Here is a 56117-nt window from a genome sequence, read left to right on the forward strand (position 1 = left end):
GATGCACGCGTTGCCCTTCGCACGGGCGGACACGCTCGAGATACGGCCCATAGCCGATGAGGTCGGTGGCCGCGCGGAGTTCGCGCCGGCACTGCGGGGTCATCCAGTCGATGTCGCCCGGGCCGAGCCCCACGACGGCGACACTCCCCGCCGACGCGCGCCGCGCACCTCCGCCCGGCAGCATGGCCAGCGAGAAGTACGGCACCTTGCCGTCGTCGACATCCGCGGCGGGCAGCACCCGCTGCTGCGAGGTGCTCGCCCGCTCCACGTAGAACGCGTCGTCGAGCCGGTCGGCTGACGAAAGCGCCTCCCGCACAACGGGGTAGGACCGGCCCAGCTTCAGCACCACCGCCGCGTCGGTGTCGGCGAGCCTGCGCTTGAGCTCCTCGACAGGCAGCGTTCCGGGCAGGATTGTCAGCACCTCGTCGCCCTGCACCAGCGGAGTGCCGGTGGCGGCCGACGCGGCACTCACCGACGTCACGCCCGGCACGATCTCGGCGTTGAAGCGCTGGGTCAACCGGGTGTGCATGTGCATGTAGGAGCTGTAGAACAGCGGATCGCCCTCAGCCAGCAGTACGACGTCGCGGCCGGCGTCCAGGTGCGCGGCGATGCGCTCGGCGGCCTCCCGGTAGAACTCCTCGATCGCACCCGCGTACCCGCCGGGGTGGTCCGTTGTCTCCGTGGTCACCGGATAGACGAGGTGTTCCTCGATCTGGCCCTCGCGCAGGTATGGCTCGGCGATGCCGCGGGCGATGCTTCGGCCGTGCCGCGCGCTGTGGTAAGCCACGACGTCGGCTTGCGCGATCACCCGCGCGGCCTTGACCGTTATAAGTTCCGGGTCGCCGGGACCGAGACCGACGCCCCACAGCGTTCCTCTGGGCGTGCCGTAGGCCGTCATCATTCAGTGCTGCTGGCGATGGCGTTGACGGCGGCGGCTGCCATCGCACTGCCGCCGCGTCGGCCGGTCACCACGAGATAGGACATGCCCCGGGGCCGGTCGATGAGTTCCTGCTTGGACTGCGCCGAGCCGACGAAGCCGACGGGGCCGCCGAGCACGGCGGCCGGGGTGGGCGCACCATCGTCGACCAGTTCCAGCAGCCGGAACAGCGCGGTCGGCGCATTTCCGATCGCCAGCACCGCGCCGCCGAGTCGGTCGGCCCACAGTTGCACGGCCGCGGCCGAGCGGGTGGTGCCCAGCCGCGCGGCCAAGTCGGCGGCCCGATCGTCGGCGACCAGCGACACCACCTCGTTGTCGGCGGATAGCCGCGACCGCGTGATGCCCGCAGCCACCATCGACGAATCGCACAACACCGGCGCGCCCGCCGCCAGCGCGGCGTGCGTCTTGGCGACCACGTCCTCGCTGTAGGCGACGTGTTCAGCCACGTCGACCTGGCCGCAGGTGTGGATCAGCCGCACGACGACACGGGCGACGTCCTGCGGGAACCGGGCCAGATCGGCCTCGGCGCGGATCGTCGCGAACGACTGCCGGTAGATCTCGGCCGCGTCGCGGATGTAGTCGAGCACCCGCTCACCCTAACGGCGCGCCGTTGCGGCGTAGCTCGCGACCAGCACCAGCGCACACCCCGCAAGCTGCAGAGCCGACGGCCGCTCCGACAGAACAAGCGCCCCGAGGACCACAGCACCGATCGGCATCAACATCAGTAGCGCCGAGCTGACGTCGCTAGGCAGTCGCGGCGAACAGAACGCCACGAGCATCCAGCCGAGCAATTGCCCGGTGACCGTCACCAGGATGAGCCAAGCGATCGTCGGCCAGCCAGGCGTGACGTCGATGCCGTGCCACCACGAACCGACGGCGACCGCTGTAATGGTCGCCGACGCGAGGACGACGGCGTAGGTCTGCAGCGGCTGGCCGCCCTGTCCGCCGCGGCGCAGCAGGAACAAAAAGCCCGAATAGCACAGCGCAGCGGCGATGCTGTGCACGGTGCCCCACGTCGGGTTGCTTCCGTTCACGCCGCGCTCGAAGACACCTCCGGCCAGAAGCACGCCGGCGATGATGACGGGCAGCGACCCTACGAAGCGAGGCCCGACGCGCTCGCCGTCGAAGAGCCACGACAGAAGGGGAACGACGGCGATCTGCGCGTTGACCAGAACAGTCGACAAGCCGGCTCCCACCTCAGGAATCGACTGGGTCCACCACAACATGTCCCCGGCGAACAGGACCCCACAAGCCATCCCGGCCAGGCGCCCGCTGCGGCCCAATGCCCCGTGGTGTCGTTGCTCCCGCAGTGCCAAGACAGCGACCACCGGCAAAGCCAGTAGGCACCGTGCGGCTGTCGCCGTAGCAGGCGACGTGTCCGCCAGACCGAGAAGCACGGCCGACGCTGAAGCGCTTGTCGCGCCGACCACCAACCCGAGATGCCATCGCAGTTCAATCCGGTCGATCGTCTTCATATTGGAGTCGTATCCTCATGCCTAACGGTTAAAACATGTTTGATCCGTTAGAATCGATGGCGTGCGATCCGCGGCAGCCGAACTCGATCTGCGCGGCGGTCATCCGGCGATCGACTTCGTCAACACCGTTGCGTGGCGTGGTGATCCGGCGCGTCGCGTCGATTATCTAGTGGATTACGCCGATCTGGTGGCGTGGTGCCACCATGCCGGATTGCTGACGAAACCCGAGAGTGCGGAGGTTCTTGCGCGTGATTCGCGGGCGGTTCTTCTGCAGGCCAAGCGTTTCCGCGAAGCGCTCCACGAAGCGTGGGCCGACGGCGGTCAGCCGGACGCCGTCATAGGCGAGACCTATATGTCGGCGATGCGGCGCAGGGTTCTTCGCGCAACCGGCGATGCCGTCGACTGGGTCGAACGGGAACTGACCGGGCAGACACCCCTGGACCGCATCGCGATATCCGCGGTGGAGCTGGTCACCCGCACCCCGTTGTCACGCATCAAGGGATGCGGCGACCACGAGTGCGGCTGGCTGTTTCTCGACAGCAGCCACCGGCAGAACCGCCGATGGTGCAGTGCGGCCGACTGCGGCAACCGCGCCCGTGCCCGCAGGCATTACGAACGAAGCCGCCGCTGATATCCGTCTCCCGTCGCGATCAGCACCTCGCCGGAGGACGGGCTGCCGCAGGCGCGTTCGCACCCGACGAAGTGCCTGCGGCCCGCGCTGTGCTCGCGGACCGCCTTTGCGGCGTCGGCGCGCACGTCGGCCGCCGAGTGCTGGCAGCCCGGGCTGCCCGTGCAGGCGCTGACGTCCAGCCACGGGGAGTTGGCGTCGAACACCAGGCCCATCGGCGCGAGCACGCGCAGCGCCGTGTCGGCGACACCGTCCTCCAGATCGCAGACCAGAACCGAACGCCACGGTGTGATGACGATCGGCGCCTCTGTTGCCGCCAGGTACTCGGCCACCCGCGCCTGCAGCACGCCCAGCGGCACCGCCGCGCCGAGGGTGATCCGACCGTCGTCCTGGCCGATCCAGCCGACCGGCGGGCGGCTGGCGGGCGGCCACGTCGTACCCGGCTCAACGGACCGCAGGAGGCCGGCGACCAGCGTCGAGGGGTCGGCCAGCTCGGCGACGCGCCAAGCCATGTCCCGTATCTCGACGAACCGCCGGGCGATGGAGACCAGCGTGTCCACCACGTCGCCGGGCGCGGACCGGACGCCGGTGTCACTGCCGGCCAACAGCACGGCGAAGGACCCGCCCGAGGCGTGCACCCCAAGATCGGGGGCCATGCCGGAGACGTCGCCGCGGCCGTCGTCGATGCCGACCCAGAACCTGCCGGGCAGGTTGGCCAGTTCAGGCTCGGCGCAGATCGCGGCATCCAGCCGACGCACCAGCTCTCGCACGTCGGCGCATCCGCCGACGCGTCCGGACAAGGGCGACGCGACGAGGTTGCGCACCCGCTCGTGCGTCGCCGACGGCAGCAATCCCGCGGCGGCGACGGCGTCGGCCAGGGCGGCGGTATCGGTGATGCCGCGGATCTGGATATTGCCGCGCGACGTCAGCTCCATGGCGGGGGAGCCGAACCGGGTGGCCGCGTGCGCCAGAGCCTCCAGTTGATCCGGCGCGATCATGCCCCCGGGCAGCCGGACTCGCGCCAGCGCGCCGTCGGCCGCCCGATGCACCTGAAGTGCACCGGGGCAAGCGTCCTGGTCACGGGCCCGGGCCATCAGCCTCACCGTACGCGCCGCCGGTGACGCCGACTGGGGTAGTGGACTACGCGTGTGCCGGTACCCACGCCGAACTTAGTTTTCGTCCAGAGAAAGCCCGCGGCAGAAGGGCACGGGCGATCGGGGCGGTTTGGAGTGATGAAGATGACCACGTTGGACACCAGGACCGGTGCAACCAGCCAGACGACGACGGCGGCGAACACGACCGATACCGCCGCGGTGATCACCGAACAGCAGGTGCTCTTTTCCTCGGCGGCGGTGCTGGCTCCTGCACCGGCTCGTCGCCACGCCGTGGTGTACGGGTTCACCTCGGCGGTGCGGGCGATCTTCGCCCGGCCCGAGAAGCCGCGTCGGATCAAGCACTACCCGCAGCGGTTCGGCTATCTGGAGAATTCGGCCATGTCGCGTCAAATGGCACGACTGTAGCTGCCGTCGATACACCTACGGGGAGAGGAAATTTCGATGTTCGTACTCATCGCATTCGTAGCGGTCATGGTCCTGCTGGGCGTGCTCGTCGGCGCCGGCTATCCACAGACGTGGGCCAGCCGGTGGGGGATATCCGGCCGCTGAGCGGTCAGCTCGCCAGCGGAATCGGGCTCACCACAGGCGAATACTGCGACGCATCGCCGGCGTTCACGCGGCTGCTTCGGCCGTCGATCCCGACCGGAATGTCACCGGCCAGCGTGACGCGGTGCAGCATGCGAAATTGCTTGTCGTAGTCGGCGACGGCATAGTGCTGAGTCGCACGGTTGTCCCAGATCGCCAGATCACCTGGCCGCCAGTCCCACCGGATGGTGTTCTCCAGCTTCGTGATTCGCGTCTGAAAGAGGTTTAACATCGCCGCCGACTCGGCTGAGCCGAGGCCGACGAACCGTTTGACGAAGTGGCCGAGCAGCAGCACCCGCTTGCCCGTCTCGGGGTGTATGCGGACCACCGGATGTTCCGTTTCGTAGTAGTCCGAGACGAACTCGTCGCGGAACTGACGCTCCTCGGCGCTGGCGAGTTCGCGCGGGGACGCGTAGTCGTACTGGTTGGTGTGCACGGCCCACAGGCTTTCGGCCAGCACGCGCAGCGGTTCCGGCAGCTCGTCGTATGCCGCCTCGGTGGAGGCCCACGTCGTGGTGCCGCCGTAGCTGGGTAGGGTGACCGCACGCAGCAGCGACGCCTTGGGGATCCGGTCGACGAACGTGACGTCGGTGTGCCAGCTGTTGGCCTTGTCGTAGCGCGAATCGATCGGTAGCAGCCGGGTGCCGCGCGAGGTCACCGTCGGATGGGCTGTGGTCGGGGTGCCCAGCGCCCGTGCGAACGCCAGCTGTCCCTCGTCGTCGAGGTCGTGCTGTTCCCGGAAGAAGATCACCTTGTGTTCGAGCAGCGCGTCGTTGATGTGCGCGGCGGTAGCGGCGTCGACGTCCTCGGCGACGCGGACGCCGTCGATCCGGGCACCGATCTTGGCGCCGAGTTTGACCACACGAACGGACGAGGGCACGAGTACCTCCATTGACGCTTTACTACCCCGCCCAAGGATGATGACCTGATCTCTGCCGGCCAAGGGTTCGACTCAGTGCGAACGCAATTGGCGATTCGAAGCTGATCTTGGTTTCGGATTTGCCAGTATCGGGTAACGGCCGGTGGACGGTGCCCGGTTGCCGGCCACCGCGCGATGGGGAGGTGGATGTGGGCGCCTTGTGGGACTACCTCATCGCGCATCATTCGCAGCTGATCTTCGACTCCTATCAGCATGTCAGCGCGGTCGTTCAGAGCGTGGTGATCGCGACCGTCATCGGCGTGGCGATCGGTGTGGCGACCTACCGGAACCCGTTGGCGGCCAACCTTGCCACCGCGACGTCCAGCGTCATTTTGACCGTTCCGGCGTTCGCGTTGCTAGGCCTGCTGATCCCCGTCTTCGGCCTCGGCGTAGCGGCCAGCGTCGCCGCTCTGGTGTTGTACTCGCTGCTGCCGATCATCCGCAACACGATCGTCGGCCTCAACGCCGTTGACCCCGCGCTCATCGACGCCGCCCGCGGCATCGGCATGAGCCGGTTTTCCACTCTCGGCCGTGTCGAGCTGCGGCTGGTGTGGCCGTCGATCCTGTCGGCGATGCGGATCAGCACGCAGATGTCGATGGGTGTGCTGGCCATCGCGGCCTACGTCAAAGGTCCCGGCCTGGGCAACCTCATCTTCGCGGGGCTGGCCAGGGTGGGCAGCCCCACGGCCATTCCGATGGCGCTCTCCGGAACGCTGCTGATCGTCATCCTGGCGTTGGTCCTCGACGCGATCCTCGTTCTCATCGGACGGCTGACGACATCGAAAGGCCTTCAATGACAGCACAATCCGGTGCGCGGATCCTCCTGGATCACGTATCCAAGGTGTATCCCGGATCCACGCAGCCCGCCGTCGACGACACATCGCTCGACATTCCGGCCGGCGAGATCGTGATCTTCGTCGGGCCGTCGGGATGCGGAAAGACCACGATGATGCGGATGATCAACCGGCTCAGCGAGCCGACGTCGGGCCGCATCCTCATCGGCGACAAGGATGCGCTGTCGATCAAGCCGACGGAATTGCGGCGCTCCATCGGCTATGCGATTCAGCAGGCAGGCCTTTTCCCGCACATGACGATTCGGCAGAACGTGGGGCTGGTGCCGGGTCTGTTGAAATGGGACCGCAAACGCATCGCCGAGCGTGTCGACGAACTGCTCGACCTGGTCGGCCTGGAACCGGGCCAGTACGCCGACCGGTATCCGCGCCAGCTGTCCGGCGGGCAGCAGCAGCGGGTCGGCGTGGCACGGGCCCTGGCGGCCGATCCGCCGGTGCTGTTGATGGACGAGCCATTCGGCGCGGTCGACCCGATCACCCGCAGCACCCTGCAGGACGAGTTGCTTCGGCTGCAGTCCGAGCTGCACAAGACCATCGTGTTCGTCACCCACGATTTCGGCGAGGCCGTCAAGCTCGGTGACCGCATTGCCGTGCTCGGCCAGCGGTCCAAGGTGCTGCAGTACGACACGCCGCAGGCAATCCTGGCCAGCCCCGCCGACGACACCGTCGCGGGTTTCGTCGGGTCGGGGGCATCGCTGCGGCAGCTCAGCCTGGTGCGGGTGAAAGACGTTGAGCTGCAACCTCATCCGGCGGTGCGCACCGGCGACAGCGTCGATGATGTGCGAAAGATTATCGCCGACAGTGAGTTCGACTGGGTCGTCGTGCTCGACGAGCGCGACCGCCCGGTGAGCTGGGTCCGCGAAAGCAAGCTGCGCCATGCGTCGTCGCTCAACGACGCCACCGAGGAGCTCGACGTGGTCAGCACCCAGTCGACGCTCGAAGACGCCTTGGAGGCCATCCTCGCCGAACAGCATGCGTCGGCCGTCGTCACGGGGCCGGGCAGCACGTACGCCGGGGTGGTGACGCTCGACACCTTGATCGAGACCATCACCCGCCTGCGGGCCGATGCGGTAAGCGAGTCGGCGTCGTGACGGCCACCGTCGAGGCATCCCGACCGAAAGCGACTCCCGCGGAGCGCATTCGGTTGTGGATTCAGCCCGTGCTCGTGCTCATCGTCGGCACGGCGGTGATCTTCTGGGCGTTCGACCGCGATCTGACGGCCACACAGCAGGAGAACATCAACCCCGGTAACGTCTCGGCGCTCATCTGGCAGCATCTGCTGATCACCTTCGCGGTCACCGCGATCGTCCTGGCGATCGGTGTTCCGCTCGGCGTGCTGGTGACCCGGCCGGGCGCGAAAGCGTTGCGTCCCTTCATCGTAGGCATCGCGAACGTCGGTCAGGCCGCACCCGCCATCGGTCTGCTGGTGCTGCTGTTTCTGTGGACGGCGAAGACCGGCTTCTGGATCGGGGTGCTGCCGATCGCGCTGTACTCACTGCTGCCGGTGCTGGCCAGCACCATCCTCGGCATCGACCAGGTGGACCGCGCGCTGATCGATGCCGGCCGGGGACAGGGGATGGCCCGAAGCGCGCTGCTGCTGCGAGTCGAACTGCCGCTGGCGATTCCGTACATCCTCGGTGGCCTGCGCACCTCGCTGGTGATTGCCGTCGGCACCGCGACGCTGTCGTTTCTGGTTAACGCCGGCGGGCTCGGGATCCTCATCGACACCGGCTACAAGCTGCAGGACAACGTCACGCTGATTCTGGGCAGCGTGCTCGCCGTCTGCCTGGCGCTGCTCGTCGACTGGCTGGGCGGCCTCGCCGAATTCTTCCTGAACCCCAAGGGACTTCGCTGATGGCCGCCCTCAGGCGCATGCTGGGTGCGGTGCTGGCAGTGGTGACCGTGGCGGCCTGCGGGCTCGGTTCCGGCGGCGCCGTGCCGTTCATGGTCGCGCCTGGGTCGATCAAACCCAACCCCGCGCTGGAAGGCGTGAAGATCACCGTCGGCTCCAAGGAGTACACCGAGCAGGTGATCATGGGCTACATCCTCGAATACACGTTGGCCGCCGCGGGCGCCGACGTGCGCGACCTCACCGGCATCGTCGGGTCGCGCAGCACCAGAGAGGCGCAGTTGCGCGATCAGGTGGACGTCGCCTACGAATTCACCGGAAACGCGTGGATCAATTACCTGGGCCACGAGAAGCCGATCCCGAACAGCCGTGAGCAATACGAGGCGGTGCGCGACGAAGACCTCGAGCGCAACGACATGGTCTGGTTGCCGCCTGGACCGATGGACGACACCTACGCGCTCGCGGCCAGCAAGGCGGTGGTGCAGCGCACCGGCGTCCGCACCCTGTCGCAGTACGCCGAGCTGGTGCAGAAGAACCCCGCCGCGGCAAAAACGTGTGTGGACACCGAATTCCGGGCACGTCAGGACGGCTATCCCGGCATGGCCGCGGCGTACGGGTTCGACCCGGCGCGCGCCGTGACACCGGTGCTTCAGGTCGGCATCATCTATCAGGCCACCGCCGACGCCACCCAGTGCGACTTCGGCGAGGTCTTCACCACCGACGGCCGCATCGCCGCACTCGATCTGGTGGTGCTCACCGACGACAAGCAGTTCTTCGCCCACTACAACCCGTCGGTCACCATGAAGCGTTCGTTCTTCGAGGCACACCCCCAGATCGCCGACGTGACGGCGCCGGTGACCGCCGCACTGACCAACGACGCCATCATCGAGATGAACAAACAGGTCGACGTCGAGGGTCGCGATCCGGCCGTGGTTGCGCGCGACTGGATGGTCGCGAAGGGCTTCGTCACCGCCTGACTGTGGCGGCCATCACATAAATGGTCTGCGAGTTCCCTCGCACACAAGTCGGTCTCGTGCAGCCGGTTCCGTCGTACGGTGCTCCTAGTTGCACGTGTGTGCAACAACCTATGGGAAGGACCGCCGATGTTGTCCTTGATCGTTTTCGTCGCAATCCTCGTTCTCCTGCTCGCCGTCACCGGCCTGCCCTACCCACAGACCTGGCACGGCCGCTTCGGCGACTGACCGTCGGCTGCGATAAGAATGGTGGGTGCCGGAACCCACCATCCTGCTGCTGTCGACGTCCGACACCGACCTGATCACCGCGCGCTCGAGCGGCGCCCGATACCGGTGGGCCAACCCATCGCGGCTGGTGGACGGTGAGCTCGCCGAACTGCTCAACGACGCGGACGTGGCCCTCGTGCGCATCCTCGGCGGCTACCGCTCTTGGCAGGACGGCATCGACACCATCGTCGGAAGCGGGGTGCCGACGGTGGTGGTCAGCGGCGAGCACACGCCCGACGCTGATCTGATGAGCCACTCCACCGTTCCGGCCGGTGTCGCGCTGCAGGCGCACGTCTACCTGGCTCAGGGCGGCGTGGCCAACCTGCGGCAGCTGCACGCGTTCCTGTGCGACACGATGCTGATGACCGGCTTCGGGTTCGCGCCGCCGGCGATGCTGCCGAGCTGGGGCGTGCTGGAACGCGCGGCGACCGAGCGCGGCGGCCCCACGATCGCGGTGCTGTTCTACCGGGCGCAGCAGCTGGCCGGCAATACCGGATACGTCGAATCCCTTTGCCGGGCAATCGAAGACGCGGGTGGGCGGCCGCTGCCAGTGTATTGCGCCTCGCTGCGCACCGCCGAGCCGGAGATGCTGGAGTTGTTGGCCTCGGCCGACGCCATGGTGACCACGGTGCTGGCCGCAGGCGGCGCGGTACCGGCCGCCGTGTCCGCCGGGGGTGAGGACGACACCTGGAACGTCGCGCACCTCGCCGCTTTGGACATCCCGATCCTGCAGGGGCTCTGCCTGACCAGTTCGCGCAGCCAGTGGCACGACAACGACGACGGCCTGAGCCCGCTCGACGTTGCAACACAGGTGGCGGTGCCGGAATTCGACGGCCGCATTATCACGGTCCCGTTCTCGTTCAAGGAGATCGATGACGAGGGGCTGATCTCGTATGTCGCGGACCCCGAACGGTGCGCGCGGGTGGCGGGTCTGGCGGTGCGTCACGCACGGCTGCGGCGCATCGCGCCGGAGGACAAGCGCGTCGCGGTGGTCTTCTCCGCGTATCCGACCAAACACGCCCGCATTGGCAATGCGGTCGGCCTCGACACACCGGCAAGCGCCGTCGTTCTGCTGCGCGCGATGCGCGATGCGGGCTACGACATCGGAGACGTCGGCGACATCCCGGGTGTCGACGCGCAAGACGGCGACGCGCTGATCCATGCGCTGATCGAGCGCGGCGGCCAAGACCCGGACTGGCTCACCGATGCTCAGCTCGCTGACAACCCGATCCGTTTGTCCGCCAAGGATTATCGCGCGTGGTTCGAGACGCTGCCCGCCGAACTGACCGACGCGATCGAGCAACACTGGGGGCCGCCGCCCGGCGACCTGTTCGTCGACCGCACTCGAGATGCCGACGGCGAGATCGTCGTCGCCGCCATGCAAGCCGGAAACGTCATGCTGATGGTGCAGCCGCCACGGGGCTTCGGTGAGAACCCGGTCGCCATCTATCACGACCCGGACCTGCCGCCGAGCCATCACTACCTGGCGGCATATCACTGGCTGGACAAGGGATTTCGTGCGGACGCGGTCGTCCATCTCGGCAAGCACGGTAACCTGGAGTGGCTGCCGGGCAAGACGCTCGGCATGTCAGCGGCGTGCGGGTCCGATGCGGCATTGGGCACCATGCCACTGATCTATCCGTTCCTGGTCAACGATCCCGGTGAGGGCACGCAGGCCAAACGACGCGCCCACGCCACCCTCGTCGACCACCTCATCCCGCCGATGGCGCGCGCCGAAACATACGGCGACATAGCACGATTGGAGCAGCTGCTCGACGAGCACGCCAACATCGCCGCGCTTGACCCGGGCAAGCTGCCCGCGATCCGCCAGCAGATCTGGACGCTGATGCGCGCCGCCGAGATGGACCGCGACCTGGGTCTGGCGGCACGGCCGGAGGACGACTCGTTCGACGACATGCTGCTGCACGTCGACGGCTGGCTCTGCGAGATCAAGGACGTCCAGATTCGCGACGGCCTGCACATTCTGGGTTCTGCGCCCACCGGGGACGCCGAGCTGGACCTGGTGCTGGCCATTCTGCGCGCGCGCCAGCTCTTCGGCGGCGACCAGACCGTCCCGGGTCTGCGGCAGGCGCTCGGCCTCGCCGAGGACGGCAACGACGATCGCGCCGCCGTCGACGCGGCCGAGGCCCAGGCGCGCGAGCTGCTCGCCGAACTTCAACGCGCCCACTGGGATCCCGCGGTCGCAGATGGCCTCTCCGACAACCCCGATGTCGCCGCGATCCTGCGGTTCGCCGCCACCGAGGTGGTGCCGCGACTCGCCGGCACCGCCGGTGAGGTCGATCAGATCATGCGCGCGTTGGACGGCCGGTTCATCCCCGCGGGCCCGTCCGGGTCGCCGCTGCGCGGACTGGTCAACGTGTTGCCCACCGGCCGCAACTTTTACTCGGTGGACCCCAAGGCGGTGCCGTCGAGGCTGGCGTGGGAGACCGGAAGCGCAATGGCCGAGTCGCTGCTGCAGCGCTACCGCGCCGACCACGGCAGCTGGCCCGCGTCGGTCGGCCTGTCGGTGTGGGGCACCTCGGCGATGCGCACCGCAGGCGACGATATCGCCGAAGTGCTTGCGCTGCTGGGTGTTCGGCCCGTGTGGGACGACGCGTCGCGCCGGGTCGTCGACCTCGAGCCGATCGCGCTGAGCGAACTCGGCAGGCCGCGCATCGACGTCACGGTGCGAATCTCAGGGTTCTTCCGGGACGCTTTCCCGCATGTGGTGACGATGCTCGACGACGCGGTCGCGCTCGTCGCGAACCTCGACGAACCGCCCGATCAGAACTACGTGCGCGCGCACACCGACGCCGACGTCGCCGAGGACGGCGACCGGCGTCGCGCCACCACACGGGTTTTCGGTTCGAAGCCGGGCACTTACGGCGCCGGGCTCCTGCAGCTGATCGACAGCCGCAACTGGCGCGACGACGCCGACCTCGCCGAGGTCTACACGGCCTGGGGCGGCTTCGCCTACGGGCGCGGGCTCGACGGGGCGCCGGCCGCCGATGACATGAACCGACAATACCGCCGAATCGCGGTGGCGGCCAAGAACACCGACACCCGCGAGCACGACATCGCCGACTCCGACGACTACTTTCAGTACCACGGCGGCATGGTGGCCACCGTCCGCGCATTGACCGGCAAGGCGCCCGCGGCCTACATCGGTGACAACACCCGCCCCGACGCCGTGCGCACCCGCACGTTGAGCGAGGAGACCACGCGGGTGTTCCGGGCCAGGGTGATCAACCCGCGATGGATGACGGCGATGCGCAGGCACGGCTACAAGGGCGCCTTCGAGATGGCCGCCACCGTGGACTACCTGTTCGGCTACGACGCCACCGCCGGCGTCATGGCCGACTGGATGTACGAGCGACTCACCCAGGCCTATGTGCTCGACGACGAGAACCGCAAGTTCATGGCCGAGTCCAACCCGTGGGCGCTCCACGGTATGGCCGAGCGACTGCTGGAGGCCGCCGACCGTGGCATGTGGTCCCAACCCGAAGGCGACACGATCAACGGCTTGCGGCAGGTGCTGCTGGAAACCGAGGGTGACCTCGAAGGCTAGCCGCCACTAGGTTGGGACCGTGCCAGTCACTTTTGCCGACGTCGCGAAGAGCCAATACATCCTGCTGACCACGTTCACCAAGGACGGCCGACCCAAGCCGACGGCCATCTGGGCGGCGCCGCGCGGCGACGGCCTGATCGCCATCACCCAAGAGAAGTCGTGGAAGGTCAAGCGGATCCGCAACACCCCACGGGTGACCATCGCCGAATGTGACGTCAAAGGAAACCCCAAAGGCCAGGCGGTCGAGGCCGTCGCCACGGTCCTGGACAAATCCGCGAATGCAGCCACCTACGACGCCATCGGCAAGCGCTACGGGCTGCTGGGTAAGACGTTCAACTTCTTCTCGAAGCTGCGCGGCGGCATGAAGAACAACGTTTCGATCGAGCTCAAACCGGTGAACTGAGCTACATGGCTCCTACCTTCACCGACGTGTACCACGAGAAGTACCTGCTGCTCACCACGTTCACCAAGGACGGCAAGCCCAAGCCGACCACGGTGTGGGGCGTGCCCGAGGGTGACAAGCTGCTGATCATCACCGATGACGGGTCGTGGAAGACCAAGCGGATCAACAACACCCCGCGGGTCACCATCCAGAAGGCCGGCGCACTGGGCAAGGCCAGAGGTGAACCCGTCGAGGCGGTGGCGCGCAACCTGCCCGATTCGGAGACCCGGCGGGTGTTCGAAAAGGTCACCAAGCGTTACTGGTGGCACGCGTGGTGGTGGGTACCGCAGGCGCTGCTCCGCGGCGGCATCGACAAGGTGCACAGCGCGATCGAGGTGACCGCCGCGCCCGCGTCCGCCTAGGAAAACACCGCCGGAACCCCACGGCGCCGCGGTCCGTTGGCACAACATGGCGATGCGGCTGTTTCTCCTCTACCTGTTCCTCGAGCTGGCGGTCGTCGTGGCCCTGGTCTCGACGATCGGGTTCGGCTGGACGGTACTGGCGCTGCTCGGCAGCTCCGTCCTCGGCGTCGCGCTCGCCGGTTCCCAGGTCAAACGCCACATTGCGCGGCTGCGCTCCGGTCTGGCGTCGCCGCAGGGGGCGGTCAGCGACAGCGCCATGGTGGCGCTGGGCGCCGTGCTGGTGTTCGTGCCGGGCCTGGTGACGACCGTCGCGGGGCTGTTGCTGCTGATGCCGCCGACCCGCGCCGTCGCCCGTCCGCTGCTGGCGGCCGTCGCCGCCCGGCGGATGCCGCTGATCACGGTCGCCGCCAGCGGCGGCGGCCGCCCCGGCCGCGGCGATTACATCGACGGGGAAGTCATCGACGTCGTCGATGCCGGTTACCGCCCGCCCGAGGGCGAGCAGCCCAAAGCCTTGCCGCCCAACCCTGACCCAAGTTGACGACGCTGCTTCGCGGCGGTCGGATCCACAGTCCGGCGATGCCGGACGCCACCGCGATGGCCATCCGGGATGACACGGTCGTCTGGCTGGGCGACGATGACGTCGGCCTCGTCCAATTTCCCGACGCCGAGGTCATCGACCTGGACGGCGGATTCGTCGCACCCGCGTTCGTCGACAGCCACGTCCACCTCACCGCGACCGGCCTCACGCTGACGGGCCTCGACTTGCGCGGAGCCACATCGACCCAGCACTGCCTCCAACTCCTCACCGAATACGCCCGGACACACCCCGACGGCCCGGTCTGGGGACACGGCTGGGACGACGCCGGCTGGCCCGAGCCCGGCCCGCCGAGCACTGATGACCTGGACCGAGTGCTCGGCGACCGGCCGGCCTACCTCGCGCGCGTCGATGTCCATTCCGCCGCGGCCTCGACGGCTCTTCGCCGGCTGGCGCCCGGCCTGAACTCCGCGACGGGGTATGACCCGCAGCGGCCGCTCACCGCTGACGCCCACCACCTGGTTCGCGCCGCCGCCCGCGACGGGCTGACCGCAGGGCAACGGACCCGTGCCCGCACCGCCGCACTCGACCTGGCCGCCGCCAACGGAATCGTCGCCGTCCACGAATGCGCCGGCCCCGAGATCGGCGGCCTTGACGACTGGCTGGAGCTGCGCGACACCCGTCACGGCGTCGAGATCATCGGCTACTGGGGTGAAGCGGTCACCGCGCGCGAACAGGCCGAAGCACTGATGCGGTCGACCGGCGCGCGCGGCCTCGCGGGAGACCTGTTCGTCGACGGCGCGCTCGGATCGCGTACGGCCTGGCTGCACGAGCCCTACGCCGACGCGCCGGACAGCTGGGGCAACACCTACCTCGATCCGGACGCGATCACCGCGCACGTGCGCGCCTGCACCGAGGCCGGCATCCCAGCCGGATTCCACGTCATCGGCGATGCCGCGGTCACCGCGGTCGTCGAAGCCCTGCAGCGGGTGGTCGAAGGTCTCGGCGTGCAGGCCGTCGCGCGCTGTGGCCACCGGTTGGAGCACCTCGAAATGGTGACCTCTGAACAGGCCGCGCGCCTGGGTGCCTGGGGCGTCATCGCCAGCATGCAGCCGAACTTCGACGCGCTGTGGGGCGGCGAGCACGGCATGTATGCCCGGCGTCTTGGTAGCGATCGAGCCATGCGGCTCAACCCGCTGGCGCTGTTAGCATCCCAAGGCGTGCCACTCGCGTTCGGCTCCGATACGCCGGTCACCGGCATGAATCCGTGGGCGACGGTGCGGGCGGCGGCCCGGCACCACACACCCGGCAGCGCGATATCGATGCGCGCGGCGTTCTCGGCGACCACCCGTGGAGCATGGCGGGCCGGCGGCGTGCGCGACGGCGTCACCGGGACGCTCGTTCCAGGCGCACCCGCCTCCTATGCCGTTTGGGAAACCGACCGGCTCGAGGTCAGCGCCCTCGACAACGCGGTGCAGCGCTGGTCGACCGATCCGCGGTCGCGGGTTCCCGCACTGCCGCGGCTCGACCCCGACGACCCGCTGCCGCGCTGCCGCCAGACGGTTCACCGGGGTGCCGTCCTCCATGGCTGAGCGGACGCGGCGCGAGTGGGGCCGCGCCGAGGACGACACCGAGTCGTTCCCCGCTGTCAGCGCCGAACGCGACGAGGGAAGTGCCAGGCCGTCGGCTCGGCGTGAGGTGCCCGCGTGGGTCAAGCGATTCGGCGACGCTTTGGTGGTGCGGCTGCCGCGCGTGTCCGCCGCGATCGCCGGCGGGCTGCTGCTGTGCGTGAGCTTCCCGCCGTTCGGCTGGTGGTACACGGCGGTCCTGGCGTTCGCCGTGCTGGCCTGGGTACTGACCAGAAAGTCCACAAAGCCGGTCGGCGGTTTTGGTTACGGCTTCCTGTTCGGTGCGGCGTTCTACATTCCGCTGTTGCCGTGGACCGGTGTCATGGTCGGGCAGTTGCCGTGGCTGGCGCTGTCGCTCGTGCAGGCCGTGTTCCCCGCGCTGTTCGGTCTCGGTGCCGTCGCCACCCGCCGACTGGGCGGGTGGCCGGTCTGGTTCGCGGGGGTGTGGGCGCTGACCGAATGGGCGAAGTCGACCATACCGTTCGGCGGATTCCCTTGGGGCGTGGTTGGTTTCGGCCAAACCGACGGACCGCTGCTGCCGCTGGCCAAGATCGGCGGCGCGCCGTTGGTGTCGTTCGCGGTGACCGTGCTTGGATTTTCGCTCGCCGCCCTGGCCTTCGAGATCTTCGCCTGGTGGCAGCGCGGCGAGGCCGGCCAGACACCCACCTCACCGCCGCCGGCGGTCGTCCTGCCGGGGGCCTGCGTCTGCGCGGTGCTGATCGCCACCGCCGCGGTCGCGCCCGGGGTTCGGCAGTCCGGTGCGGGGGCCGCCGACGAACCGTCGGTCAACGTGGCCGTCGTGCAGGGCAACGTCCCGCAGCTCGGCCTGGACTTCAACGCCCAGCGCCGGGCGGTGCTCGACAACCACGTGCGCGAAACGGTCCGGCTGGCCGGCGAGGTGAGGGCTGGCCGTGCGCCGCAGCCGTTGTTCGTCATCTGGCCGGAGAACTCGTCGGACATCGACCCGCTGGCCAACCAGGACGCCGCCGACCAGATCGCAGTCGCGGTGGAAGCGATCAAGGCGCCGATCCTGGTCGGCGGTGTCGTCAAGGGTCCCGGCTATACGCCGGACAACCCGGTATCGACCAACTCAGTCATCGTGTGGAATCCCGGGACCGGCCCGGCTGACCGGCACGACAAGCAGATCGTCCAGCCGTTCGGCGAGTACCTGCCGTGGCGCAGCTTCTTCAAGCACTTCTCGCCATACGCCGACCGGGCCGGCTATTTCGTCGCGGGCAGTGGCTCCGGCGTCGTGACCGCGGCGGGGGTGCCGGTCGGGGTGTCGACATGCTGGGAAGTCATCTTCGACCGTGCACCGCGCGAGTCGGTGCTGGCCGGAGCGCAGGCGTTGACCGTGCCGTCCAACAATGCCACGTTCGACGAGTCGATGAGCGTCCAGCAGCTCGCCTTCGGCAGGCTGCGTGCCGTCGAACACAACCGCTACGTCCTTGTGGCGGGAACGACCGGAATCAGCGCAGTCATCGCGCCCGACGGCCGCGTGCTGGCCCGCACCGGCTGGTTCGAGCCTAATTACCTCGACCAGGCGATCCGGCTGAAGACGCAGCTCACCCCCGCAACCCGGTGGGGCCCGTGGGTGCAGGGGCTGCTGGTGGCCGTCGGCATCGGTGCCCTCGTCACAGCGATACTGCACAATGGGAAGTTCGTGCGTGGTCGCCGCCGGGTGACCAGCGCCAGCGGTAAAGACACGCCACCCGAGACCGGGGGCATCGAAAGAGGAACCACATGAGCGGCCCAGGGCCAGCGAAACGCCCGAGTCAGCGCACTCTGGTCATCATTCCGACCTACAACGAGCGGGAAAACCTGCCGTTGATCGTGGGCCGGGTGCACAGCGCCCAGCCCGACGTCCACATCCTCGTCGTCGACGACGGCAGCCCGGACGGCACCGGCGAGCTCGCCGACGAACTGGCGCTGGCCGACCCCGACCGGGTGCACGTCATGCACCGCAAGAGCAAGGACGGGCTCGGCGCGGCATATCTGGCCGGGTTCGCGTGGGGGCTCAGCCGCGAATACTCCGTTCTCGTCGAGATGGACGCCGACGGCAGCCACGCGCCCGAAGAGCTGCACCGCCTGCTGGGCGCCATCGACACCGGCGCCGATCTGGTGATCGGCTCGCGCTACGTGCCGGGCGGGGCCATCCGCAACTGGCCGCGGCGGCGCTTCGTACTGTCCAAGACCGCCAACACCTACGCCAGGGTCCTGCTCGGCGTCGACGTGCACGACATCACCGCCGGCTACCGCGCCTACCGGCGCGAGGTGCTGGAGAAAATCGACCTCGCCGCCGTGGAGTCGAAGGGCTACTGCTTCCAGATCGACCTGACGTGGCGCGCGATCAACAACGGGTTCATCGTCGTGGAAGTGCCGATCACCTTCACCGAGCGCGAACTCGGCCAGTCGAAGATGAGCGGATCCAACATCCGCGAGGCGATGTTCAAGGTCGCGGAGTGGGGTATCCGCGGGCGCCTGGATCGCGCCCGCGGCGTGGTGCGCTAGCCGCTGGTCAGCTGCCGCGGCGGCGGGTCTTGATGATGTCGAGGCGCTCCTTGAGCAGCTCCTCGAGCTCCTCGATGGACCGGCGCTCCAACAGCATGTCCCAGTGGGTCCGCGGCGGCTTGACCTTCTTGGGCTCCGGCACGTCACCCTCGATCAGGGTGCCTTCCATGCCGTTGCGGCACAGCCAGGTGCCGGGAATTTCGGCGTCGTCGGCGAAGGGGACGTCGAACTCCTCGCCGTTGTCGGTGCGGTAGCGGGCAACCTGACGCGGCGCCAGGTCGTGGTTGCGGTCGGTCTCGTAGCTCACGGCTCCGAGGCGACTGCCTCTCAACACCCGATCAGCCATTCGTCAACACTCCTCGAAAAGTCAATTGTCTCCGATAAACAACGCAGCACACACTCTGCGAGTTCCCGACTCAGCCGTCGATGATACCGGGATATGCAGCACAGCCGGTCTAGAGTCGGGATCCGTGGAGACAGCCGAAGAGATTCGGACCAGAACCCGCCGCCGCCCGCAATCGTGCCGGTGGTGCGGCCGGGAAGTGGCCGATGCGGGCATGGGCAGGCGCAGGCAGTACTGCCGACAGTCGTGTCGCCAGCGTGCCTATGAACAACGGGCCCAGGTCAAGGGGACCGCGCTGGCGCCCGATGCGGTGGTGCTCACCGCGGAGGAGGCCGCCGAGCTGTCCGACCGGGTTTATCAGGTCAGGTGCGCGGCAGAAGACGTTTCCATCGCGATCGACGAAGGCGCGAAGCCCACGGAATTGCGTGAGCTGTGCGACGCTCTGATTCGCGCGGCCAAGGCGGCCGACGGCTGGCGATAGGGGGAACGCCCCCGGATGTGGCGCTTCGATCGATTCGTGCTCGACACCCAGCGCTACGAATTGCGTGACGGTGACCGGGTGATCCGCGTCGAGCCGCAGGTGTTCGACGTGCTCGCGCAGCTGGTCGCCAACCACGAGCGCTGCGTCACCAAGGAGGAATTGTTCGACGCCGTGTGGGGCGGACGCTTCGTCGGCGAGGCGGCGCTGACCAGCCGGATCAAGGCGGCCAGGCGCGCGCTGGGCGACGACGGCGAATCGCAGCGCTTCATCAGGACAGTGCGCAGCCGTGGATACCAGTTCGTCGCCGCCGTGGATGCGGGTCCGACGGCGCAGCCCGTCGAACCACTGCCGGACGAGCCGGCGCCGCGACAGCACATCGCGTTCTGCCGCGCCTCCGACGGCGTGCGGCTGGCCTACGCGGTGACGGGGGAGGGCCCCCCGCTGGTGCGTGCCGCCAACTGGATGACCCACCTCGGCTACGACGTCGAGAGCCCGGTGTGGCGGCACTGGGTCCGCGACCTGTCCCGGCGCCACACCTTCATCCGGTACGACGAACGCGGCTGCGGGCTATCCGATTGGGGTGCAACGGCCTTTAGCTTCAGCGACTGGGTGAGCGATCTGGAGTCGGTCGTCGAAGCGCTTGAACTGCAACACTTTCCGTTGTTGGGCGTGTCGCAGGGCGGCGCCGTCGCCGTCGCCTACGCTGCGAGGCATCCGGAGCGCGTCAGCAAGCTGGTGCTGTGCAGCTCCTACGCCCGCGGGCGAGGCGCACGGGCCGTCAACGAGGACGAAAAGCGGGCCGCGGCATTGGATCTCGATCTGGCCCGGGTGGGGTGGGGGCGCGACGACCCGGCGTTCCGGCAGGTGTTCGCCGCGCAGTTCCAACCCGACGGCACCCGCGCCGACTGGGCCGCGTTCGACCAGCTGCAGCGACGCACCACGTCGCCGGACAACGCAGTGCGCTTTCTCGAGGAGTTCGGCCGCATCGATGTATCCGAGGAGGCCGCCGCAGTGTCCTGCCCGACGCTCATCCTGCATTCACGCGACGACCACCGGCAGCCGCTGCGCGCCGCCGAAGAACTGGCCGCCCTGATACCCGATTCCCGGCTGGTGGCGCTCAACAGCAACAACCACCTGTTGACCGCGGCCGAACCCGCGTGGCAGGTGTTCCTCGACGAGGTGGAAAGCTTTCTCGCGGACTGAGCCTGCGATTCTCCAGGCAATCTCCACACATTCTTCATGTGCGGCGGTTGCGCGCCATTCATCCTGGTTCCCATGAAGAAACACATCCGAATCCTGCTTGTGGGCGTCGTCGCGCTTCTGGCGACGGTGACCGCATGTTCGAGCGGCACGAAAGAAGCGCCGCAGTCGCCGGCGCAGACGTCGGCCGCTCCCACCACCGCCGAACCATTCCCGCAGTCGGCGAAGTACATCGCCGACACCAAGTCGGCCGACGGCAAGTCGATGGTCATCGGCATCGCCGTCGACGGCGCCAAGGTCGCCGCGTACGCATGCAACGGCGTCGACGACGAGGCCTGGTTCTTCGGCGATCAGAAGGACGGCAAGATCTCCCTCACGTCTCGCTTCAAGGACACTTTGGCTGCCGACTTCAACGGCAAGGACGTGGTCGGCGACCTGACCATGAACGGCGTTGCGTTCAAGTTCAGTGTCCCGGCCGTTCCCCCGCCCGCGGGCATGTACACCGCCCAGTTTCAGGGCGTGCGCGCGTCGTGGGTGGTACGGCCCGACGGCAGTGCGACCGGCGTGCAGTTCAACGGCGGCGTCAGCGGCCGCGACTTCGAGCAGGCCGAGCTGCAGCAGCTGAACGAGCAGCAGTTCCGCAACAGCGTGCGCAACAAGCGTCAGCTTCAGCAGGCCCAGCAGATCACCCTGCTGGCGAACAAGTCGGCGCGGTCGACCATCAACGGCCACGAGGTGACGCCCGTGATCGTCGACGGCGACTTCCGGCTGTGATTGCCGCCACAACTACATAGCCTTCCCCCAACGGCCCTGCCGGACTGCGTCTTTCGCGCATACCCGGCAGGGCCGATGGTTTATTTCAGCGCGAATACAACCCTGCGCAAGTACTCGGTCACTGCGTAACGTCGAACCACCGTGACAAGACCGACCCAGCTTCTCGCCGCCGCGCCGCCTGTGCGCCGGAGCGACCGCAGGTGGACCGTCATCCGGTGGGCTTCTCCGGTGGTTCTGCTGGCCTTGTGGCAGGTGGGTAGTGCGCTCGGGCTCATCCCGCAGGACGTGCTGCCTGCGCCGTCACTGATCCTGGAGGCCGGCGTCGAGGTATTGCAGAACGGGCAACTCGGCGACGCACTGCGGGTCTCGGGCATCCGGGTGCTCGAGGGTCTGGTGCTCGGCGGCCTCATCGGGGTGGGACTCGGCACCGCGGTCGGGCTCTCGCGGTGGGTGGAAGCGACCGTTGACCCGCCGATGCAGATGGTTCGTGCGCTGCCGCACCTCGGCCTGATCCCGCTGTTCATCCTGTGGTTCGGCATCGGCGAGCTCCCCAAGGTTCTACTCGTCGCGCTCGGCGTCAGCTTCCCGCTCTACCTGAACACGTTCTCGGCCATTCGCCAGGTCGACCCCAAACTCTTCGAAACCGCTCAGGTGCTTGGCTTCTCGTTCTGGCAGCGGTTCGCGATCATCATCGTTCCGAGCGCCGCACCCCAGGTGCTCGTCGGCCTGCGCCAGTCGCTGGCGATCGCATGGTTGACGTTGATCGTCGCCGAACAGATCAATGCCGACAAGGGCATCGGGTTCATGATCAACAACGCGCGCGACTTCCTGCGCATCGACATCATCATCTTCGGTCTGACCGTATACGCACTGCTCGGAATTGGCACCGACGCCATCGTCCGCGCGCTGGAACGACGAGCGTTGAGGTATCGCACATGACCCTTCTCACCGACCGACCGCTCGCGCTCGCAGGCGAGATACGTGACGTCAACAAGTTCTACGGCGATCACCACGTGCTTACCAATGTGTCGCTTCGGGTCAACCGCGGCGAAATGGTCGCGCTGATCGGGCGCAGCGGCTCCGGTAAGTCGACGATTTTGCGCGTGTTCGCCGGCCTGTCCGGCGATCACACCGGCGAACGCACGGTGGCCGGCTCGCCGGCGCTGGCGTTTCAGGAACCGCGGCTGTTTCCATGGCGCGATGTGCGCACCAACGTGGTATACGGCCTCAATCGCGCCAAGCTCGGCCGGGAGGAGGCACGCGCACGTGCCGATCGGGCGTTGGCCGACGTCGGCCTCACTGACCGCGCCACGGTCTGGCCATCGACCCTCTCAGGCGGTCAGGCACAACGCGTTTCGCTGGCACGGGCACTGGTCGCCGAGCCGGAGCTGCTGCTGCTGGACGAGCCGTTCGGCGCCCTGGACGCCCTGACGCGGCTGACGATGCGCGGGCTCCTGCTCGACCTGTGGCGTCAGCACGGATTCGGTGTGCTGCTGGTGACCCACGACGTCGACGAGGCCATCGCACTCGCCGACCGGGTGCTCGTCCTCGACGAAGGCCGCATCGTGTTCACGCTGACCATCGATGAACCACGACCGACCGCCGGTCAGGCCAACGCCGACACCGAGCGCTACCGCGCCGAGCTGCTGGACACGCTCGGCGTGCGCATCTGACGAATACCGCTCAAGGAAAGGTACTTTCATGTCCGCATTCCGGCGAACGCCGGTATTCCGCATAGCCGTGCTGGCGATCCTCGTCGGGCTGCTGGCCGGCTGCGTGTCACGCCAGGACAGCTCCGGAGCCAAGGAAGCGCCCGCGACCATCCCGCTGGCCGAATTGGCAGGCCTGACACTGCAAGTCGGTGACCAAAAGGGCGGCACCGAGGCGCTGCTGCGGTCGGCCGGAGCGCTTGACGATCTGCCCTACAAGATCGCGTTCTCGACGTTCACATCGGGACCTCCGCAGATCGAAGCCGCGACAGCGGGCAAGATCGACTTCGCGATCACCGGCAACACGCCGCCGATCTTCGGCGCCGCCTCCAACGCGAAGGTCAAAGTCGTCTCCGCCTATGACGGAAGTGGCCGCGGCGACCGCATCCTCGTGCACAACGACTCGCCGATCCGCGCCGTGGCCGATCTGCGCGGCAAGCGGGTCGCGGTCGCCAAAGGTACCTCGGCGCACGGCAACCTATTGGCACAGCTGAAGCGCGTCGACGTGCCGCCGTCCGACCTCACGCTGGTGTTCCTGCAGCCCGCCGACGCGCTCGGCGCGTTCAAACAGCACCAGGTCGACGCGTGGGCCATCTGGGACCCCTACACCGCGCAAGCCGAAGCCGACATCCCGGTGCGCAGCATCGCCCAGGCGACGAGTATCACCAACGGCGCCGGCTTCGGCGTGGCCTCGGACGATGCGCTGGCCGACCCGAAGCGCAGCACCGCCATCGGCGACTTGCTGGTGCGCTATGCCAAGGCGGTGCGGTGGGCCAAAGACCACCCCGACCAGTGGGCGCAGCGCTACGCCGCCGAAGTCGGCCTCGACCCGAAAGTGGCCGCCGCGGCGCAGGACCGCAGCCTGAGATTGCCCACCGCACTGTCCGATCAGCTAGTCGGTACCGAGCAGGAGCTGGCCGACCTGTTCGCCGCGACCAAGCAGATCGCCGCCGCGCCGGAATTCGCCAGTTGGGTCGACCGTCGCTACGCGGACACGCTAAACCCCTTGTACCTCAACCGTTAAGGATTTTCATGTCGTCCGAAATACATTCACCCACCGGGAAGTTCTTCTGGTTCCTGCCCACCAACGGTGACAGCCGCTCGATCGTCGGCGCGTCGCACGCGTCGGCGCATCACACCGTGCCCGCGAACTACCGGCCGCCCACGCGGCGGTACCTGGCCGAGGTGGCCCGCGCCGCCGACCGGCTCGGCTTCGAGGGTGTGCTGACCCCGACGGGTACCTGGTGTGAAGACGCGTGGCTCACCGCGTCGGCTCTGCTCGCCGAAACCGAACGACTCAAGTTCCTCGTCGCATTTCGCCCCGGCCTGGTGCCGCCGACGCTGGCCGCCCAGCAGACCGCGACCCTGCAGCGATTCTCGGAGGGCAGGGTGCTGCTGAACATCGTCAGCGGCGGCGACGACGTCGAGCAGCGCCGGTTCGGCGACTGGCTGGACCACGACGAGCGCTACGCCCGCACCGGCGAGTTCCTGCACATCGTCAACTCGGTGTGGCGGCAGGAGTCGGTGGATTTCGAAGGCAAGTTCTACACCGTCAAGGACGCCCGCGTGTCCGCGCCGCCAGATCCGTTGCCGCAGATCTACTTCGGCGGGTCCTCGGCCGCTGCGCTGCCCATTGCCGCCGAGCACGTCGACGTCTACCTCACCTGGGGCGAGCCGCCGCAGGCGGCCGCGGCCAAGATCGAGCGGGTGCGCGCACTGGCCGAGGAACGCGGCCGCAAGGTGCGCTTCGGGATCCGGCTGCACACGATCAGCCGTGACACGTCGGCCGCGGCGTGGGCCGTCGCCGATGAGTTGATCGCCGAGCTGTCGCCCGAACAGATCGCCAAACAGACGCAGCTGCATGCCAAGTCGCAATCCGAGGGGCAGCGCCGGATGACCGCGCTGCACGGGGGCCGGATCGATCAGCTGGAGATCTACCCCAACCTGTGGGCCGGCGTCGGGCTGGTCCGCGGGGGAGCGGGCACCGCGCTGGTCGGCAGCCACGAAGAGGTGGCCAACCTGATCTACGAATACCACTCGGTGGGCTTCGACGAGTTCATCCTGTCGGGCTACCCGCATCTCGAGGAGGCGTACTGGTTCGCCGAGGGCGTGCTGCCGCTGCTCCGGCAGAAGGGCGTCGCCTGAGGCTCAGCAGCCGTACTTCTCCCCAACGTCCGCAGGCGGATTCACCCGCTGCAGGCATCCGAACGGGACGATGCCGGCGTCGCTGAACCGGGCCGCCGACCGGTGGGCATAGTTGACGCAGTACAGCCCCGAGGGATCCGAGCGGCAGCGGTAATCGCCGAAGGCCAGCGTGTCACCATACGCCAGCTGAGGTCCGGTGCCGCTGCTGAACCGGCCGGGATCGCCGTGCACCGAACCGATTTCGATGCTGGCGCCGGCGAAGTCGACCCACCCGCCCTTCCAATGGCCGTAGACGTCCGGCGGCTGCAGCGGTGGAACCACCAGGTCCACCAGACACGCCAGTGCGCCGTCGGCGCTGGTCGAGTCGGTCATGCACTCCGTCTTGCCCGACGGTGTGGTGAACGCGACGTCGTCACCGAGCGGTGTCGTCGTGCCCTGCCGGGTCGCGGAGTGGAACGCAGCAACATCGGCCGGCCGCCCCGATTCGATGAACATGATCACGTCGGCAACGTCGGCGCCGGCCTGCGGCGGCGCGGCGCGAGCCGCCGTACTGGGCGCGGTCGGACTCGGGGGTGACGTCGTGGTTCTGGCCGGGGCCGACAGCGAGGGCTCGGCTCGCTCGGTATCTCCGCCGACGCCTTGAGAACAACCGCCGACCAGCACAGACGCCGTGATCAGCACAGCAATCCGCATATCGGCCAGGCTAGCGGGCCGCCAACCGAATACGGGCAAGGCGCGGCGCGCGAGTCGGTTCGATACGGTCAGGGTCATGCACGAACACATCGTCCGCGCAACGATCAGCTCCGGCACCGTCGAGGGATTTACCCGCGACGGCGTACACCGGTGGCGGTCGATTCCCTACGCCCAGGCGCCCGTCGGCCCGCTGCGGTTCAAGGCGCCGCGACCGGTGCAGCCGTGGCCGGGCGTGCGCTACTGCCACGGGTTCGGCAACTGTGCGCCACAACAGCGCATGTACACGCTGCTGGGCGTCGGCAAGTACCAGTCGATGGGGGAAGACTGCCTGACGCTCAACGTCACCACCCCAAAGCGGCGGCGTGATGAACCGATGCCGGTCATGGTGTTCATCCACGGCGGCGGCTACATCCTCGGCAGTTCGGCGACACCGATCTACGACGGTGCGGCGCTTGCCCGCAAGGGATGCGTGTACGTCTCGGTCAACTACCGGCTCGGGCCGCTGGGCTGTCTGGACCTGTCGTCGCTGTCGTCGGGCGACGTGACTATCGATGACAACCTGTTTCTGCGCGATCTCGTGATGGCGCTGCGGTGGGTACGCGACAACATCGCGGTGTTCGGCGGCGACCCCGACAACGTGACGATCTTCGGCGAGAGCGCCGGCGCGCACGCCGTGGCCACTCTCCTTGCGGTTCCCGCGGCGAAAGGCCTTTTTGCGCGCGCGATTTCGGAAAGCCCGGCTAGTGGCCTGGTGGGAAGTCCCGATGTACGGGCGCGTTATGCCGAGCAGTTCGCCGCGCTGCTGCGGGCGGACCGGCGCAACGCCGCCGAGGTGCTGATGACGGCGCGGCCCGCCGACCTGGTCAACGCAGTCGACAAGCTCATCAGAAACTCCCAGACCGATATGCTCGGCGCGTTTCCGGTGGGACCCACCAGCGGCACCGACTACCTTCCGCTGGACCCGGCCGAGGCGATGCGCAGCGGTGACGCGCACCAGGTTCCCCTCATTGTCGGCACCAACGCCCACGAGGGCCGGTTGTTCACCCGATGGCTCAAGCTGCTGCCGACCAACGAGGCGATGATCGAAGGCTTGCTCGGTGGTCTGGAACCTGAACACCGCCAACGCATTACCTCGGCCTACCCTGGTTATCCGGACGAGGGGGCCTGCATCCGGCTCGGCGGCGATTTCGCGTTCGGTACGGCCGCCTGGCAGATCGCCGAAGCGCACAGCTGCCATGCGCCGACCTACCGCTACCGCTTCGACTACGCACCGCGCACGCTGCACTGGTGGGGTTTCGGCGCGACCCACGCGACCGAGCTGTTCGCCGTCTTCGACATCTACCGCACACGGTTCGGCTCGCTGCTCACAGCGGCCGCCGACGGCCGCTCGGCGCGGCGGGTCAGCGACGACGTGCAGACGCGGTGGCGAGAATTCAGTCGCCGCGGCGTGCCCGGCGACGACTGGCCGACCTACACCCGGCCTGAGCGCGCGGTGATGGTGTTCGACCGCCGTTCCCGGGTGGTCAACGATCCGCACGGCGATCGACGCGAGGCCTGGGAGGGATTCACGCTGGCGAGACGTTGATCGGTGTGGCGCAAGGGAGCCCGCGTCAGCGCGTGGACGTCATCGGACATACTCCGTGGGTGACTACCATCGAGCGGCCCGCCGACCTGACCGCCGAGTGGCTGACCGCCGCCCTTGGCGCTGGCGCCGTGGAGCGTTTCAGCGCCGAACGGATCGGCACCGGCCAGATGAGTGAGTGCTATCGCGTGGCACTGAGCTACGCCGACGGCGCCGACGGGCCCGCGTCGGTGGTGCTCAAGGTCGCGGCCACCGACGCAGCGAGCAGGCAGACCGGCCTCGCGCTGGGCCTCTACGAACGCGAGGTGCGGTTCTACACCGACATCGCGCCGGGCATCGGCGGACCCGTCGCCCCGTGTTACAGCTCGGGATTCGACGGTCAGACCGGCGTCTTTCACCTGCTGCTCTGCGACGCCGCACCGGCGGTCGTCGGCGACGAAATCCGCGGCGCCACAGTCGAACAGGCGATGCTGGCGATGGCAGAGCTGGGCCGGCTGCACGCGCCGCTGCTGGGCCGGACGTCGATGGCCGACGTGGACTGGCTCAACCGGGAATCGCCGGTCAATCAGGCGCTCATCGCGCAGCTGTACGCCGGGTTCGTCGACCGGTACCGCGACGACATCGCCCCGCCCCACCGCGAGGTGTGCGAACGGTTGGTCAGCAGCTTCGACGCCTACCTTGCGCAGGAGGCGGCTGCCGGTCGCGTGCAGGGCCTCGTACACGGCGACTACCGGTTGGACAACATGCTGTTCGGCCAGCCGGGATCCGACCGGCCGCTCACCGTCGTCGACTGGCAGACCGTCACCTGGGGAGCGGCGATGACCGACGTCGCGTACTTCCTCGGCTGCGCACTGCCCGACGATGTCCGCCGCGACCACTACGACGCGCTGCTGGCTGCCTACCACGACGCGTTGGGGCCGGACGCCATCCTCAACCTGGAGGACGTCCGCGAAGGCGTGCGGCGTGCGGGGTTCTTCGGCGTGACGATGGCGATTGTGTCGCCCATGCTCGTCGAGCGCACCGCCCGGGGCGACGAGATGTTCATGACGATGCTGCGCAGACACTGCCAGCACGTGCTCGACACCGACGCGCTGGCGACACTGCCCGAACCCACTGCCCCCGAACCGTTGCAGCCCACGGCCGACGACGAGGGCGCCCACCCGCCGGGTGCCGAACCGCTGTGGAGCGAGAGCTGGTATGCCGACTTCGCCGACGAAGGACAGGGCATCGGCGGCTGGTTCCGGCTCGGCCTGATCCCCAATCAACAAAGGGCCTGGGTCAACGCTCTGCTCTGCGGGCCCGATATGCCGACCATCGCCGTGAACGACTTCGAGGTCGCGCTACCGGAGGACCCCGCGGTGGTGCGGTCCGATGCCGTCGAGCTCAACCACGCCGCCGCCGATCCGCTGCAGACCTACCACGTCAGGCTGCGCGGCCAGGGGCAGGCCTACGACGACCCGTCGGCACTTCTGCGCGGGGAATCAGGACGGCCGGTCGAGCTGTCGATGGACCTGCAGTGGACGACAGCGGGCACGCCCTACCTTTACCGCGTCACATCCCGCTACGAGATTCCGTGCACGGTGTCGGGCAGTGTCGTGGTCGACGGCACCGTGACCGACGTCCGCGAGGTGCCGGGGCAGCGCGACCACTCCTGGGGGGTGCGCGACTGGTGGGGCATGGACTGGGTGTGGACGGCGCTGCATTTGCACGACGGAACCCACTTGCACGCCGTCGACATCAGGATCCCAGGATCGCCGCACTTCGGTGTCGGTTACCTCCAGCGGTCGGGTTCGCTGACCGAGGTGCAGGCCGTGACTGCTCGAGAGGGCTTTGCCGACAACGACTTACCCGTGACGACCGAGCTGGAGCTGACGCCCGGCGACGTCACCGCCACCGTGCAGATCAAGGGCCACGCGCCGGTGCTGCTCACCGCGCCCGACGGTCGGGTGAGCCACTTCCCGCGCGCCTGGGCAACCGTTACGACAACTGACGGCAGATCCGGCGTCGGATGGATGGAGTGGAACCGCAACCTGTCGGGCTAGAGGTGCGCGCTGTCGTCGTCGAGGTTCTCTCGGCCTAGCCCCATCGGTGTCGCCGCCGGCACGTCACCGCCTGCGACGACCGTGCGGGTGATCGGCGTCAGCGCCCGAAACAGCTCCTCCACCTCGGCGTCCTCCAGCGCGTCGAGCGCACCGAGCGCCAGCGCATCGGTGGTGTCCTCGATGTGCCGCTTGAGATCGCGACCCGCGTCGGTCAGGGCGCCGCTTCCGTCCATCAGGCCGCGCTCGGCCAACTCGGCCTGGTGCTGACGCCACTGGCCGTCGTCGTAATCGCGACTGCGCATGATCATCTCGGGTGGAACGCGACCCGCCGCGGCGTGCAGCACGTTGGACTCGCGGCCCGACAACCCCGACGATGCCAGCACCGCCACATGGGCGTCGCCGCGCTGCTCTCGCAGCAGGGTCGTCGCGTGCCAGAGCATCGCCAGCGGTTCGGTCGGCCACGGCAGTGCGGCGTTGGCGGCAAACAGTGGTCTGCCGTCGAGCGGGGCGTTGCGCGCGGCTTTGGCGGCGAGTTCGGCGGCAGCCTCGACATCCCCGTCGGTCAACCCGTACCGCCGTAGGGTGGCCACCGCGCCGTCCTCGCGGGCGCGCAAAGCCGCAGCGGGAGAAGCGAATTTCCATGCCGCGGGCAGCGCCTTGGCCACCCGGGCGGGGGCGAAGTTGTAGAAGACCGCGGTCACGACCTCGGCGGGCACCGTGCCCAGAGGCGCGGACCGGCCCGCGAAGTAACCCATCCAGAAACCGCGGTAGCCGAGGCCGTCGAACGCCGCCCGGCTCTCCGGCGAAAAGTAGGTCACGGCGTGCACTGGCTCAAAACGGTCATAGAAACGTCGTGCCAGCCCAGCATCTCTGCCCATGGCGACAGTTAATCACCCGTGGACTCCGCGGCCACCGCCGCCGCCGCCTCGTCGATGATCGCGCGCATGGCGCGCTCGGCGGCGTCTTCGTCGCGCAGCCGGATGGCTCGGGCGACCTCGTCGTGCAACTCGATCGCCCTTGGATTCGGCGTTGCAGGCATCATCTGGTGGTGCGTGCGGCCGCTGAGTATCTCGGCCACGACATCGTTGAGGGCACGGAACATCTCGTTGCCGCTGGCCTCCAGCAGCGTGCGATGAAACACCTTGTCCGCCACCAGATAAGAGTCGAGGTCGCCGGCGCGTCCGTGCATCACCATGTCCGACACCGCAGCTGCCATGACACGGCACTGATGCGGATCGGCGCGACGGGCGGCGAGAGATGCCGCGGTGGGCTCGAACCCCCGCCGCAGTTCGGACAGCGTCACCAAAACCGCTGCGCGGTCGTCTGATTCGAGCCGCCAGCGGATCACGACCGGATCGAAGACGTTCCATCTGTCCGATGGTTGAATCGTGATGCCCACTCTGCGACGGGACGCGGCCATGCCCATGGACTCGAGCACGCGGATCGCTTCGCGCGCGACACTGCGTGAGACACCGTGTTCGGCGCTCACCCCGTCGAGGGTGAGAACTTGGCCCGGCGGGTATTTCCCGGAGGCGATTCCGGTGCCCAGCGACGTGAGCAGGTTGCGGTGCAGGGCGCCGACGTTTGATGGCGAAGCCACAGATACATCGTGTCATATGTTCGCTAGTGCCGATTAACAACAGATTTTTCTGTTACAGCATTGCAATAGTATGACTATTAGTGCATGCTGTGTGACGTCGGGCACAGGAGGGTAGGTGGAGCGGATGGGGTCCCCGATCGTCGTGATGGGCGTCTCCGGCTCCGGAAAATCGACAGTGGGAGCGGCGTTGGCTCAGCGCACAAGGGTGCCCTTCGCCGACGCCGATGATTTTCATCCCCTCGCCAACATCCAGAAGATGACGGCCGGTCACCCGTTGAACGACGACGACCGATACCCATGGCTCGAGGCGATCGGGGAATGGATCGCAGCGCGCTGCGAAAGCGGTTGCGTGATGAGCTGCTCGGCGTTGAAGCGCAAGTATCGCGACCAGTTGCGCCGACGCTGTCCCGATCTCGTCTTCCTGTACCTCGCCGGTTCGCCCGAGGTGATCGGCAGGCGTCAGGCCAGCCGGCCGGGGCACTTCATGCCCGCGTCGCTGTTGGCGTCACAGTTCGACACACTCGAACCGCTGGAGGCCGACGAACGCGGTGTCACCGTCGACGTCGACCAGAACATCGACGCGATCGTCGAAAACTATCTCGACCTCATGGGCGCATCCGAAGAGGAGAAGAAATGACCCCGGCACTCACCGTTCTCGCGGCCGACACCGAGCTCGCCGAACCGGTCGCCGCCGGTTGGCAATTGGTGCTCGCCGCGCTCGCAGGCATCGCACTGATCGTCGTGCTGATCACCATCGCCAAGCTGCATCCGTTCCTGGCGCTGATCTTCGGTGCGCTGACCGTCGGCTTCGTCGCAGGGGTCAACATCGGCGACGTTCTCGAATCGTTCGCCGACGGGTTCGGCACCACCGCGGCGGGAGTGGGTGTACTTATCGCGCTCGGTGCGATGTTCGCCAAGCTACTGGCTGATTCGGGCGGTGCCGACGAGATCGTCGACACCATCGTCGGCCACGCCTCGCCGAGAGCCTTGCCGTGGGCGATGGCGTTGGTGGGCGCCATCATCGGGCTGCCGATGTTCTTCGAGATCGGACTTGTGCTGTTGATGCCGGTCATCTATCTGGTGGCCAAGCGCTCACAGCTGTCGCTGATCGCCGTCGGAATCCCGGCGTTGGCAGGGCTTTCCGCGATGCACGGCCTGGTGCCGCCGCACCCCGGACCGCTGACCGCGATCGATCTGCTCCATGCCGACCTCGGGATCACGCTGGCTCTCGGTGTGGCTGTGGCGATTCCGACCGTGATCGTGGCCGGGCCGATGTTCGGCCGGCTCGCCGGACGGTGGGTGGTGGTGGACGTTCCCGACAGATTCGACGCCGACGACTACACCCGCGACGCAGGAATGGGGGCGGCGGCAGGCGAAGTGGAAGCCGACGGCACGGCCGGGGCGACGCAAACTGCGACCCGCACCCAGCTGCGCCGGCCGTCGTTCGGTATCACGCTGTTTTCGGTGTTGCTTCCCGTCGCGCTCATGATGGGCAAGGCGCTCGCCGACATCTTCATCGACGACGAAAACAGCGTGTTGCGACAGACTTTCGACATCCTCGGTCGTCCGTTGATGGCTCTGCTCATCGCCGTCGTGGTCGGGATCTTCACCCTCGGCCGGGGCGCGGCCATGACGCGCGACCAGATCACCAAATGCCTGGAATCGGCGTTGCCGCCGGTCGCAGGCATCATCATGATCGTCGCCGCGGGTGGTGGGTTCAAGCAGGTACTCGTCGACACCGGGATCGGCACCAAGCTCGCCGAGTGGGCCACCGCCGCACACATCTCGGCCATTCTGCTGGCCTGGGTCCTGGCCGTATTGATCCGTCTCGCAACGGGTTCGGCCACCGTTGCCACCATCACCGCGTCCTCGTTGATGCTCGGCCTCGTCGAGGGCATGAGCACCGGGCAGGTGTCACTGGTGGTGCTCGCGGTCGGCGCCGGTTCGCTGTTCTTCTCCCATGTCAACGACGCCGGCTTCTGGCTCGTCAAGGAGTACTTCGGAATGACCGTCGGCCAGACCATCAAGTCCTGGTCGATCATGGAGACGGTGCTGTCGGTGACTGGCCTCGTGCTGGTGCTTCTGCTCGGGCTGGTGATCTGAGCCTCAGGCCTTGACGACCTGGGTTCCGCCGGCGATCTCGTCGTGCTTGCCCTGCTTGGTGGGGCTGCCGCTGATCGTCACGGCGATCACGATGATTGCGACGACCCCGAGAAAGCCGCCGACGATCGGGATGATGGGAAGCAGCGTCCACACGTTGCGGATCGCGGACTGCTGAGCCGTCGGTTTCGGGACACCGCGCGGCCCATGCACGCGCAAACCGAGCAGCTTCTTGCCCGGCGTCCACCCCTGCGCCGTTTCGAAGGCCAGGAAGTAGATGAACGTCAACAGCCCGGTGAATACACCGGTCACCCAGTAGTTCGACAGCGTGTCGGTTACCAGGAACAGTAGAATGCTCACGATGCCGACGAGGATGGCGTCGATCAGCCGTGCCAAGAACCGCACCACCAGCCCGGCCGGCTCGAGGTTCGCCGGGAATGGCGGCGGGTAGCCCCGCGGGTCACTGCCGTACGGTCCTTGCGCGGGATCGGTCGTCATGGACGGTCAATCTACCGTCTTCGCAACCGTCGGCGACGGGACTCAACTGAAGCGGCGCCGTTGTCTCTTGGTCTGCTTTTTGGTCTGCGTACGCGCCGTATCGGCCAGATCGCTTGCCCGGTAGCGGGCTGCCTCGGCGCGTTCCCGTGCCGCGTCGGCGAGCTGGGGTGCGCGTTCACGCGCCACGTCGGCGAACCCTGCGGCGCGTCCACGGGCGGCCTCGGCGAGCTCGGGCCCGCGGTCACGAGCGACCTCAGCCAGTTCGGCCGCGCGTTCGCGGGCGGCCTCGGCCAGTTCAGGCGTGCGCTCGCGGGCAACCTCAGCGAGCGCGACGGCCCGTTCGCGGGCGGCCTCGGCTATCTCCGGCGCACGATCGCGCGCAACATCGGCCAGCTCGGCACCGCGTTCACGCGCCACGTGCAGACCGTGACCCAGCTTTTCGGCGAAGGCGCTGTCGGCCAGCACTCCACCGGACGCTGCCCCGACCGGAAGCGCGGCGGTCACGGCGTCAGACACCTTGCGGGCCGCGCGCCTGCCGCGCCATCCGAGCGACGGCTTGCCTTCGGTGTCGACCGCGGCGATGATCAGCCCGCCGAGCAGGCTGAGGTCGGTCATGAAGGCCCGGCGCTCGTCGCTCTTGCGTTGCGGGTCCGTCTCGTTCCAGAACATGTGGCCGCCGAGGCTGCCGGGGATGACGGTGAAGGCCAAAGCCGCAGAAGCCAATCGCGGCGCTTTGCCGGTCGCCAGCAGCAGACCACCACCGATTTGGACCGCGGCATTGATCCGCGCGAACGTCTCGGCGTCAGACGGGACGTTGGTGCCGATCGGGTCGGGTAACTGGCGCATGCCGTCGAGAGCGGGCCGCGCCGCATCCGCGGCCGGCTTGGGATTGCGAAGGGCATCCACGCCCTGTCCGATGAAAGCCACTGACAGCAGGGGACGCGCGATCCGTCGTATCAACATGGAGCGGGGGTTCCCAGGGCCGCGGCGTGACAAACGTTAATACGAGTTGTCGGATTTGCGACGCAGCGGCAGTGGGAGCAGGAACCAGAACGAAGCGAGAGCGACCAGCGTGGCGCCGCCGGCGATCAGCGCACCGGTCCGTCCGATCACGGTGTCGAAAATGACAACGGCGACCCCGACGAGGGCCGCTCCGAGCAGGGCCAGGCCGGAGATGGCGAATGAATGCGAGACAGAGACAATTGCATCCAAACGGTGCCGACGGAACAGGACCCGGTGCATGCCGACGGGTGCTACCAGCAATACGGTGGCGCCGATCGAACAGGCGACCGTCGCGAGGTAGACGACCCGCATGGTTCCGTCCAGCTGGGTGAATCGTTGTTGGAACGGCAGGGTCAACAGAAAGCCGGTGAGGAGTTGGACACCGGTCTGGGTGACCCTCAACTCCTGCAAAAGGCTGGACCAATTGCGGTCCAGCCGTTGAGCTTCCGTTTCGTCGCGGTCTGAATCCCACCGCTTCTGCGCGCCTGGATGCTCCATGTCCACGACGGCATTGTGTCAGGGCGACCCCGGGTTCTGGCCCGATCAACGGTTTCAGCGCGCGGCGTAGCGCAGCAGCGCGATGCCCGAGCGGAACCCTCTGGGCGGTTCGACCAAGGACAACGACGACGTCGACACACCGTCGGGAAACAGGCGACGGCCGCGACCTTGCACAGCGGGATATACGAACAGCCGATACTCGTCGACCATCCCAGCTGCGATCAGCCAATGCGCGAGGGTGATACTGCCCGTGACGACGATGTCTTTTCCCGACGCAGCTTTCAGCTGCCGCACGCTGCTGACCAGGTCGCCGCGCACCACCGCCGAGTTCTGCCAGCCAGGGTCGGTCATCGTCGACGAGACCACGTATTTGGTCACACCATTGAGGTAGTCCGTGATGCCCGTGCGGTCGTCACGCTGGTGCGGCCAGTAACCCCGGAAGTCTTCGAAGGTCTGCCGGCCCAGGAGCAACGCGTCAGCCTCGGCGTCCTGCCGGTGCGACTCCTCGAGCAGGTCGTCGCTTTGGCACTGCGGGTCAAACCAGTCGTCGAGCATCTCGATCGACCCGTCGAGCGTGATGTTCTCGGTGATGACGAGCTTTCGCATGTCGGTACTGACTCCGTGGCGCCGCCGAAGTCATCGCCGCGATTGGGAGTAGCTTCGCAAGAGTGACGCTCGTCGCCGGTATCGACTCCTCAACGCAGTCGTGCAAGGTGCTCGTCTGTGACGCGGACTCCGGTGTGATCGAGCGGTCCGGCACCGCGCCCCATCCGGACGGCACCGAGGTGGATCCGCAGCTGTGGTGGGACGCTTTGCGCGCCGCCGCCGAAGCCGCAGGCGGGCTCGACGATGTCGCGGCTGTCGCGGTGGGCGCCCAGCAGCACGGCATGGTGTGTCTCGACGAAGCGGGTGCCGTCGTCAGGAAAGCTCTGCTATGGAACGACACTCGCTCCGGCGCCGCAGCGGCCGAACTCGTCGGCGAGCTTGGCGGGGCAGCGCAGTGGGCGCAGAGCATCGGCGTAGTTCCCGTCGCGGCTATCACCGTCAGCAAGCTGCGCTGGCTTGCCGACTACGAACCCGACCTGGCCGCCGCGACCGCTGCGGTCTGCTTGCCCCATGACTGGCTGACGTGGCGGCTGAGCGGTTCGACCGATATCAGCGAGCTGCGCACCGACCGCAGCGACGCCAGTGGCACTGGGTATTTCTCTGCGCAGTCAAACAGGTATCACCACGACCTGCTCGAGCTGGCAATGCACGGCCGTCGTCCGGTCTTGCCGGCCGTGCTCGGCCCGCGTGACACCGCCGGGAGAACGCCGTCGGGCGTGGCACTCGGCCCGGGTGCGGGGGATAACGCCGCGGCGGCGCTAGGGCTCGGAGCGCAACCCGGAGACTGCATCGTCTCGCTCGGAACGTCCGCAGTGGTGAGCGCCGTCGGGCACACCGCACCCCACGACGCCGAGGGCATCGTGGCCGGCTTCGCCGACGCGACGGGGCGTCAGCTGCCACTGGTCTGCACGCTCAACGGTGCGCCGGTGCTGGCGGCGCTGGCGACCATGCTCGGCGTGGACTACGACGAACTGGATCGGCTCGCGTTGTCGGCGCCACCGGGTGCCGGCGGCCTGACCCTCGTGCCGTACCTCGAGGGGGAGCGGTCGCCGAACCTACCGAACGCCGCCGGCGCCTTACACGGCATGACCGCGCGCAATCTCACCCCGGCCAACATCGCGCGCGCCGGTGTCGAGGGGCTGCTCTGCTCGCTGTCGTACTGCCTGGACAAGATCGCGGCCCAAGATGTCGGCGTCGAGCGGATCATCCTGATCGGCGGCGGCGCGCGCTCGGAGGCGGTCCGTATCCTCGCACCGGCGATATTCGGTCGCCCGGTCGTGGTTCCGACACCGGGACAGTATGTGGCGCTTGGTGCGGCGCGGCAGGCGGCTTGGGTTCTGTCACAACACGATTCACCGCCGCAGTGGTCCTTCGGCATCACGACGATGCATACCGCGGCTGCCACGCCCGAGGTTGTCGAACAGTATCGGCGGGCCCAGCCTCTGACTCTGGGACAGCGCTGAAGCCCCACTCAGGCCGACGGCCGTGGCCAATCCGGCCGCGGCCACCGCCCGCCCGGCGGTGGGCGCAGCCGGTCCAGAACCACGCGCAGAGGCGGCCACGTCGCCCGGCCGCGCCGGGTCACGGCGTAGGCAGTGAGCACGACTGTGGGATCCGCTAGCGGCAGCACCTTGACGCCGCGATGTGTCGGCCTGCTGACCGGTAAGAGGCCGACCCCGTAGCCGGAGTCGATCAGGTCCTCCACGAGATCCAGGCTTTCGATCTGGTGGGCGATCCGCGGAGCGAACCCCGCGAGTGCGGCCAGCGTTCGAACGGCGTCTTCGTCGGCAGTGTTGCGGGAGTTGACGATCCACGTGTGGTTCGCGTAGGCCGTGATGTCGGCGGGTCCGTCAGCCGGCACGGCCAGCCCCCAATCGACCGACCATAGGGGGACGGCGTCCAGAACGACGCCGGGGGAGGCTGGGGCGAGGTTGTAGTCGTAGGTCAACGCGAGGTCGAGGTCGTCGTCGGTCAACAGTGCGAAGGCTTCGATCGGCTCGTGCTCACTGATCACGAACTCCACCTCTGGATAGCGCGTCGCGAGGTCGGCGACGACGGGCAGAAGGGACAATCGGATACCGGTGGCGAATCCGCCGACTCGCACGGTTCCCGCGGGTTCGGCGTCCGGGTCGAGATCCAGCCGGGCGCTTTCGACCGCCGCCAAGATGGTGACGGCATGATCCGCCAGACGTTGTCCGGCCGGCGTCAACCGCACCCGCCTGCCCACGGGTTCTATCAACTGGGCGCCGGTATCCCTTGCGAGAGCGGCGATCTGCTGTGACACCGTGGATGTGGTGAGGTGGTGAACATCGGCGACGGCACGCATGGACCCCAACCGTGACAGGGCCAAAAGAATCTGCAGTCGCCGGGTGTCCATGGTTACCGCATCAGGCTCTCGGGCGAGAAACCGTCGGCGATCGCCTGGCGTGAGGCGAACAGCCAGCGGTCCTCGACGGGTACCAGGACGTCGCGGTAGCGGCCCCAGTGGTCCACTCCGATGTTGGTGAGCGCGAGAAAGTAACTACTCACCTCGACGCGGTCGCGCGTCACCAACGCGAAGCGCATGCTCGAAACATGGTGGCGCACATGGGTCAACGGCACCGGGTTCTCGGCGAAGCGCGACACCTGTGCGTTCAGACCCGCCGCGATGGCCGCTGGCCCCACCATGGGTTCTCCGCCGGTAAAGGACAACCTCCCCTTCGGCGCGAAGCAAGCGGCGACGTCATCGATCCGGTTGCGGTCGGTTCCTGCGGTGTAGTCGGCCAACGTCTGACGCACCGATTCGCGAATGGCCAGTTCCCAAGTCTCCATCGCTCTAATGTTCACGATTCCTGAACGATATGTCCAGCAAAATCACGTGGACGTGAACAATCGGCGTGCCGTTCAATGCAAACGTGGTCGACAACCAGGCCCGCACCGGCGCCTTCATGGCAATGGGTTCGATGCTGTGCGTGCAGCTCGGACTGGCGATCGCAGTCACGCTGATCGACCGGATCGGCGTCGAGGGCGCGGCGTGGTTGCGGCTGGCCTGGGCCGGCGTCCTGATACTCGTGATTGTCCGGCCGCGCCGCGAGGCGTTCACCCGCTCCACCTTCGCGGGATGTGTGGCGTTGGGTGTCGTCACCGCCGCCATCACGATGCTGTTCATGGCCGCGGTGGATCGAATTCCGTTGGGCGCGGCCAGCGCGCTGGAGTTCTTGGGCCCCCTCGGGGTCGCCATCGCGCACGGAACGGGACGCACGCGCCTGCTGTGGCCCGGCCTTGCGGGTATCGGCGTGGTTCTGCTCACGCAGCCGTGGCAGGGCGCCGTCGACGTGCTCGGGGTGCTGTTCGCGCTCGCAGCGGCCGGGTGCTGGGCCGGTTACATCCTGCTCACCCAACGCGTGGGGGACGAGGTGGCGGGCATCAACGGCCTGGCGGTGTCGATGCCGGTCGCGGCCGTCGTCGCGACGATCGTGGTCGGACCGAGCGTCTTACCGCGCATGACCCCTGAGATCCTGGTGGTCGGAGCCGGCTTGGCCATGCTGCTGCCGGTCGTGCCGTTCGCGTTGGAGATGCTCGCGCTACGCCGTCTCACCGCAGCGGCGTTCGGCACGTTGATGGCGCTCGAGCCCGCGTTCGCGATGCTGGTCGGCCTCGTCATCCTGCACCAGGTGCCCGGCGCAGGCGGCGTGATCGGCATTTGTCTGGTGGTGGTTGCAGGCATCGGCGCTGCGCGCACCGGTGCGCGACAGCCCACGCCGGTGCCCGCCGAGGTTGGTTGACGCTGACCACCCGTCGAGATCGTTGATTGGCGAAAACCACAGCCATCATGCAGATCGCGATGGCCGGCCAGACGTTAAGAGACGTCGATCCGCTTGCGGCGGTACAGCGTTCCGATCGCCAGCAGGACCAGGCTGATCACCAGGATCGCGGTCGCCAGCACATTGATCTGCGGCGGCACCGCGGCCTTGACCGCCGCATTGACATACAGCGGATAGGTGACAGTCGAGCCGCTGACGAAATAGGTGATGATGAAGTCGTCGAGTGACAGCGCGAACGACAGCATCGCCGCGGCGACAATCCCCGGAAGGATCAGCGGCAGAGTCACTTTGAAGAAGGTGCGGGTGGGGCTGGCGCCAAGATCCATCGAGGCGTCCTCGAGCGTCCAGTCAAATCCGCGGACGCGGGCGCGCACGGTCATGGCGATGAAGCTGATCTCGAACGCGACGTGGGCGATCAGAATGGTCGTGTAGCCAGTCGCCCAACCAAGATCGAGAAACAGCGTCAACAACGCTGCACCCATGACGACTTCGGGAGCCGTCAGCGGAATCACGAGGAACGTGTCGACCGCCGTTTGACCGCGGAAGCGTTGCCGCACAAGCGCTATCGCCACCAGTGTTCCGAGCACGAGCGCGATCGCGGTAGAGACGGCCGCGACATTCAGGGAGAGTTTCAGAGCGTCGGTCAGGGCCGGGTACTTGAACGGATCGGCCCAGTTCTTCAGCGTGAAACCCTGCCACGAATAGTTGAACTTGCCCTTGGGATCATTGAACGAGAACAGGATGATCACGAAGATCGGCAGGAACAGGTACAGCAGCACCAACCCCGCGACGATCCGCAGAATCAGATCGCCCCACTTCGGGCTGCCCTTGACGATCTTGGGTGGACGGCCGGCCCGATCGGTTGCGGATGCGACGGCCGCGCCTGCCTGCGTTGTCATACCAGCTCCTCGGTGCCCAGTGCCCTCGTATAGAGCAGCACGCCGACGAGAATGACGATCATCAGCACCATGGACAACGCAGCGGCGGCGGGGTAGTCCTTGACCACCAGGAACTGCTTCTGGATGACGTTGCCGATCATGGTGGTCTGCGTACTACCCAGATAATCGGCGTTGATGAAGTCGCCGACGGCGGGAATGAACACCAGCATGCTGCCCGCCAACACGCCCGGCATCGCCAGCGGCAGAATCACTTTCCGCAATGCACGGATGTTCGACGAGTACAGGTCCTTGGACGCCTCGATCAGCCGCGGGTCGATCTTCTCCAGGCTGACATACAGCGGCAGGATCATGAAAATGATCCAGTTGTAGGTCAGCCCTCCGATCACCGCCCAACTTGTCGACAGCAGTCGGCCTTCGTCGGGAAGCAACCCGATGCTGCCGAGCGCATCGACCACCCAACCGTCATCGGCCAGAATGGTTTTCCAGGCGATCGTGCGGATCAGGAACGTGACGAAGAACGGCAGGATCACCAGGCCCAACAGCAGGTTCTTGAACCGGCCCGCCTTGGACGCAATCACATACGCCAGCGGAAACGCCAGCACCAGACACAGCACCGTCGCCACCGCCGCGTAGGTGAACGACCGGATGATCTGGTCGCGGTAATGCTCGAAGGCCTCGAGATAGTTCGCGAAGTCCCACGAGAACGTCAGCGTCGGAAGGTATATCGAGCCGCCCGTCGACGACAACGAGGTGCGCGCCAACGTGACAAAGGGCACCACGAAGAAGATCCCGAGATACAGCAGCGCAGGCAAGATCATCAGGTACGGAGCGATCTTGCTGCGCTGCCGACTACTCGAGGCCACGCCTGCCACTTATGCTCTCCCCCTACCCTCCGGGTGGGAGGTGCCCCCACGCGTCCGCATTGCCATCTTCAGCCGCCGGTGACCGCAGCGTAGAGATTGTTGAACTCCTGGGTCTGCTCGTCGGTCAGCGGCGCCCACGACTTCAGCCGCTTGGTGTCTGCGTCAGGTGGAACGATCAACGGGTTCTTGGCCAACGCGGGGTCGATCTTGTCGAGTTCCTCGTTCATATCCGACAGCACCGGCACGTACTGAACGAAGGCCACCAGCTTGGCGTAGTTGGCCCGGTCGTAGACGTAGTTGATCCAGGCCTCGGCGCCCGCCTGATTCTGCGTCGTGTACGGAATGGTCATCGTGTCGATGAACCAGTCGCCGCCGGACTCCGGGATGACGAAGTGCAGATCCGGGTTGTCGGCCTGCAACTGCACGACATCGCCCGAATATGCCTGTGCGACAGCGATATTGCCTGCGGCCAGGTCGTCGGCGTAGTCGTTGCCGGTGAACCGGCGAATCTGTCCTTTTTCCTTCTGCTCACGCACCAAGTCGACGGCCTTGCGCACCCCTTCGGTGGTGGGTTCCTCGATCGAGCTGCCTTGCGACTGCATGATCATGCCGAGGCCGTCCTGGGTATCGGAAAACAGGCTCACGCGGCCCTTGAACACCGGATCCCAAAGGTCGTCAATCGTTTTGATGTCACGTCCCGTGGCGGCCTTGTTGTAGGCCAGGCCAACCATTCCCGTCATGTACGGCGCGGTGACCTTGCGGCTCGGGTCGACCTTCGTGTTCAACAGGTCGGCGCGCAGGTTCTTCTTGTTCGGCCAATGCGCTTCACGGATTTCGTTCAGCCAGCCGAGCTGGGCGATGCGGGCCGCCATGAACTGCGTTGGCACCACGAGGTCGGCGCCGATGTCCTGCTTGCGTGACAGCGGCTCCTTGACCTTGGCGAACCACTGCTCGTTGTCGTTGAAGTCTTCCTTGTAGTCGACGGTGAGACCCGTGGCGGTCTGGAACGCCGCCACGAAGCCGTCGGCCATGTACAGCGGCCAGTTCGAGACCCGCAGCTCACCCGTGGCGGGCGCGCCGTCATCCGGCGGGGCGGACGCTGACGGGGAATTGCCGCCGCCCTTGTCGGATCCGCACGCCGCGAGGAACGACGGGCCGAGGATCGCCGCCGCAGCGGCAGCAGCGCTGCCACCGATGAAGCGTCGACGGCTGGTGCGGTGGATCTCGTGGGGCATAGCGGGGCGCCTTTCGTGGTTCCTCGGGAAGGGGACAGGTCGAACGCGAGAAACGCTACGAGTCGTCGAGCATCTCCTCGAGGTCTTCGGTGGTGGGTATGTCGGCCGCCGGCAACACCAACGACGCCTCGGGTGCCCAGCTGACGTGGACCGGGTCACCGGGCCGCAGCAGAGGGAGGTCCTGCTCGGGGCCGACGTGCGCGATGATCGCCGAGTCGTCGGGCGCGGCCAGCGACAGTCGCACGACCGGCCCCTGGAAGGTGAGGTCGGTGACCGTGGCGGGGACGGTCGCCACGTCGCCGGTCGGCGGATCCATCGACACCCGCACCCGCTCGGGACGGATCATCAGCGTGGCGTGGCCGCCGGGCTCGATCGTGGTCTCGCCGGGCCTGGCCCTCAACGAGGTGCCCAGCACCTCAACCTCGACGAAATCGCGGTTGGCGCGGCCGGCCTGCCGACCCGCCCAGAGGTTGGCCTGGCCGATGAAGCTCGCGACGAAAACCGTTGCGGGCCGGTCGTAAATCTCGGTCGGCGAACCGATCTGGTCGACGTTGCCTGCGTTCATCACCGCGATGCGGTCACTCATCGTGAGCGCTTCCTCCTGATCGTGCGTCACGTAGACGAACGTGATGCCGACCTCGCGCTGGATGCGCTTGAGCTCGAACTGCATGACCTGCCGCAGCTTGAGATCGAGGGCGCCCAGCGGCTCGTCGAGCAGCAGCGCGCTGGGGTAGTTCACCAACGCGCGGGCCAGAGCCACCCGCTGCTGCTGCCCACCGGACAACTGCCCCGGTTTGCGGGTGGCGAAATCGGTGAGCCGCACGATCTCGAGCAATTCGTCGACGCGCCGCTTGACCTCTGCTCGATCTATTTTGGCGGACTTCATCCGCGAGCGCGGCCCGTAGGCGACGTTGTCCCACACCGTCATATGGGGAAACAGCGCATAGTGCTGGAAGACCGTGTTGACGTTGCGTTTGTGCGGCGGCACCCGCGAGACGTCCTTACCCTCGAGGCGGATGGCTCCCTCGGACGGCGTCTCGAAACCGGCGATCATCCGCAGCGTGGTGGTTTTCCCGCAACCCGAAGGGCCCAGCAGCGAGAAGAACTCGCCGGATCCGATGGAGAAGTCCGCTTCGTTGACGGCCACGTAGTCCGAGAAACGCTTTGTAACATTGTCAATCTCGATGACCGGGCTGCCTGCGGGGCGTGCGGCCCGGTCGCGTCCCGTCGTCTGATCGGCGTCGGTGGTGTGTGTCCCGGTCAGGTCGGATCCTTCCTGAGCCCCCGTGGCTTTCGGGTAAACAATCGCGGATTCCGTCGACCTTCGCAAGCGATTCCGCAACGAATTTACATTCCGACAATGGAATCCCTCGCCGAAGTTTTGTCTACGACGCCGATTTCGCGGGAGAGATCCGACAGCCGGTCACCGGGCCAGACAGCCGTGCGGCGCCGGGCCGAGGTGTCAGTTTAGTTTCGCCGCGGGGCCGTCGGGGGTACGTGGACGTCATGGCGACGATTGATGTGGCGGTCGACACCGACCTTGCTCCCCAGCAGGCCTGGAAGTTGGCATCGGATCTGCACCGCTTCAACGAGTGGTTGACGATCTTCGGTGGCTGGCGCAGCGAGGTGCCTTCGACGATCGCGGTCGGTACCTGTGTGTCGTCGTGCATCAAGGTGAAGGGCTTCCGCAACGTCATTCACTGGCGGGTCACCCGCTACGACGAACCCAAGCTCATAGAGATGAGCGGCGCAGGCCGCGGGGGTGTCCGTATCAACCTCACCATCGAGGTGCAGGAAGCCGCGCCCGGCTCGCGGTTCGCGGTCCTCGCCGAACTGAAGGGCGGTCTGCTCAACACGAGAATCGGCCAGCTGGTCGCCAAGGTGTTGCAGTCGGAGGTCCGCAAGTCGGTGAACAACCTCGCCGCGCTGCGCTGACTAACCCCATTCGTGGTTCATGGCGCGCGATTCGTACCGCGCCTCCACTGATTCGATACCGTCGGCCTTCACCCGCGACAGGGCGATGAGCGCCATAGCCAGCGCGCCGGTAACGGCGCCGCCCACGAAGATCGCCACAAAGCTGCTTTCCATTGGCACCTTGTTTCCGTCGGCGGTACGGCCCAACAGCACCGCGACCAAAGCCGCCGCAGCCGAGCTGCCGATCGTGCGCGCGATCGCGTTCATGCTTGTCGCGACTCCCGTTTCGCCGGCGCTGACCTCGGCGACGACGAGTGCGGGCAGCGCGCCGTAGCCCAGGCTGATGTAGGCGTTGGCCAGGATGCTGGCGACGATGACCTGCCAGGGGGCGGAGTGTGCCACGGCGATGAACAGGAATCCGGCGATGCCCGCTGCCGCGGCGACGGTCAGTACCGGCCGCGCACCGAAGCGGTCGATGAACCGGCCGCTGATCAGCGCGACAAGAAATCCGGTGAGGGCGCCGGGCAACAGGTAGATGACGCTGGCCTCGAGCACCGTCGCACCGAAGCCGTATCCCGCTGCCGCGCTCGGGATTTGGACGAACTGCGTCAGGCCGAGGAACGCGAAGTACAGGCCCATGCCGACGAAAACCGTGGCCAGATTAGTGAGCAGGATGGGACGTCGTCCCAGCATCGTCGTCGACACCAGGGGCTGGCCGATTCGCCTCTCCCAAAACCACCAACCGACGGTGATCACGACGCCGGCCACCGCGCACCCGATCGTCAGTAGTGACGTCCAGCCCCAGGTGTGGCCCTGCGTGATTGCCAGCAGCACCGCCGACAGGCCGGCCGCCAGCCCGACGGCGCCCAGCCAGTCGATCGTGCCGGTCGTGCTCCGTGGCCGAGCCGGCACCACAAACGCAACGATCGCGATGACGACGACGGTGAAGCCGGTGGTCAGCCAAAACACGCGGTGGTAGTTGGCTCCGTGGTTCATCAGCAGCCCGACGACCACAAGCCCGGTGCCGCCGCCGAAGCCGAGCGTTCCGGAGAGCACCGACATCGCCGACACCATGTGGTCTTCGGACAGCTCCTCGCGCAGGATCGCAACACCTACGGGATAGAGCGCGAACGAGGCCGCCTGCAACACGCGCCCGACGATCAGCAACGCCAGCGACGTGGTGGTGGCGGCCAGCACCGAACCCACCAGCACGATGGCCAGCACAGTCAGCAGCACCCGCTTCTTGGGGTGCAGGTCGGCGAGCCGGCCGATCAACGGCGTCGCGGCCGCGGCGGCGAGAAGGTTGGCGGTCACCGCCCAGCTGACTCCGACGGTGGAACTGTCGAGCTGGTCGGCGATGACGCCGAGCACGGGCACGACCGCGGTCTGCAGCACCGCGACGGTCAGCACCACGATGCTGAGGGCGACGACCAGCGCGCGGGGCCGACGAAGCGGCCGACCCGGGAAGGTGGAGTGCGTCGGTTCGGCCCTGACCACTCCACGCTCCAATCGTTAGCTCATCTTCGGTTCTACGATTATGTCCCTTCACCGAGGAGCGTCGACAACCGAGCGAGCGGCAGGGCCGGCGAGCGGTGACCGTCGCGGCCCACCATCTCCTCGTTGACCACGAGCGCGTTGAGCACGGCCTCCTCGACCGACTGCACGACAGCGGTGTAGAGGTCGTCCATCCGGCCCCAGGGAAGAAAGGAGATCGTGCCGAATTCGTCGGCACCGACCGGGCCGACGGGGAATGCGCTCGCAAGGCCGGGCACCTCGGCCGTCGAGAACGCCAGGAAGATGTCGCCGGAGAAATGACTTCCCGAGGTCCCCGTCCGCGCCAACCCGAGGGGCACGCGCCGGGCGAGCGCCTTGCACTGCCCGGGCAGCAGAGGCGCGTCGGTGGCCACTATGGCGATCACGGATCCAGCGCCCGCTGGTGGCCTGAGCCCGAGTTCGACTTCGAACCAGTCTCCGCTCATCGGATTGTCGTCAAGCAGCTGCGGGCCGATATGCCTTCCGGCAACGGTCAATTCGGCCCGCGACCCGAAGTTGGCTTGGACGAAGGCGCCTACGGCGAAGGCCGTGTCGCCGTAGGTGACCAACCGGGATGCCGTCCCGCTGCCGCCCTTGTACTCATAGCAGTTCATCCCCGTGCCGCCGCCGACCGAGCCTTCGGCGACCGGCCCCGCGGTCGCGGCGTCGAGCGCCGCTTGACGTGCTCGGGACCGACGTGACCACCGTTGATGTCGTTGAGGTAGCCATCCCACGTCTCCGCGCACACGGGCAACAGCCATTGGCGTGCGAGCAACGGATTGACACGGTTGACCCACCGGATGACGCCGGTGTGGCAGGCGCCCACCGCATGCGTGTTTGACAGCAACACAGGAAGATTGAACGACCCCGCCTCATCGATCCAAGTGGTGCCGGTCATCTCACCGTTGCCGTTGAGCGAGGACCAGCCGGCCGCACACGGTTCGCCGACACCGGCCCGGCCGCGCGGCAGGATCGCAGTGACGCCGGTGCGGACGGGACCTTTGCCGACGACGAGCGGGCCGTCGCCGTCGATCAGCGTGGTCACGCCGACTTCGACGCCCGCGACGTCGGTGATCGCGTTGAGCGGCCCGGGCTCGCCGGGAAAGGCAATGCCCAATGCCCGTGCCCGCGGCCGGCCGTCGGCGGTGTGGCTCATGGTCACGCCTGCAAAATCTAGCCGCGCGGCGCCGCGCGGGCACCTCATCGCACCGATCATCGGTCGTGGTCGAATAGTCCCATGACAAACGGGGCGACTTCGTCCAGCGCGCTGACGGCACCGACGTTCAGTGGGCGAACGCCTGCGGGCACGGGTGATCTGCGGGTCGAGACGCACGGGATCGCTCCCATTCGCGGCGACCAGCGCTACGGCAACCCGCGGCGGCTGTTCAGTGTGTGGTTCGCCCCGCAGGTCAACATGACCGGTGTCTTCACCGGGGCGCTGGCGATCGCTCTCGGCCTCGGGTTCTGGCTCGGGATGCTAGCTATGGTGATCGGCACGCTGCTCGGCTCGTTGGTGGTCGGTTACCTGTCCACATGGGGACCACGCACCGGCGCCGCGCAGTTGCCGAACTCGCGAATGGCCTTCGGCGGCGGCGTGGTGCTTCCCGGTGCACTGCAATGGCTTTCGTCGATCGCATGGGACGCCCTGGTGGGATTGTTCGGCGGGGAAGCGCTCGCTGCGTTGCTCGGCATCCCGTTCTGGAGTGCGGTGCTGCTGGTGCTGGCAGTGCAGGGCGCGGTGGGCTTCTTTGGTTACGAGATGATCCACCGCATCCAGGCAGTGCTGACCGTGGTGCTGTTGGTCACGTTCGTCGTGTTCGCGGTCAAGCTGGCCGCGGGGCACCAGATCGTCACGCCGGTTACCGTTCAGGGAGCCGACCTGGTGGGGGCTTTTGTCCTTGAGGTGACGATTGCACTGAGCCTGTCGATCTCATGGGCCAGCTACGCTGCCGATTTCAGCCGTTATCTGCCGGCCAACTCGTCACGCGTGGGCGTCTTCGGCTACACGTTCGCCGGAATCGTGGTTGCGTACATCTTCGTTCAGGGCATCGGGATCGCGGCGGGTGATCTGGTGTCGGAGCACACCGCTGAAGGTGTCCGTTCGGTGATGGGTGGCGGCATTCTCGGGGCGCTCGCGCTCCTCGTCATCGCGCTGGCATCGATCGGTTCCGGCGTGATGAACGACTACAGCGGCTCGTTGGCGCTGCAGACCATCGGGGTGCGGGTGCGGCGGCCGATCTCGGCGGTGGTGGTCACGGTCAGTGCGTTCGCACTCATCCTGTGGCTGCACGGCGGCGACACGGCGTCCCGGTTCGAGAACCTGCTGCTGGTGGTGAGCTACTGGATCCCGGCGTTCGTCGCTGTGGTCGTCATCGATTGGGCGCTCCGATCGCGGGGCCGCGCCACGATCAACCCCGCCGAAGAACACACCGACCGCGCAGACGCCGTCGCGGCGGTGGTGGTGTTCGTGATCGCCTACGCGGCCGCCATGCCGTTCATGAACACCACGATGTTCACCGGCCCGGTCGCCGCGGCATGGCACGGCGCCGACGTCGCCTACTTCGTCAATTTCCTTGTGGCAGCGTTTCTTTATGGCGGTTACCGGGTTTCGCGGTCACGGCTGGCGGGGTAGTCGACGTCGATGCGTCCCGGAACACTTGCCAAGAATGCAGCGGCCGTCTTCGTCACCGGGGCGGTGGGCGGTCTTGCCAGCCGACCTGCCTCGTCGGTGTGGTACGCCAAGCTGCGCAAGCCGTCGTTTCAGCCTCCACGCCAGGCGTTCCCGATCGTCTGGCCGATCCTTTATGCGGACATCGCTGTGGTCTCGGCATCGACGCTCGACCGGCTCGAGGATGAACGCCGTCCTGAAGCGGCCAATGGTTATCGCACCGCGCTGGCGGCGAACCTGGTGCTCAATGCCGGGTGGTCCTGGTTGTTTTTCAATCTCCGCATGCTCGGCACCTCGGCCGTCGCGGCCGCGGCGCTGACCGTGAGCAGCGCCGACCTGACCCGACGAGCCGTCGACGTCAGCGCCGGGCGGGGCGCCCCGCTGATCCTCTATCCGTTGTGGTGCGCGTTCGCGACGGCACTGTCCACGCGGATCTGGATGCTGAACCGCTGACCCAAGGATCTGTGTCTGGGTGAGCGCTCGCGCCGCCGGATTATGTATGCCATCATATATAGCGTGGTCAGCAATCCGCGCGACCGGATGGTCGTCTCCGCCGCCCTCCTGATCCGCGAACGCGGTGCTCAGGCCACCGCGATATCAGATGTGCTGAAGCACAGCGGCGCACCACGCGGGTCGGCCTATCACTACTTTCCCGGCGGCCGCACGCAGCTGCTCGAAGAGGCCACCGACTACGCGGCGGCGTATATCGCCGACAAGATCTCTGCCGCGCAGAGCGCTGGCGAGCTGTTGGACGACCTGATCGGGATGTACCGCACGCAGCTGGTCCGCACTGACTACCGGGCGGGGTGTCCGGTCGTCGCGGTGACGGTCGAGGCCGGCGATCCCGAGAACCCCGCACCCACTACGCGGCTCATCGAGCGCGCCGCGGCCGCGTTTGCACAATGGACCGATCTGATCGGCCAGCGCTTGATCGTCTCGGGTGTGAGCGCCGAGCGCGCCGAGGAACTCGCCATGTTGGTGACCACGTCGCTTGAAGGCGCGATCATCGTCGCCCGCGCGTCCCGCGATGTGAAGCCGCTCGACCTCATTCACAGTCAACTCCGCACCCTGCTGGAAGCCGCCGAAAGGAAGCCTGATGACCGATGAGTGGCAGTCGACGGCCTGCATTCTGTGCGAGTGCAACTGCGGCATCGTCGTGCAGCTCGAGGGCCGCACGTTGGCCAAGATCCGTGGTGACAAGGAGCATCCGGCGTCGAAGGGCTACACCTGCAACAAGGCGCTGAGGCTCGACCACTACCAGAACAACCGCAGCAGGTTGACGTCTCCGATGCGGCGACGCCCCGACGGAACATACGAGGAGATCGACTGGGAGACTGCGATTTCCGAGATCGCCGAGGGGTTTGCCCGCATCCGCGACACCTACGGCGGCGACAAGGTGTTCTACTACGGCGGCGGCGGGCAGGGCAACCACCTGGGCGGCGCGTATTCCGGCGCGTTCCTGAAGGCGATCGGGGCGCGGTACCGGTCGAATGCGTTGGCGCAGGAGAAAACCGGCGAGGCATGGGTCGATGCCCATCTGTACGGCGGTCACACGCGCGGCGAGTTCGAGCATGCCGAGGTCTCAGTCTTCATCGGCAAGAACCCGTGGATGTCGCAGAGCTTCCCGCGGGCCCGCACCGTCCTCAACGAGATCGCCAAAGACCCAGCCCGCACGATGATCGTCGTCGACCCCGTGATCACCGACACCGCCAAGATGGCCGACATCCATCTGCGGGTGCGGCCGGGCACCGACGCATGGTGCCTTGCAGCGATGGCCGCGGTGCTCGTGCAGGAAAACCTCTGCGACGAGCGGTTTCTCGCCGTGCACGTCAACCGCGCCGACGCCGTTCGTGACGTGTTGCGCCAGGTGCCCGTGGCCGAATACGCCGACCGGTGCGGCGTCGACGAGGAGTTGATTCGCGCCGCGGTGCGTCGCGTCGCCGCAGCGCAGAGCGTCGCCGTGTTCGAGGATCTCGGGATCCAGCAGGCGCCCAACAGCACGCTGTGCTCGTATCTGAACAAGATGCTGTGGATCCTCACCGGCAACTTCGCCAAACGCGGTAGCCAGCACCTGCATTCGAGCTTTGCGCCGCTGTTCACGTTCGGCGGTGTCGGGCGGACGCCGGTCACCGGAGCGCCCGTCATCTCCGGGCTGGTGCCGTCCAACGTCGTGCCGCAGGAGATCCTGACCGACCACCCGGACCGGTTCCGGGCGATGATCGTCGAGAGCAGCAACCCGGCACATTCGGTCGCCGATTCCACGGCGTGCAAGAAGGCGTTCGAGTCGCTGGAGCTGATGGTCGTCATCGACGTCGCGATGACCGAGACGGCGCGGCTGGCGCATTACGTGCTGCCCGCTGCTAGCCAGTTTGAAAAAGTTGAGGCGACGTTCTTCAATCTGGAGTTCCCGCACAACACCTTTCACCTTCGCCACCCGCTGCTGGAACCGCTGCCCGGCACGTTGCCCGAACCGGAAATATGGGCTCGGCTGATACGGGCGCTCGGGGTCGTTGACGACACCGATCTCGAGCCGCTGCGCGCGGCGGCCGCCGAGGGCCTGAACGCCTACGCGCAGGCGTTCCTGGGGGCGGTCAGCGCCAACCCGGCGATGTCGCGGGTGCTGCCCTTCGTTCTCTACGAAACTCTAGGTCCGACGCTGCCCGAACACCTCAAGGGTGCGGCGGCGTTGTGGGGGCTGGCGCAGAAGACGGCGATGACGTATCCCGAGGCGGTGCGACGCGCTGGCCATGCCGACGGCAACGCGCTCTTCGAAGCGATCCTGCGGAGCCGTTCCGGCGTGACGTTCACCGCACACGAATACGAGGACGACTTCGCACTGGTCGCCCACGCTGACCATAAGATCGCCCTCGAGATACCCGAAATGCTCGAGGAGATACAGGGATTGCGCGCTGCGCCGTCGGCGCTGACGACCGCCGAGTTTCCGATCGTGCTGTCGGCGGGTGAGCGCCGGGCGTATACGGCCAACGATATCTTCCGCGACCCGAGCTGGCGCAAACGCGACGCCGAGGGTGCGTTGCGTGTCAGCGTGGAGGACGCGCAGACGCTGGGCCTGGTCGCAGGCGGGCGGGCGCGCATCACCACTGCGGCGGGCAGCGCCGAGGCCACCGTCGAGATCAGCGAAGCGATGCTGCCCGGCCACGCGTCGTTGCCCAACGGCCTCGGGCTGGACTACGTCGACGACGCGGGCCGTACGCAAGTGCCGGGCGTCGCCCCCAACGCGCTGACATCGACGGAGTGGCGCGATGCCTACGCGGGCACACCGTGGCACAAGCATGTGCCCGCCCGTATCGAGGCCGTAAAGTCCGCTGTCACAGTGTGATCAGCTGAGACCCGGCCGTTTCTGCGGTGTGCCCTGCACACCCTCGGTGTAGGCCGTCTCCGCGTGCTGGGAGAGATCGATGCCGGAGATCTCGTCCTCCCGCTGGATGCGGAAGCCGAACGTGACGTCAATGATCTTGCCGATGATGAACGACACGACAAAGGCGTAGATAGCCACGACCGGAATGGCCAACGACTGCTTACCGAGTTGGGCCAGTCCGCCGCCGTAGAACAGACCTTCGACGCCACCCGAGACGACCCTGGCGGCCAGCAGTCCGATCAGGAACGTGCCGACCACGCCGCCGACGAAGTGCACGCCGACCACGTCGAGCGAATCGTCATAGCCGGCCTTGAACTTCCAGCCGACAGCGTACGAACACACCACGCCCGCCGCCGCGCCGACGATTGCTGCACCCAGCGGCGCGACGAACCCACACGACGGCGTGATGGCCACCAGGCCGGCCACGACGCCGGACGCCGCGCCGAACGTCGTCGGCCTGCCATCGCGGACGCGTTCGACGAAGATCCAGCCGAGCATGCCAAGGCATCCCGCGATCAGGGTATTGAGAAATACCACCGATGCCTTGCCGTCCGCGGTGAACCCTGAGCCGGCGTTGAACCCGAACCAGCCGAACCAGAGGAGCCCGACACCGAGCAGGACGAACGGCAAGTTGTGCGGGCGCATCGCCTCGGTTCGGAAACCGATGCGCGGACCAAGGACAAGAGCCAACGCCAGTGCGGACGACCCGGACACGATCTCGACGACGAGCCCGCCCGCGTAGTCGGCGGTGCCCAGCGACAGCAGCCAGCCGTCGGGGCCCCACACCCAGTGCGCGACGGGTGCATAGATGGCCAGGGTCCAGACCGCGACATAAATCATCCACGCCGAGAACCGGGCGCGGTCGGCGATTGCGCCGCAGATGAGCGCAGCCGTGACGATCGCGAAGCCGAGCTCGAAGGTCACGTACAGCAATTCCGGAATGCCCGACCGCACGGTGGTCGGCTCGAGGCCCATCAGGCCGAAGTTGCTGAGGTTGCCGATGAGGCCGCCGCCGGCGTCCCGGCTGAACGCCAGCGAGTACCCCGCGAGCACCCACACGATCGTGACGACCGGGATGGAGATGAAGCACATCATGATGATGTTGAGCACGCCCGTCGACCGCACCATGCCGCCGTAGAAGATGGCCAGGCCGGGTGTCATCAACAGGACGAGCGCAGTGCAGGCAAGCAGCCAGGCGGTCGCGGCAGGGTCGATCACTATGGGTGACTCCTTTGTCGGGGCAAACGCTCGGGCGAATTATGACGTGCTATCGGTGATAGCGGACGCGAACCCCGCGATGAGGAAGCAATACGATGCCGCGACGCACCTGCCGGTCCTGCGTCGGGTGGACGGCTTGCAACCGCCCGGAGCGCAGCAGTGTCTGGATTATGACGGTCAGCTCGAGCATGCTGAAGCTCGCACCGAGACAACGCTTGAGGCCGCCACCGAACGGTATCCACGCGTAGGTCGGCGGGGTGGTACCGAGGAACCGCTCCGGCCGGAACTCGTGCGGGTCCTCATATGTCGCGGCGTTGAGATTCACCTCAACGATATGGGGGACGATGCGGGTCTTGGCGGCCACACAGTATCTGCCAAGTTGGTAGTCGGTGGCGGTATAGCGCCCGGTGAAGGGGGAGGGGGGCCGGATGCGCAGCGTTTCGTTGATCACGGCCTGTAGGTAGGTCGATTGGGCTGTTTCGGCCTCGGCCTGTACTTTGGCGAGCGCGTGCGGATGGTGCAGCAGCAGGTCGACCATCCAGGCCAGCGTCGTGGCCGTCGTTTCGTGTCCCGCCAGCACCAGCGTCACAAGGTCGTCACGTATCTCTTTGTCGCTCAATGCTTCACCGTTGTCGCCGCGGGCGGTCAGCAACAGTGACAGGATGTCGGCGCGGCCGTGCAGCTCGGGGTCACGCCGCCTGGCGGAGATCATCGGTGTCAGCAGGTCGTCGATGTCTCGGTTTGCGCTGTCGAGTTTGGGCCAGCGTCTCAACCCGCCGACCGAATGCAGCGCGACACGCAGAATGAGCTGTTCGGACGATCCGATGTCGAGGAGCGTCTGGAAGGGGCGGCCGACGCGAGTGCGCTCGTCGCGGTCCTCGATTCCGAACATGACGCGAATGATGACGTCAAGCGCGAGTTCGCGTGCAGCACCGAGCATTTCGAAGCTAGCACTCGTCGGCCAGGAAGCCAGGGCGTTTTTCGTGCTGTCTTCGATGAGCTGCCGGTAGTTCTCCAGGGGCTTGCCGTGCAGCGCCGGTGTCAACAGCTTTCTCCGGCGCAGGTGCTCGGGCTCCTCCTGAACAAACATCGACCCGGTGCCATAGATGAGCGCTGACGGGCGAACACCGCGGCCGCCCAGGAGGATATCGGGCTTCTCGGTGAACACCTGCTTGACGAGATCAGGATCGTTGATGAGAACCACGGGAATGCCTGGCAGCGGGATCGCCACCACAGGGCCGTAATGAGCGAACAGACGCCGCACGAGCGATTCGCCGGCCAGCAGGTATCCGGCGCCGCATGCGGCGGCCACGAAGGGTCGCAGCGGTGCAATCGCCCGGGGGCCCGGCGGGCGGCGGGCTATGTCTGCCGTGGTGATCGTGCCGATTTTCCGAACATACGGGATGGTGGGGCCGGGGAGAATGGACAAACGTCACCGTGACGAAACCATCTCGCTCACTGGTGCTTTGACGCGAGACCGGCCGGGGCGGATGCGAGCGCGCGGTGGATGGCATCGGCGAGAGCCAGTGCCGTCTCCTCGGTGAGTTCGAGGGCGACACGGGAAGACGGCCCGAGCTCAGGGTTGAGCATGTCGATGTTGAGCGTGTGGCCATAGGGCGCATGGACGGGATGGTCGACGTAGACCGTCGCCTCGTTGATCGTGAACCATCCGTTGGCTCCCTTGCCGCTGCCGTCCACGTCGATCTTCTCGGTGAGATAGGTGCACATGGCATCAGCCTTTCACGTGGTTGCCGAAGAACTCGTTGATCCGGCGCCAGCCGTCGACGGCGGCTTCGACGCGGTAGGCCGGGCGGTCCACCGAGAAGAACGAGTGTCCGGCGCCGTCGTAGGAGATGAACGTGTGGTCCTTTCCGAGATGGGTGAGCTCGGCGTCGAGCGTCGCCACCGATTCGGGCGGCGGAAAGCGGTCGTCCTTGCCGAACAGCCCGAGCAGCGGACAGCTGAGGTTGGGTGCCAGTTCGAGAATGGGTTTCATGGTGGGCGGCATGCCCTCTGGCGCATCTTCGACGACGAAGGCGCCGTAGCAGTCGACCGCCGCGTCGACCTGCAGGGAGCAGGCTGCCAAGAATGTGTGTCGCCCGCCCGAACAGTGACCGATGACCCCGATCTTTCCGTTGGCGTCGTCGAGGCTGCGAAGGTAGTCGGCGACGCCCGCGACGTCGCCCACCAGTCGCTCGTCGGGCACGCCGCCCGCGGCACGCACCGTAGCGGCGGCATCGTCGGGGTCCGCGCCGGGCGCTTCGCGGGAATACAGGTTAGGTGCCACGACCTGGTAGCCGTCGACGGCCAACCGGCGGACGAATTCCTTTGTCTCGCGGTCATACCCGGGCATGTGATGGATCCACACGACGCCGCCACGCGAGCCCGGCGCCAGTGGTATGGCTTGGTATGCCTCGATCTCGTCTCCGTTGTGGCCCTTGATGGTGACGGTTTCCGCCCGGATCGCATCGGGGCTGACTGAACTCATTACTTTCGTCCCTTCGTCTGGCGCGCTCGCGTGCGATCCACGGTAGTCGGAGAGCCGTCTAGCCCGTGCGGCTGGCCAGCCGGCAAACGGAACCGTGTATACCCCAAGCTGTTTGGCGCGCCTAGTTGGTGGGGGGTGGGGGGGGTGGGTCGGGGTCGTACCACCACCAGTCGGCGCGTTCGCCGAGAGGTCCGTCAT

At 67.1% G+C, this 56117-nt stretch carries 55 protein-coding genes and 1 pseudogene; 31 read left to right on the forward strand and 25 right to left on the reverse strand.

Annotated features, from left to right (window positions below; genetic code table 11):
* The 3 genes from A5651_RS14555 to A5651_RS14565 form a co-directional block, all read right to left on the reverse strand.
* Window positions 1-898 (reverse strand): precorrin-2 C(20)-methyltransferase (locus tag A5651_RS14555; RefSeq protein WP_066981824.1); only part of this gene is annotated, 898 nt, incomplete at its 3' end.
* Window positions 898-1524 carry a precorrin-8X methylmutase gene (locus tag A5651_RS14560; RefSeq protein ID WP_066981827.1) on the reverse strand — a complete coding sequence of 209 codons (627 nt, stop codon included), beginning with the start codon at window positions 1522-1524 and terminating at the stop codon, window positions 898-900. The genes A5651_RS14560 and A5651_RS14555, both read right to left, overlap by 1 nt.
* Window positions 1525-1533: 9 nt before the next feature.
* Window positions 1534-2412 (reverse strand): DMT family transporter, encoded by an 879-nt coding sequence (locus A5651_RS14565; RefSeq protein ID WP_066981830.1) that lies wholly within the window; start codon window positions 2410-2412, stop codon window positions 1534-1536.
* Between the two features lie 61 nt (window positions 2413-2473).
* Here A5651_RS14565 and A5651_RS14570 point away from each other — a divergent pair, with 61 nt between their 5' ends.
* Complete coding sequence (locus A5651_RS14570) at window positions 2474-3043, forward strand: CGNR zinc finger domain-containing protein (RefSeq protein WP_066981833.1); 570 nt, start codon at window positions 2474-2476, stop codon at window positions 3041-3043.
* Here A5651_RS14570 and cobG read toward each other — a convergent pair.
* Window positions 3022-4134 carry a precorrin-3B synthase gene (gene cobG / locus A5651_RS14575; RefSeq protein ID WP_066981836.1) on the reverse strand — a complete coding sequence of 371 codons (1113 nt, stop codon included), beginning with the start codon at window positions 4132-4134 and terminating at the stop codon, window positions 3022-3024. The two genes, A5651_RS14570 and cobG, sit on opposite strands and share 22 nt — an antisense overlap.
* 144 nt (window positions 4135-4278) lie before the next feature.
* On the opposite strand from cobG, the gene A5651_RS14580 reads away from it, so the two are divergent.
* Window positions 4279-4560 carry a hypothetical protein gene (locus tag A5651_RS14580; protein ID WP_156662921.1) on the forward strand — a complete coding sequence of 94 codons (282 nt, stop codon included), beginning with the start codon at window positions 4279-4281 and terminating at the stop codon, window positions 4558-4560.
* 148 nt (window positions 4561-4708) lie between these two features.
* Here A5651_RS14580 and A5651_RS14585 read toward each other — a convergent pair whose 3' ends face one another.
* Window positions 4709-5620: a TauD/TfdA family dioxygenase gene (locus A5651_RS14585; protein WP_197496625.1), complete on the reverse strand. Its 912-nt coding sequence runs from the start codon at window positions 5618-5620 to the stop codon at window positions 4709-4711.
* Between the two features lie 188 nt (window positions 5621-5808).
* Here A5651_RS14585 and A5651_RS14590 point away from each other — a divergent pair, with 188 nt between their 5' ends.
* From A5651_RS14590 to A5651_RS14640, 11 genes are all read left to right on the forward strand, one after another.
* Window positions 5809-6456: an ABC transporter permease gene (locus A5651_RS14590; RefSeq protein ID WP_066981971.1), complete on the forward strand. Its 648-nt coding sequence runs from the start codon at window positions 5809-5811 to the stop codon at window positions 6454-6456.
* Complete coding sequence (locus A5651_RS14595) at window positions 6453-7601, forward strand: betaine/proline/choline family ABC transporter ATP-binding protein (RefSeq protein ID WP_066981844.1); 1149 nt, start codon at window positions 6453-6455, stop codon at window positions 7599-7601. Before A5651_RS14590 ends, A5651_RS14595 begins: the two co-directional genes overlap by 4 nt.
* Window positions 7598-8365: an ABC transporter permease gene (locus A5651_RS14600; RefSeq protein ID WP_066981848.1), complete on the forward strand. Its 768-nt coding sequence runs from the start codon at window positions 7598-7600 to the stop codon at window positions 8363-8365. The genes A5651_RS14595 and A5651_RS14600 overlap by 4 nt, the downstream gene beginning before the upstream one ends.
* On the forward strand, window positions 8365-9336 hold the full coding sequence (locus tag A5651_RS14605) for a glycine betaine ABC transporter substrate-binding protein (protein WP_066981851.1): 972 nt from the start codon (window positions 8365-8367) through the stop codon (window positions 9334-9336). Before A5651_RS14600 ends, A5651_RS14605 begins: the two co-directional genes overlap by 1 nt.
* A gap of 250 nt (window positions 9337-9586) precedes the next feature.
* The gene (cobN, locus tag A5651_RS14610) at window positions 9587-13168 is read left to right on the forward strand and encodes a cobaltochelatase subunit CobN (protein WP_066981854.1); all 3582 of its coding nucleotides are present in this window, start codon (window positions 9587-9589) and stop codon (window positions 13166-13168) included.
* A 19-nt stretch (window positions 13169-13187) separates the two neighbouring features.
* Window positions 13188-13571: a PPOX class F420-dependent oxidoreductase gene (locus A5651_RS14615; protein ID WP_066981858.1), complete on the forward strand. Its 384-nt coding sequence runs from the start codon at window positions 13188-13190 to the stop codon at window positions 13569-13571.
* A 5-nt stretch (window positions 13572-13576) separates the two neighbouring features.
* On the forward strand, window positions 13577-13972 hold the full coding sequence (locus tag A5651_RS14620; RefSeq protein ID WP_066981861.1) for a PPOX class F420-dependent oxidoreductase: 396 nt from the start codon (window positions 13577-13579) through the stop codon (window positions 13970-13972).
* A gap of 46 nt (window positions 13973-14018) precedes the next feature.
* Window positions 14019-14510 carry an FxsA family protein gene (locus tag A5651_RS14625; RefSeq protein ID WP_066981864.1) on the forward strand — a complete coding sequence of 164 codons (492 nt, stop codon included), beginning with the start codon at window positions 14019-14021 and terminating at the stop codon, window positions 14508-14510.
* Entirely contained in the window at window positions 14507-16099 is a 1593-nt protein-coding gene (locus A5651_RS14630; RefSeq protein ID WP_066981867.1) for an amidohydrolase, read from the forward strand. The genes A5651_RS14625 and A5651_RS14630 overlap by 4 nt, the downstream gene beginning before the upstream one ends.
* Window positions 16092-17882, forward strand: coding sequence for an apolipoprotein N-acyltransferase (gene lnt / locus A5651_RS14635; protein ID WP_082943778.1), 1791 nt, complete (start codon window positions 16092-16094; stop codon window positions 17880-17882). Before A5651_RS14630 ends, lnt begins: the two co-directional genes overlap by 8 nt.
* Window positions 17879-18646, forward strand: coding sequence for a polyprenol monophosphomannose synthase (locus A5651_RS14640; protein ID WP_066981871.1), 768 nt, complete (start codon window positions 17879-17881; stop codon window positions 18644-18646). The genes lnt and A5651_RS14640 overlap by 4 nt, the downstream gene beginning before the upstream one ends.
* Before the next feature lie 7 nt (window positions 18647-18653).
* Here A5651_RS14640 and rbpA read toward each other — a convergent pair whose 3' ends face one another.
* Window positions 18654-18992 (reverse strand): RNA polymerase-binding protein RbpA, encoded by a 339-nt coding sequence (gene rbpA / locus A5651_RS14645; protein WP_066981874.1) that lies wholly within the window; start codon window positions 18990-18992, stop codon window positions 18654-18656.
* 124 nt (window positions 18993-19116) lie between these two features.
* On the opposite strand from rbpA, the gene A5651_RS14650 reads away from it, so the two are divergent.
* From A5651_RS14650 to A5651_RS14680, 7 genes are all read left to right on the forward strand, one after another.
* Window positions 19117-19470, forward strand: coding sequence for a hypothetical protein (locus A5651_RS14650; protein ID WP_156662924.1), 354 nt, complete (start codon window positions 19117-19119; stop codon window positions 19468-19470).
* Between the two features lie 15 nt (window positions 19471-19485).
* Window positions 19486-20673 (forward strand): alpha/beta fold hydrolase, encoded by a 1188-nt coding sequence (locus A5651_RS14655; RefSeq protein WP_066981876.1) that lies wholly within the window; start codon window positions 19486-19488, stop codon window positions 20671-20673.
* Window positions 20674-20745: 72 nt separating this feature from the next.
* On the forward strand, window positions 20746-21444 hold the full coding sequence (locus tag A5651_RS14660; RefSeq protein WP_066981879.1) for a hypothetical protein: 699 nt from the start codon (window positions 20746-20748) through the stop codon (window positions 21442-21444).
* A 180-nt stretch (window positions 21445-21624) separates the two neighbouring features.
* Window positions 21625-22383 (forward strand): ABC transporter permease, encoded by a 759-nt coding sequence (locus A5651_RS14665; protein ID WP_369803954.1) that lies wholly within the window; start codon window positions 21625-21627, stop codon window positions 22381-22383.
* The gene (locus A5651_RS14670) at window positions 22380-23117 is read left to right on the forward strand and encodes an ABC transporter ATP-binding protein (RefSeq protein WP_066981886.1); all 738 of its coding nucleotides are present in this window, start codon (window positions 22380-22382) and stop codon (window positions 23115-23117) included. The genes A5651_RS14665 and A5651_RS14670 overlap by 4 nt, the downstream gene beginning before the upstream one ends.
* A 28-nt stretch (window positions 23118-23145) precedes the next feature.
* Entirely contained in the window at window positions 23146-24177 is a 1032-nt protein-coding gene (locus A5651_RS14675) for an ABC transporter substrate-binding protein (protein WP_066981889.1), read from the forward strand.
* Window positions 24178-24185: 8 nt separating this feature from the next.
* The gene (locus tag A5651_RS14680; protein ID WP_066981893.1) at window positions 24186-25298 is read left to right on the forward strand and encodes an LLM class flavin-dependent oxidoreductase; all 1113 of its coding nucleotides are present in this window, start codon (window positions 24186-24188) and stop codon (window positions 25296-25298) included.
* A 3-nt stretch (window positions 25299-25301) separates the two neighbouring features.
* Here A5651_RS14680 and A5651_RS14685 read toward each other — a convergent pair whose 3' ends face one another.
* Window positions 25302-25991: a hypothetical protein gene (locus tag A5651_RS14685; protein ID WP_066981980.1), complete on the reverse strand. Its 690-nt coding sequence runs from the start codon at window positions 25989-25991 to the stop codon at window positions 25302-25304.
* 76 nt (window positions 25992-26067) lie between these two features.
* On the opposite strand from A5651_RS14685, the gene A5651_RS14690 reads away from it, so the two are divergent.
* Both A5651_RS14690 and A5651_RS14695 read left to right on the forward strand, forming a co-directional pair.
* Complete coding sequence (locus tag A5651_RS14690; RefSeq protein ID WP_066981897.1) at window positions 26068-27576, forward strand: carboxylesterase/lipase family protein; 1509 nt, start codon at window positions 26068-26070, stop codon at window positions 27574-27576.
* A gap of 59 nt (window positions 27577-27635) precedes the next feature.
* Window positions 27636-29615, forward strand: a complete 1980-nt coding sequence (locus A5651_RS14695; RefSeq protein ID WP_156662926.1) for a phosphotransferase — start codon at window positions 27636-27638, stop codon at window positions 29613-29615.
* On the opposite strand, the gene A5651_RS14700 is transcribed toward A5651_RS14695, so the two are convergent.
* Together A5651_RS14700 and A5651_RS14705 are read right to left on the reverse strand one after the other, a co-directional pair.
* Complete coding sequence (locus A5651_RS14700) at window positions 29612-30493, reverse strand: hypothetical protein (RefSeq protein ID WP_066981900.1); 882 nt, start codon at window positions 30491-30493, stop codon at window positions 29612-29614. The two genes, A5651_RS14695 and A5651_RS14700, sit on opposite strands and share 4 nt — an antisense overlap.
* A gap of 8 nt (window positions 30494-30501) precedes the next feature.
* Window positions 30502-31215 (reverse strand): FadR/GntR family transcriptional regulator, encoded by a 714-nt coding sequence (locus A5651_RS14705; RefSeq protein ID WP_066981904.1) that lies wholly within the window; start codon window positions 31213-31215, stop codon window positions 30502-30504.
* Between the two features lie 124 nt (window positions 31216-31339).
* Between A5651_RS14705 and A5651_RS14710 the strand changes: the two genes are divergently transcribed.
* Both A5651_RS14710 and A5651_RS14715 read left to right on the forward strand, forming a co-directional pair.
* On the forward strand, window positions 31340-31852 hold the full coding sequence (locus A5651_RS14710; RefSeq protein WP_066981907.1) for a gluconokinase: 513 nt from the start codon (window positions 31340-31342) through the stop codon (window positions 31850-31852).
* A complete protein-coding gene (locus A5651_RS14715; RefSeq protein ID WP_066981910.1) occupies window positions 31849-33318 on the forward strand; it encodes a GntP family permease in 1470 nt (489 codons plus the stop codon). The genes A5651_RS14710 and A5651_RS14715 overlap by 4 nt, the downstream gene beginning before the upstream one ends.
* A gap of 3 nt (window positions 33319-33321) precedes the next feature.
* On the opposite strand, the gene A5651_RS14720 is transcribed toward A5651_RS14715, so the two are convergent.
* From A5651_RS14720 to A5651_RS14735, 4 genes are read right to left on the reverse strand one after another with little or no spacing between them, the layout of a single operon-like run.
* Window positions 33322-33813: an RDD family protein gene (locus A5651_RS14720; protein ID WP_066981913.1), complete on the reverse strand. Its 492-nt coding sequence runs from the start codon at window positions 33811-33813 to the stop codon at window positions 33322-33324.
* A gap of 42 nt (window positions 33814-33855) precedes the next feature.
* Window positions 33856-34776: a DoxX family protein gene (locus tag A5651_RS14725; protein ID WP_066981916.1), complete on the reverse strand. Its 921-nt coding sequence runs from the start codon at window positions 34774-34776 to the stop codon at window positions 33856-33858.
* A gap of 36 nt (window positions 34777-34812) precedes the next feature.
* Window positions 34813-35313, reverse strand: a complete 501-nt coding sequence (locus A5651_RS14730; protein WP_066981919.1) for a DUF6328 family protein — start codon at window positions 35311-35313, stop codon at window positions 34813-34815.
* Between the two features lie 54 nt (window positions 35314-35367).
* Window positions 35368-35919, reverse strand: coding sequence for a dihydrofolate reductase family protein (locus A5651_RS14735; RefSeq protein WP_066981923.1), 552 nt, complete (start codon window positions 35917-35919; stop codon window positions 35368-35370).
* Window positions 35920-35981: 62 nt separating this feature from the next.
* On the opposite strand from A5651_RS14735, the gene A5651_RS14740 reads away from it, so the two are divergent.
* Window positions 35982-37382: a xylulokinase gene (locus tag A5651_RS14740; protein WP_066981926.1), complete on the forward strand. Its 1401-nt coding sequence runs from the start codon at window positions 35982-35984 to the stop codon at window positions 37380-37382.
* Window positions 37383-37390: 8 nt separating this feature from the next.
* Here the strand turns inward: A5651_RS14740 and A5651_RS14745 are convergent, their stop codons facing one another.
* Entirely contained in the window at window positions 37391-38296 is a 906-nt protein-coding gene (locus tag A5651_RS14745; protein ID WP_066981930.1) for a LysR family transcriptional regulator, read from the reverse strand.
* Between the two features lie 2 nt (window positions 38297-38298).
* On the reverse strand, window positions 38299-38730 hold the full coding sequence (locus A5651_RS14750) for a nuclear transport factor 2 family protein (RefSeq protein ID WP_066981934.1): 432 nt from the start codon (window positions 38728-38730) through the stop codon (window positions 38299-38301).
* 83 nt (window positions 38731-38813) lie between these two features.
* Between A5651_RS14750 and A5651_RS14755 the strand changes: the two genes are divergently transcribed.
* Window positions 38814-39683 (forward strand): DMT family transporter, encoded by an 870-nt coding sequence (locus A5651_RS14755; protein ID WP_197496627.1) that lies wholly within the window; start codon window positions 38814-38816, stop codon window positions 39681-39683.
* A gap of 74 nt (window positions 39684-39757) precedes the next feature.
* Here A5651_RS14755 and A5651_RS14760 read toward each other — a convergent pair whose 3' ends face one another.
* From A5651_RS14760 to A5651_RS14775, 4 genes are read right to left on the reverse strand one after another with little or no spacing between them, the layout of a single operon-like run.
* On the reverse strand, window positions 39758-40621 hold the full coding sequence (locus tag A5651_RS14760; RefSeq protein WP_066981937.1) for an ABC transporter permease: 864 nt from the start codon (window positions 40619-40621) through the stop codon (window positions 39758-39760).
* Window positions 40618-41493, reverse strand: a complete 876-nt coding sequence (locus A5651_RS14765; RefSeq protein ID WP_066981940.1) for an ABC transporter permease — start codon at window positions 41491-41493, stop codon at window positions 40618-40620. The genes A5651_RS14760 and A5651_RS14765 overlap by 4 nt, the downstream gene beginning before the upstream one ends.
* Before the next feature lie 59 nt (window positions 41494-41552).
* Window positions 41553-42719, reverse strand: a complete 1167-nt coding sequence (locus A5651_RS14770) for a spermidine/putrescine ABC transporter substrate-binding protein (RefSeq protein ID WP_066981943.1) — start codon at window positions 42717-42719, stop codon at window positions 41553-41555.
* Window positions 42720-42774: 55 nt separating this feature from the next.
* Window positions 42775-43866, reverse strand: coding sequence for an ABC transporter ATP-binding protein (locus A5651_RS14775; RefSeq protein ID WP_231988690.1), 1092 nt, complete (start codon window positions 43864-43866; stop codon window positions 42775-42777).
* Window positions 43867-44225: 359 nt separating this feature from the next.
* Between A5651_RS14775 and A5651_RS14780 the strand changes: the two genes are divergently transcribed.
* Window positions 44226-44654 carry an SRPBCC family protein gene (locus A5651_RS14780; protein ID WP_066981992.1) on the forward strand — a complete coding sequence of 143 codons (429 nt, stop codon included), beginning with the start codon at window positions 44226-44228 and terminating at the stop codon, window positions 44652-44654.
* On the opposite strand, the gene A5651_RS14785 is transcribed toward A5651_RS14780, so the two are convergent.
* Window positions 44655-46130, reverse strand: a complete 1476-nt coding sequence (locus tag A5651_RS14785) for an MFS transporter (RefSeq protein ID WP_066981946.1) — start codon at window positions 46128-46130, stop codon at window positions 44655-44657. It abuts the gene before it with no gap.
* A 38-nt stretch (window positions 46131-46168) separates the two neighbouring features.
* Window positions 46169-47382, reverse strand: a pseudogene (locus tag A5651_RS26435) (P1 family peptidase).
* Between the two features lie 21 nt (window positions 47383-47403).
* On the opposite strand from A5651_RS26435, the gene A5651_RS14795 reads away from it, so the two are divergent.
* From A5651_RS14795 to A5651_RS14810, 4 genes are all read left to right on the forward strand, one after another.
* A complete protein-coding gene (locus A5651_RS14795; protein ID WP_066981950.1) occupies window positions 47404-48798 on the forward strand; it encodes a cytosine permease in 1395 nt (464 codons plus the stop codon).
* A 9-nt stretch (window positions 48799-48807) separates the two neighbouring features.
* Entirely contained in the window at window positions 48808-49287 is a 480-nt protein-coding gene (locus A5651_RS14800) for a TspO/MBR family protein (protein WP_066981953.1), read from the forward strand.
* An 87-nt stretch (window positions 49288-49374) separates the two neighbouring features.
* Window positions 49375-49941, forward strand: a complete 567-nt coding sequence (locus A5651_RS14805; protein WP_066981995.1) for a TetR/AcrR family transcriptional regulator — start codon at window positions 49375-49377, stop codon at window positions 49939-49941.
* Entirely contained in the window at window positions 49931-52174 is a 2244-nt protein-coding gene (locus tag A5651_RS14810) for a molybdopterin-dependent oxidoreductase (RefSeq protein WP_082943779.1), read from the forward strand. The genes A5651_RS14805 and A5651_RS14810 overlap by 11 nt, the downstream gene beginning before the upstream one ends.
* Here the strand turns inward: A5651_RS14810 and A5651_RS14815 are convergent, their stop codons facing one another.
* From A5651_RS14815 to A5651_RS14830, 4 genes are read right to left on the reverse strand one after another with little or no spacing between them, the layout of a single operon-like run.
* Window positions 52175-53434, reverse strand: coding sequence for an ammonium transporter (locus A5651_RS14815; protein ID WP_066981959.1), 1260 nt, complete (start codon window positions 53432-53434; stop codon window positions 52175-52177).
* A 46-nt stretch (window positions 53435-53480) separates the two neighbouring features.
* The gene (locus A5651_RS14820) at window positions 53481-54860 is read right to left on the reverse strand and encodes a cytochrome P450 (RefSeq protein WP_197496629.1); all 1380 of its coding nucleotides are present in this window, start codon (window positions 54858-54860) and stop codon (window positions 53481-53483) included.
* 26 nt (window positions 54861-54886) lie between these two features.
* A complete protein-coding gene (locus A5651_RS14825; RefSeq protein WP_066981964.1) occupies window positions 54887-55159 on the reverse strand; it encodes a DUF6295 family protein in 273 nt (90 codons plus the stop codon).
* A 4-nt stretch (window positions 55160-55163) separates the two neighbouring features.
* On the reverse strand, window positions 55164-55919 hold the full coding sequence (locus A5651_RS14830) for a dienelactone hydrolase family protein (protein ID WP_066981967.1): 756 nt from the start codon (window positions 55917-55919) through the stop codon (window positions 55164-55166).
* Window positions 55920-56117 lie beyond the last annotated feature (198 nt).

The sequence above is a fragment of the Mycobacterium sp. 1274761.0 genome (genome assembly GCF_001668615.1).
Taxonomy (GTDB): Bacteria; Actinomycetota; Actinomycetes; order Mycobacteriales; family Mycobacteriaceae; genus Mycobacterium.

What these genes read in the sequence shown, in the direction of transcription:
- A5651_RS14565 (WP_066981830.1), bottom strand. Translation starts at nt 2,412, where the DNA reads ATGAAGACGATCGACCGGATTGAACTGCGATGGCATCTCGGGTTGGTG.
- cobG (WP_066981836.1), bottom strand. Translation starts at nt 4,134, where the DNA reads ATGGCCCGGGCCCGTGACCAGGACGCTTGCCCCGGTGCACTTCAGGTG.
- A5651_RS14580 (WP_156662921.1), top strand. Translation starts at nt 4,279, where the DNA reads ATGACCACGTTGGACACCAGGACCGGTGCAACCAGCCAGACGACGACG.
- A5651_RS14595 (WP_066981844.1), top strand. Translation starts at nt 6,453, where the DNA reads ATGACAGCACAATCCGGTGCGCGGATCCTCCTGGATCACGTATCCAAG.
- A5651_RS14605 (WP_066981851.1), top strand. Translation starts at nt 8,365, where the DNA reads ATGGCCGCCCTCAGGCGCATGCTGGGTGCGGTGCTGGCAGTGGTGACC.
- A5651_RS14620 (WP_066981861.1), top strand. Translation starts at nt 13,577, where the DNA reads ATGGCTCCTACCTTCACCGACGTGTACCACGAGAAGTACCTGCTGCTC.
- A5651_RS14625 (WP_066981864.1), top strand. Translation starts at nt 14,019, where the DNA reads ATGGCGATGCGGCTGTTTCTCCTCTACCTGTTCCTCGAGCTGGCGGTC.
- lnt (WP_082943778.1), top strand. Translation starts at nt 16,092, where the DNA reads ATGGCTGAGCGGACGCGGCGCGAGTGGGGCCGCGCCGAGGACGACACC.
- A5651_RS14640 (WP_066981871.1), top strand. Translation starts at nt 17,879, where the DNA reads ATGAGCGGCCCAGGGCCAGCGAAACGCCCGAGTCAGCGCACTCTGGTC.
- rbpA (WP_066981874.1), bottom strand. Translation starts at nt 18,992, where the DNA reads ATGGCTGATCGGGTGTTGAGAGGCAGTCGCCTCGGAGCCGTGAGCTAC.
- A5651_RS14655 (WP_066981876.1), top strand. Translation starts at nt 19,486, where the DNA reads ATGTGGCGCTTCGATCGATTCGTGCTCGACACCCAGCGCTACGAATTG.
- A5651_RS14660 (WP_066981879.1), top strand. Translation starts at nt 20,746, where the DNA reads ATGAAGAAACACATCCGAATCCTGCTTGTGGGCGTCGTCGCGCTTCTG.
- A5651_RS14670 (WP_066981886.1), top strand. Translation starts at nt 22,380, where the DNA reads ATGACCCTTCTCACCGACCGACCGCTCGCGCTCGCAGGCGAGATACGT.
- A5651_RS14675 (WP_066981889.1), top strand. Translation starts at nt 23,146, where the DNA reads ATGTCCGCATTCCGGCGAACGCCGGTATTCCGCATAGCCGTGCTGGCG.
- A5651_RS14680 (WP_066981893.1), top strand. Translation starts at nt 24,186, where the DNA reads ATGTCGTCCGAAATACATTCACCCACCGGGAAGTTCTTCTGGTTCCTG.
- A5651_RS14685 (WP_066981980.1), bottom strand. Translation starts at nt 25,991, where the DNA reads ATGCGGATTGCTGTGCTGATCACGGCGTCTGTGCTGGTCGGCGGTTGT.
- A5651_RS14690 (WP_066981897.1), top strand. Translation starts at nt 26,068, where the DNA reads ATGCACGAACACATCGTCCGCGCAACGATCAGCTCCGGCACCGTCGAG.
- A5651_RS14700 (WP_066981900.1), bottom strand. Translation starts at nt 30,493, where the DNA reads ATGGGCAGAGATGCTGGGCTGGCACGACGTTTCTATGACCGTTTTGAG.
- A5651_RS14710 (WP_066981907.1), top strand. Translation starts at nt 31,340, where the DNA reads ATGGGGTCCCCGATCGTCGTGATGGGCGTCTCCGGCTCCGGAAAATCG.
- A5651_RS14715 (WP_066981910.1), top strand. Translation starts at nt 31,849, where the DNA reads ATGACCCCGGCACTCACCGTTCTCGCGGCCGACACCGAGCTCGCCGAA.
- A5651_RS14720 (WP_066981913.1), bottom strand. Translation starts at nt 33,813, where the DNA reads ATGACGACCGATCCCGCGCAAGGACCGTACGGCAGTGACCCGCGGGGC.
- A5651_RS14725 (WP_066981916.1), bottom strand. Translation starts at nt 34,776, where the DNA reads ATGTTGATACGACGGATCGCGCGTCCCCTGCTGTCAGTGGCTTTCATC.
- A5651_RS14730 (WP_066981919.1), bottom strand. Translation starts at nt 35,313, where the DNA reads ATGGAGCATCCAGGCGCGCAGAAGCGGTGGGATTCAGACCGCGACGAA.
- A5651_RS14735 (WP_066981923.1), bottom strand. Translation starts at nt 35,919, where the DNA reads ATGCGAAAGCTCGTCATCACCGAGAACATCACGCTCGACGGGTCGATC.
- A5651_RS14745 (WP_066981930.1), bottom strand. Translation starts at nt 38,296, where the DNA reads ATGGACACCCGGCGACTGCAGATTCTTTTGGCCCTGTCACGGTTGGGG.
- A5651_RS14750 (WP_066981934.1), bottom strand. Translation starts at nt 38,730, where the DNA reads ATGGAGACTTGGGAACTGGCCATTCGCGAATCGGTGCGTCAGACGTTG.
- A5651_RS14760 (WP_066981937.1), bottom strand. Translation starts at nt 40,621, where the DNA reads ATGACAACGCAGGCAGGCGCGGCCGTCGCATCCGCAACCGATCGGGCC.
- A5651_RS14770 (WP_066981943.1), bottom strand. Translation starts at nt 42,719, where the DNA reads ATGCCCCACGAGATCCACCGCACCAGCCGTCGACGCTTCATCGGTGGC.
- A5651_RS14780 (WP_066981992.1), top strand. Translation starts at nt 44,226, where the DNA reads ATGGCGACGATTGATGTGGCGGTCGACACCGACCTTGCTCCCCAGCAG.
- A5651_RS14795 (WP_066981950.1), top strand. Translation starts at nt 47,404, where the DNA reads ATGACAAACGGGGCGACTTCGTCCAGCGCGCTGACGGCACCGACGTTC.
- A5651_RS14800 (WP_066981953.1), top strand. Translation starts at nt 48,808, where the DNA reads ATGCGTCCCGGAACACTTGCCAAGAATGCAGCGGCCGTCTTCGTCACC.
- A5651_RS14805 (WP_066981995.1), top strand. Translation starts at nt 49,375, where the DNA reads ATGGTCGTCTCCGCCGCCCTCCTGATCCGCGAACGCGGTGCTCAGGCC.
- A5651_RS14810 (WP_082943779.1), top strand. Translation starts at nt 49,931, where the DNA reads ATGACCGATGAGTGGCAGTCGACGGCCTGCATTCTGTGCGAGTGCAAC.
- A5651_RS14825 (WP_066981964.1), bottom strand. Translation starts at nt 55,159, where the DNA reads ATGTGCACCTATCTCACCGAGAAGATCGACGTGGACGGCAGCGGCAAG.
- A5651_RS14830 (WP_066981967.1), bottom strand. Translation starts at nt 55,919, where the DNA reads ATGAGTTCAGTCAGCCCCGATGCGATCCGGGCGGAAACCGTCACCATC.